This is a genomic window from Pseudomonas sp. GM17 (assembly GCF_000282175.2).
Lineage (GTDB): Bacteria > Pseudomonadota > Gammaproteobacteria > Pseudomonadales > Pseudomonadaceae > Aquipseudomonas > Aquipseudomonas chlororaphis.
In genome coordinates this window covers 5,310,071-5,367,741 of sequence record NZ_CP124732.1, presented here as the reverse complement: position 1 = coordinate 5,367,741, position 57,671 = coordinate 5,310,071, and the positions used below count along the sequence as shown (strand labels likewise).

Below are 57,671 nucleotides of genomic sequence, written 5' to 3'. Positions count from 1 at the left end.
GCCCTACCCGATGTTCGTGCTGGTGAGCAGCGGCCAGGCGCCGCTGATCATCCTCGGCATCGCCCTGGCGGTGGTGTGCATGGCGTCTTTCTATGCGGTGATCGCCGGCTACGTCAGTGGCATGTTCGAGACCCGCGTGCGCTACACCGCGATCTCCCTGGCCTATCAGATCTGCGGCGCCGTGGCCGGTGGCCTGACGCCGCTGATCGGCACCTGGCTGGCCCATCAATTCGCCGGCCAGTGGTGGCCGATGGCGTTGTTCTACAGCCTGATCGCGACCATTTCGCTGCTCTGCGTGCTGGCCCTGGCCCGTCGCCATGCAGCCGTCCACCGCCTGGAAATGGCTTGAGCCCCGGCTCTGTACGAAAAGTGGCTGCGCTCGGTCATGCTGCGTTAAAAACAGGCTCGGAATGCTCATTTAGGCCCCTAAACTCCGCTTCCTCGCCTGTTTTTGCCTTGCCTGACCTTCGCTCGCCGACTTTTCGTACAGACCCTAATCGAATCCGGAGAACCGAAGCATGTTGAAGATCAACGGTGAACGCCTGTGGGCGAGCCTGATGGCCATGGCCGAAATCGGCGCGACCGCCCGTGGCGGCAGCTGCCGCCTGGCCCTGAGCGAGGACGACAAGGCCGGGCGCGAGCTGTTTGCAAGCTGGTGCCGCGAGGCCGGCATGAGCCTGAGCGTTGACCCCATCGGCAACCTGTTTGCCCGCCGTCCGGGCAGTGACCCCGACGCCGCCCCGGTGATGATGGGCAGCCACCTCGACACCCAGCCCGAAGGCGGGCGCTTCGATGGCGTGTACGGCGTGCTCGCCGGCCTGGAGGTGGTGCGCCGCCTCAACGATCTGCAAATCCAGACCCGCAAGCCGCTGGAGGTAGCGGTGTGGACCAACGAGGAGGGCGCGCGTTTTACCCCGGCCATGTTCGGCTCGGCGGTGTTCACCGGGATCATGGACCTGGAGAGCGCCCTGGCGGTGCGCGACGCCGACGGCATCAGCGTCGTCGAGGCCCTGCACGCCACCGGCTACGCCGGTACGCGGCCCCTGGGTGGGGCGGTGGATGCCTACTTCGAGGCGCATATCGAACAGGGGCCGATCCTCGAAGACAACGCCAAGAGCATCGGCGTGGTCAGCGGTGGCCAGGCGATCCGCTGGCTCGACGTGCAGGTCGAAGGTATGGCGGCTCACGCCGGCACCACGCCGATGCCGCTGCGCAAGGATGCGCTCTACGGCGCCGCGCAGATGATCCTGGCGATCGAAACCCTGGCCACGGACTTTGCCCCCGAGGGCCTGACCACCGTCGGTGAGCTGAGCATCGCCAAGTCTTCGCGCAACACCATTCCCGGCCTGTTGCAGTTCACCGTCGATCTGCGGCACCACCGCGACAGCGCCATCGCCGCGATGGAGCAGGAGGTCCGCGCGCGGCTTGGCGCCATCGCCGGACAACGCCAGCTGAAGGTGACCATCAGCCCGCACTGGATCAGCCCGGCCACGCCCTTCGATACCGACTGCGTGGCGGCGGTGCAGCAGGCGGTGGACGGCCTGGGCTACGCTCAGCAATCGATCGTCAGTGGCGCTGGCCATGACGCGATTCACCTGGCGCGATTCTGCCCCACGGCCATGGTCTTCATCCCGTGCGTTGGCGGCCTGAGCCACAACGAAGCCGAAGACGTACTGCCCGAGGACGTGCGCCAGGGCACCGACGTATTGCTCAACGCCGTGCTGGCCCGCGCCGGCCAGGTCGAATAAGGAGAAGGTCATGCGCAGTTTTTTCCACCCCGAACAGTTGCTGCACCATCCGCGCAGCTATTACTCCCGCGGCCAGATGCGCACCCCGCAGGAAGTGCCCGAGCGCGCCCAGCGCCTGGTCCAGGCTGCGCACTCCCTGGGCTTTGAGGTGCTGCAACCGGAGGATGCCGGCCTGGAGCCGCTGCTGGCGGTGCATGGCGCGGCGTACCTGCAATTTCTCAAGGAAGCCCACCAGCGCTGGAAGGAGATTCCCGAGGACTGGGGCGACGAGGTGATGTCGAACATCTTCGTCCGCGAGCCCAACGCTCTGCGCGGCATCCTCGCCCAGGCCGCGCGTTACCTGGCCGATGGCAGCTGCCCGGTGGGCGAACTGACCTGGCGTTCGGCCTACTGGTCGGCGCAAAGCGCGATTGCCGGCGCCCGCGCCTTGCTCGACGGTGAACCGGCGGCCTACGCCCTGTGCCGCCCGCCGGGCCATCACGCCCGGGCCGAAGCCGCCGGCGGTTTCTGCTACCTGAACAACGCGGCGATCGCCGCCCAGGTACTGCGCGAAAAATTCGCCCGGGTCGCGGTGCTGGACACCGACATGCACCACGGCCAGGGCATCCAGGAAATCTTCTACGAACGCGACGACGTGCTGTACGTCTCGGTGCACGGCGACCCGACCAACTTCTACCCGGGCGTCGCCGGTTTCGCCGACGAGCGCGGCAGCGGCGCGGGGCAGGGCTACAACCTCAACCTGCCAATGGCCCACGGCGCCAGCGAAGCCGAATTCCTCGCCCAACTGGAAACCGCCCTGGCGGCGGTGAAAAGCTTCGACGCAAAAGTGCTGGTGCTGTCCCTGGGCTTCGACATCTACGAACTCGACCCGCAAAGCAAAGTGGCGGTAACCCGCGCAGGTTTCGCCCGCCTCGGCGAACGCATCCACAGCCTCGGCCTGCCGTGCCTGATCGTGCAGGAAGGCGGCTACCACCTGGAAAGCCTGGAAGACAACGCACGGGCATTCTTTGCCGAAGCTGGGGCCTGGAAGCTTTGAGCGCGGTGGCTGTCAGATCGTTTCGCATTCCTACAGGACGGCGATGGCCATGGCTCTGCAGGAGCGAGGCTTGCCCTCGATAAACCTCAGTGATAACGCGTTGCTTCTGTGTGTCCTCATACGAAAGCCCCTGAATCAAAAGATCCAGGGGCTTTTTAATGCCTGCAACAGACTGTCGCAGAGGACGTCGGGAAGGGGCTCAAGCGCTTAGAGACGGCCCTTGCATCGCCTTGCCCTGCGCCACATCCAGCAAGGCCACGCCATCGCTCAGCAGCAGCGAGGCGATATCGGCGATCTGGAACAAATCACTTTCATCCGCGGTACGCGCGGTCATGCAAGACAGGCTGTTCATCAGTTTGTGAATGGCGCGAACGCGCCGGTCGGCGCAGGCCAGCAAGTCCACCAGCGAGGCGCTGGAATCGATCAGCAGGACAGGATGCTCGGTGGCAGTGCTGTGAAGCGGGATATATCCGTTCATTGATGTAGCTCCTTGTGTGTGAGGAGCCATCACCCAAACTTCCTACAGCCTGGGTGGCGGCTGCACGCGGGGTAGGAAACCGGCACACAAGACCCGGTCACGCCGAAGCGTGCCCGCGTACAGCCGCCATAACGCATAGGCAGCAAAAAGCGCCCGCACAACTTGGGCGCTTGTACGCTTCTTGATGACGGGTTCCTACACCCGGACGCTGATTTGGCAGCGACCGGCGCAGAGTAATGACGCGCCTTCATGAGCGCAAGCCCCGACTCAATGACTGAACGTAACAGGGCCGCCAGCGAGCAATGTGCCTGCTCAGACCTTGATCCGGCTCTAGCGTCAGACAAGTTCAGGCACGCTTGTAGGACTCTCCTGAAATACACGTTTTTACCCTGTTCAAGTGTTCTATCCGCTTGAGCCGACAGATGACGGTCAGCACCATCCCCCCGCCTTATCAATAGCGCCAACACGCTCAACGGCTTGCTTGGACGCGTCGTTTATCAGGGAGGAGGGGGGTATGTGGCTGCGCCTTGAAGCCTTTTTAACGACGCCTATTGTCGGAACACTGTGCGTCGCACTGGGTGTTCCAACTGCTGGCTTAGCCTCGTTGGCTTGTGGTGTCGTGGTTGTAGGAAGTGCTTCTTTTACGGCTGGTGTCGTTGGTAACTCTGCCGGGGAAGCAATGGCCGAGAAAATTTATGAGGCGGTCAAATGAGCCTGAATACGGCAGACAAAATATTTCTGGTGGTCGGACTCGTCGATTTTGCAGGGATATTTATTGTGCTTGGTATCTGCTTGCACATGGCCTACACCAAGATGGACTTGATGTTGGATCATCTGAAAAACAGTGCTGTGCTCAGCACGCTGACCACGCTCAGGCACGGTGGCCCATGGGGGAAACTGATTCTGGTCGGGAGCATTTCCGGTTTTGTAACCTTCCCCCATTTTTACCTTAAGCGTGGCTGGGTCAGTGCCGAGGACTTGCTGGGTTTTCCTGCGGCGCTTAAGCGCAAGTTGGTCGTGCTGCAGTGGAGTGCGCTAGCGCTGATAGTGGTCATGACGGGCCTTGCGGCGGTGGTCAAGCTGGGTGTTGTTTGAGGTTATTTACGAGAGCCACAAATGAGTACCCCTGAGATTGCTTTCGGGTATCTGGGTGGCGTCGTGATTCTCGGCACACTTGTCTGGATTGGTGTCGCGTTGCACATGGCCTATACGAAAATGGATGAGCTCTTGGACCATCTGAAAAACTGTTCCGCCATCATGGCCCGCGCTCCGTTAAGACATGGTGGCCCTTGGGGGAAGCTGTTGCTGATTGGGGGGATCTCCGGGATCGTGACGTTTCCCGGTTTTTATCTCAAAAGGGGGGAGTTGAGTGCTGAGGATTTGAACAATTTTCCCCTGCCATTTAAACGAAAGCTGGCCGTGTTGCAGTGGAGCGTTATCGGGCTTCTGGGCTTTGCTGCTCTCCTATGGGTGATTGGCAAAGTTGTAGGTTGGCACCCATAAATCGTGTGTATTTCGGCCTGCCTGCCTGCCTGCCTGCCTGCAAAGCAAAGTGGCAGTGGCCCGTACAGGTGCGCCTGTCTCGGCGGATGCATCTGTAGCCTCGGCCTGGCAGTGCTGATTGCTGTGGTTGTGAGATTGCTTCGCGGGCAAGCCTCGCTCCTACGGAAACACCAGCATTCGTAGGGCGGCTGGGCGGTGCTCGATGGCCCGCGATGGGCGATAACGCGGGCGTCTTCTTTGCGCCATACGGCTCTTGCCATCCGCTTTACGTTAACGTCAAGATGCTCTGGCGCGGTTTTTCCCGTGGCGCAGGTTTTGCTTCTGTCAGTGGCAGGGCTGGCCGCGGGCCAAACTTCCCTTTACTGCCTTCTGAACCGGGTGTAGACATTGCCCATGGCTTGCGTGCCCCTCGCAACCCAAGGGAATGGACCGGGGAGGTGCCGGGCGGACCGATTCGGAGCGCTTGATGACGCTTATAAAAACAACAACCGGCGAGCTGCAGCACCAAGCCGGGCTGGCCCGCAGAAAACTCCATCTGGAAGGCGCAGTCCCCGATGGCGTATTGCGTGCGGAAATCGATGCGTCATGGCGGCGCAGCCTCAGCCATGGCGTGCACTTCAATGGCCAGCCGGAGCTGACCCTGGAATCCGGCGCCAGCCTCGAGGTGCTGCTGGCGAGCAATCGCCTGCTGCTCGACGCGGCGATACCCGCCATCGACTACCTGGCCGAGCGCCAGGGCAAGGACGGCCTGATTATCCTGGCCAATGCCGACGCCACCATTCTTGCGGTCGAAGGCCGGGCCGACCGGCTCAAGGGCAGCGGCGTGCAGGACATCACCCTCGGCGCCTGCTGGAGCGAAGCCACCCGTGGCACCAATGCCCTGGGCACGGCGCTGGTGGAAGCACGCACCACCCTGATCGACTGCGGCGAACATTACCTGGATCGCCTGAGCCATTTCTCCTGCACCTCGGTGCCCATCCATTGCCCCCAGGGCGAGATCCTCGGCGTGCTCGACCTGACCCGCGAAGGCCCGCTGGGCCGCATCCACGACAGCACCGCGCTGCTGAGCATGGCGGTCAGCCAGATCGAGAGCCGGGTGTTCAACAACAGCTTTCCCGAGCAGATTGTCCTGGCGTTCCACAGTCGTCGGCAGTATCTCGAATCGCCGTGGCAAGGCTTGCTCGCGGTCAGTCTCGGCGGGCAGATCCTGGCGGTCAGCGCCCAGGCCTGCCAGTTGTTGCGCGCCGAGCGTTCGGCACTGGTGGGGCGGCGTTGCGAAGAGTTTCTCGGCGTGGATGGCGTGCAACTGCTCGGCCGTTTGCAACAGGGCGGCATCGGCAGCCTGCAGACCGCCAAGGGCGAGTTTTTCTACAAGACCCTGCGCGCCCCGCAACGCTCGATCAATGTCAGCAGCGTGCCGCGCGGCACGTCGAAAAGCGCCCCCAGCCAGGCGCAGCCCGACCCGCAACTCGACACCCTGGCCGGCAGCAACAGCCGTTATGCCCGGGCCTTGCGCATGGCCCGGCAGGGCCTGGCCAATGCCTTGCCGGTGTTGCTGCTGGGGGAAACCGGCACCGGCAAGGAGGTCATCGCCCGCGCCCTGCACATGGCGGGCAGTCGCGCCGACAAGCCCTTTATCGCGGTGAACTGCGCGGCGATCCCCGAGGGCCTGATCGAGTCGGAGCTGTTCGGTTATCGCGAGGGCGCCTTCACCGGCTCGCGCCGTGGCGGCATGATCGGTCGCCTGCAACAGGCCCATGGCGGCACCCTGTTCCTCGATGAAATCGGCGATATGCCACTGGCCTTGCAGGCGCGCCTGTTGCGGGTGCTGCAGGACCGTAAGGTAGCGCCGCTGGGCGCCGGCGAAGAGCAGGACATCGATGTGGCGCTGATCTGCGCCACCCACCGCGACCTCAAGCAGCAGGTGGCCGACAAGCAGTTTCGCGAGGACCTGTTCTACCGGGTCAACGGCATCAGCGTGATGCTCCCGGCGCTGCGCGAGCGCGAGGACTTCGACGCGTTGCTGGAGGTCCTGCTGGCCAAGCTCGGCAGCCCCGGCGCGGCCCTGGCCGAGGACCTGCGCCAGTTGCTGGCCGGCTATCACTGGCCGGGCAACATTCGCCAGTTGGAGATGGTCCTGCGCACCGCCCTGGCCATGCGCGAGGCGGGCGACGCGGTCCTGGGCCTGGAGCACCTGCCCGACAGCATGCTTGACGATCTCAACGCCAGCGAACGCCCGGCCAGCGGCAGCATCCGCGAGAACCAGCTGGAGCTGATCCGCCAGGCGCTGGACAGCCACCAGGGCAATGTCTCCGCCGCCGCCGATGCCCTGGGCATCAGTCGCGCGACCCTGTACCGCAAGCTCAAGCAGTTGCGCAGCTGATGGCGCGCCTGCTCAGCCGGCTGGTGGACAGCCCAGACCCCGTGGCCCTGCAAGCCGCCTTGCGCTGGCTGTACGGGTTTATCCGCCCGCAGCGCCTGGCCATCGCCGGGTTGCTGGCGCTGTCGGTCTGCGCCTCGTTGCTGGTGCTGGTGCAGCCGTGGCTGACCAAGCTGCTGATCGACGACGGCCTGCTGGCGCGCAATTTCCCGAGGCTGGCGTGGATCGCCGGGCTGATGATTCTCGCCGGGCTGCTGGGCACCGCGCTGTCGGGCATCAACCGCTACCTGCACACGCGCCTGTCGGGGCGGATCCTGTTCGCCCTGCGCGACGACCTGTACCGCCATTTGCAGCGCCTGTCGCCGGGCTTCTACGGCCAGCGGCGAATCGGCGACCTGATGTCGCGGCTCGATGGCGACGTCGCGGAGATCCAGCGTTTTGCCGTCGATTCGCTGTTCTCCGCGGTGTCCAGCGTGATCGGCCTGGTGGTGGCCCTGGCGCTGCTGGTGACCCTGTCCTGGCAGCTGTCGCTGCTGGCGCTGCTGCTGATTCCGCTGGACGTGCTCTGGCTGCGCTGGATGCGGCGCAAGGTCGAGCGCGATGTGCGGCAATTGCGCGAGCGTTCGGCGGACATGTCGTCGTTCATGGTCGAGACCCTTCCGGTGATGAAGTTCATCCAGGGCGCCGGCCAGCAGCAGCGCGAAGCCCGGCGCCTGGAGCAGTTGGGGCAGGGCTACATGAGCCAGTTGCTGCGCCTGCAGGTCAGCGAGTTCTTCACCCAGGCGGTGCCCGGCACCCTGACTTCGCTGTCGCGGGCCTGTGCGTTCCTGATCGGCGGTTATTGGGTGGTGCAGGGCACCTGGCAGTTGGGCGCACTGATCGCCTTTTCCACTTACCTGGGCATGGCCGTGGGGCCGGTGCAGAGCCTGCTGGGGCTGTACGTGGCGATCCAGCGCATGAGCGTCAGCCTGGGCCGGGTCATGGAGCTGCGCGGCGAGCAACCGAGCGTGACCACGCCGGCGCAACCGTTGCCGATGCCCAGCGGTGGCGAGCTGTCTTTTCGTGATCTGCACTTCAGCCACCCGGGGCGGCCGAGCACCCTGCGCGGCATCGAGGCACGCATTCCCTATGGCCTGAAGGTGGCCCTGGGTGGCGGTTCCGGGGTCGGCAAATCGACCCTGATCGACCTGCTGCAACGCCACCACGACCCGCAGTCCGGGCAGGTGCTGCTGGACGGTATCGACCTGCGCCAGCTCGACCTGTTCGAGCTGCGCCGGCGCATCGCCGTGGTCAGCCAGGACATCGTGCTGTTCCGCGGCAGCCTGGCCGACAACCTGGCCTACAGCGTGCCCGACGCACCGCGCGCGGCGGTGGCCGAGGTGGCGCGGCTGGCGCAACTGGACAGTCTGATCGAATCGCTGCCCGAGGGCCTGGACAGCCCGTTGGGCGAGCGCGGCCAGCAGCTGTCCGGCGGGCAGAAACAACGGATCGCGATTGCCCGCGCGCTGCTCCAGGACCCCTTGATCCTGGTGCTGGACGAAGCCACCTCGGCGGTGGACGAAAGCACCGAGCGCGAAGTGATCGAGGCCATCGACCGGCTGTTCGCCGGACGCACGCGGATCCTGATCAGCCATCGGCCGTCGACCCTGGCCGACGCCGACCTGCGTTTCGAGCTGGTGGACGGCGTGTTGCACTCCGTGAAGGTGCCCCATGAAGCCTGAGCTGCGGATCGGCGTGGTCGACAGCGGGCATACGGCTGTGCAACGCCCGCAGGTGGTGGCCGGGCGGCGCTTCTACCTGGTGGAAGACGGGGTCGGTGAGGGCGACTTGCGCGAAGATCCCCTCGGCCACGGCAGCGCGATCATCGAGGCGATCAGCGCGCGGGCGCCCCAGGCGCGTTTCTGTGTGGCCCAGGTGTTCGATCAGCGCGGGGTGACCAGTGCGCTGCAGATCGCCAGCGCCCTGGACTGGCTGGTGAGCCAGCAGGTGCGATTGATTAACCTCAGCCTGGGGCTGCGCCAGGACCGCCGCCTGTTGCGCGAAGCCTGTGCGGCCGCCCTGGCCCGTGGCGTGCTGTTGTGCGCCTCGACGCCGGCCCAGGGCGAGGGGGTGTACCCGGCGCGTTACCCGGGGGTGCTGCGGGTCACCGGCGATGCCCGTTGCACCCCCGGCGAATGGTCGTGGCTCGACAGCCAGCAGGCCGACTTCGCCGCCTGTGTGCAGGGCAGCCACCCCGGCCAGTCCGGCGCCAGCCTGGGCTGCGCGGCATTGAGCGGGCATATCGCCCGCTACCTCGGCGAACACCGCGACGCCGATAACCCGCAGGTGGTCCAGTGGCTGCGGACCCACGCCCGCTATCACGGCCCCGAACGGCGCGGCTGGACATGAGGCCGATCCTGGTGCTCGGCGCCGGCCCGGCGGGGGCCGCGGTGGCCCTGGGCTTGCGCCGCCTGGGTTACGCGGTGGCGCTGGTCAGCGAGTGGCGGCGTTTCCCGGCGCTCGAAGGGGTGTCGCTGCGGGTGCTCGAAGCCTTGCGTGGCGCCGGCCTGGGGCGTGGGCTGGAGGCGGCGTTGCAGGCGTCCCAGCGTCAGGTGGTGTGGAACGGCCAGAGCCATGGGCAGAACGTCGAATACCTGCTGGATCGCCCGCGCTTCGATCGCGGCCTGCGCGAGGATCTGCGCGAGGCCGGGGTCGAGCTGATCGAGGGGCGGGTGCTGGAGGTGCAGTCGACGGCGAACGGACATCGGCTGCGGATCGAGGGGCAGGCCGAGCGCCTAACGGATTTTCTGGTGGAGGCCCGCGGGCGCCAGGCGCCTGCATTGAGTAAAGAACTGGGCAAAGGCCTGCGGGGCCCGGAAACGCTCAGCCTGCTCAACCGCTGGCAGGGCGCGCCGGGCACCACCGCCAGCGCCGTGCACAGCCTGGAAGACGGCTGGGCCTGGATGGCGCGCCAGGCCGACGGCCAGTGTTACTGGCAACTGACGGTGGACGTGGCCAGCGCCGCGCTGCCGGGCAAGGCGCAGTTGCTGGATTACTGCCGCCAGCGGCGCCAGGCTTCGGCCCTGGCGCGGGCGTTTTTCGCTGACGGGCCGCAGCACGATGTGCAGCTGCACGCACGCAGCAGCACGGCGATCCTCTGCCCGCAGGTGTGTGGCGCCAACTGGATTCGCGTGGGCGATGCGGCCATGGCCGTGGACCCGCTGTCGGGCAACGGTATCTTCCAGTCGCTGTCCTCGGCATTGCAGGCGCCGGCGGTGATCAACACGCTGCTGCAACGGCCCGAACGGGCGGCGCTGGCGCAGCGCTTCCATGCCCGGCGGGTGGAGCAACTGTTCCTGCGTTTTGCCCGCATCGGCCGCGATTTCTACGCCGACGAGCAGCGCTGGGCCGAACAGCCGTTCTGGCAGGTGCGCCGGCAATGGCCGGACCGCGAGCCGGCGCATCGCGTCGCGGACTTTTCCGCCCTGCGTATCGAGCGCGCCCCGGTATTGCGCGACGGCCTGGTGGACGAAGCCGAGGTGGTGATCACCCCGGACCAGCCGCTGGGCATCTGGCATGTGCAAGGGGTGGAGCTGGCGCCGTTGTTGCGCCGCTTGCCCAACGAACCGGCGCAACAGCTGCTGGCGGGTCTGAGTGCGGAGCAGGACAAGGCCGTGCGCGGCTGGTTGCTGGGGCAGGGATACCAGCCCTGATGCGACGGGGCGGCTTTTGTAGCCGCTGCCGCAGGCTGCGATCGGCGGCGCAGCCGCCGCAAAGGCACCAGCGATCGATCGGCGGATGTGTGGCGCCTGGGCGAATGATCGCGGGCAAGCCTCGCTCCTACGAAATCAACGTACCTGTCATGGCTGGCGCAGCCGCCGCAAAGGCGCCAGCGATCGATCGCCGGATGTGTGGTGCCTGGACGATTGATCGCGAGCAAGCTCGCTCCTACAGAAGATGAGACGCCCTTGTAGGAGCGAGGCTTGCTCGCGATCCGCGCAGCGGCCATCCAAACCCCGCCGCCCGGCTTGCGACAGCTAACGGTCAGCGATCGGGATTGACGTACACCCGGTGGCCGCCTTTCCAGGTTTCACAGACCTTGATGTCCCTGATGCTGGTGGCCGGCACTTTCTCGTCGAGGGGATCCTGCTCGAGAATCACCAGGTCCGCGAAATAACCGTCCTGCAGGGACCCGGTCCAGCCTTCGGCGTGGCACTGCCAGGCCGCGTCATAGGTGATGGCTTTCAGGGCCTGCTTGCGCGTCAGGCATTCGGCTTCATTGAGGATCGGTTGCAGCCTTGGGTCGTGGACGAACCGCCCCTGGGCATCGCGAATGCCTTCCATCTTGCGGGTCACCGCCTGCTCCATGGAGCGCAGCGGCCCCAACGGCGTTACCGAACAGTCGCTGTGCAGGGTCATTCTCAGGTTGTGGTCCAGGGCCGACTGGCACAGGTCGAGCATCCGCTCGGCCTTGCCTTCGAAGATCGCCTGTTTGAAGGCATAGCCCCAGTAGCCGACATGACCGATCAGGAAGCTTGGCGACAGGCCCAGGCGCTGCAGGGTCTGCAGGGTGCCCGCGGTCAGCAGCGAGCAGTGCTCGATGCGGTGGCGTTTTTCCAGGGCGCTGCCGCCCTGCAAGGCCGCCTCGTAGGCTTGCAGGGTGAACTCGATGGCCCGGTCGCCGTTGGCATGGATCATCAGCGGCCAGCCGGTTTCGACGGCATTGCGCACCACGGTCTTGTAGGCATCGGGTGGGGTGACCGGGGTGTGGTCCTGGTCGCAGAAATTGAAGTTGCCCACCGGCCGCGTCGCCTCGCAGCAGTAGCGCGTGGCCTGATAGCCCGTCAGCCCCTGGTTGGAGCCGTCCGACACCAACTTGACCGAGCCCTGATAGAAGCGCTTGGCCTGTTCCCGGCTGACCGGCTGGTAGCGCGGCAGCTTGCCGATGGCCTCGGGCGTGCCATCGCAGGCGGCGGCATAACCGATCCGCAGCTTCCTGGGGCGGGTCAGGAAGTAGGCGCCCAGTACCCGCTTCGACTGGGGGTCCATCATCGCGTCGTAGAGCAGGGTGATCCCGCGGCGCGACGCCTTGTCGAAGTAGTCTTCGAGGTGCTTGAAGATATTGAGTATTTCCAGCTGCTGCCTGAGGGGAATGCTCTTGATGGCGGCCAGCACCTGGGCTTCCTGCAGGACACCGTTGTCGGCCCTGACGCCGGTCTTCTTGAACACCGCATCGCTGGCCGCGGTGTTCAGGTAGGCGGTGTGCATGGACGCGCTGATCAGCAGCATCGGATGCTGCTTGTCGATGGTGTCCAGGTTGCCGATGTCGTCGCCGGGGCCGCAGTGGAAGGTGATGAGTTTGTTCAGGCCGTGGGGTACGACCTGGAAGGGCATCAGCGCCGGATCGACCTGATGGCCGAGGATCCAGGTCGAGTTGTCCTTGGGCAGGTTGGCCTGGATGGTGCTTTTCAACCAGAGCCAGTCATAGGTGGGCCGTAGCCGCTGGTTCTTGTGCTCATCGGGGTTGTCGGTATCGATGGCCCCCAGGTTCAGCCAGCCTTCCATGGCACAGCTCTGCACGATATGGGCGTGGGGTTCGATCAGGCCGGGCAACAGGGTCCTGCCGTTCAACGACTGCTTTTTGTAGGTGATGCCCAGGGTTTTCATGCGGGCTTCGACGGCGGCCAGGGTGCCGGATGCGACCACGTCGCCGGCGTGGATGCCCAGGGCCTCGACCCGTTCGTCCATGTTGCCGTCGCGCAAGGGGTAGATGGTGCCGTTGGTAAAGATGATGGACTCGCCGGCCGGTTCCTTTGCCAGCTCATTGGCGTCCTGTGGCTGGCTGGCGGTATGGCTGGCCGGGTCGAGTGTGTCCTTCAGAGCGTTCCAGATGGGGTTGTGGCATCCGCATTGGACCCCGTCGTGATCATATCCATTTGATCCCATGATGCTTCCCTCGGGTTTTCGGTGGTGATGAGGTGTGGGTTGAAGGTGGGTGAGCCAGGCTCGCAGGGCAGCTGTCGAGCCGGCTCGGGCTGAGCGTAGCAGCCGTTCGGGGCGCGGGCCGGGCAGCGGGTCGGCGACCCTGAACCAGTCGTCGGGAGACGCCGGACAGACCCCGGCGTCGCCGTTGAGGAGCGCTTGTGCTATGGGCTATCGCGGGTCGTCAGAGCTTGATCAGCACCGATTTCAGCTCGGTGTAATGCTCGATCGCCGCGTAACCCATTTCCCGGCCCACGCCGGACATCTTGTAGCCACCGAACGGCAGCGCCGGGTCGAGGGCGCTGTGGCAGTTGACCCAGACCGAGCCGGACTTGATCCGCGGGATCATCCGGTGCACCGCCGCCAGGTCGTTGGACCAGATGCTCGCGCCCAGGCCGTAGGGGCTGTCGTTGGCCATGCGCAGGGCATCGGCCTCGTCGTCGAAAGGAATGGCCACCAGCACCGGGCCGAAGATCTCTTCCTGCACCAGCGAGTGCTGCTGGTCGACGTCGACGATTACCGTCGGCTTGACGAAATAGCCGGGGCCGAACCGCTCGCCGCCGCAGGCGATAGTGGCGCCGCTGTCCCGGCCCATCTCGATATAGCGCCAGACCCGTTCCTGCTGCCGGGCGGAGATCAGCGGGCCCATGTCGACGCTGGCGTCCAGGCCGCTGCCGAGCTTCATGGCGTTGGCGATGCCGGCGATATCGGCCACCACATTGTCGAAGTGCTTGCGCTGCACATACAGCCTGGAGCCGGCGCAGCAGACTTGGCCCTGGTTGAAGAAGATCGCGCTGGCGGCACCGGCCGCGGCGCTGCCCAGGTCGGCATCGGCCATGACGATGGTCGGCGACTTGCCGCCCAGTTCCAGGGTGACCCGGGTCATGGAATCCATGGCGATCTTGCCGATTTCCTTGCCCACTGCGGTGGAGCCGGTGAAGGTCAGCTTGTCCACCCGCGGGTTGTGGGTCAGGGCGGCGCCCGCGGTGATGCCGGTGCCGGTGACTACGTTGAACACGCCGTCGGGGTAGCCGGCTTCCTGTACCAGTTCGGCGAGTTTCAGCGCGGTCAGCGGGGTTTCGTCGGCCGGCTTGAGCACCACCGTGCAGCCGGTGGCCAGGGCCGGGCCGAGCTTCCAGCAGGCCAGCAGCAGCGGGAAGTTCCAGGCGACGATGGCGCCGACCACGCCCACCGCTTCGCGGCGGATGAAACTGTGGAACTGCTGGTCGGGCATCAGCGGCACGGAGACCTCGACGCTGCTGCCTTCGATCTTGGTCGCCCAGCCGGCCATGTAGCGCAAAAAGTCGATGGCCAGTTGCACGTCCATGACCTGGGCCACCGCGGCGCTCTTGCCGTTGTTCAGGCACTCCAGTTGCGCCAGCAGCTCGGCGTCGCGCTGCATCAGGTCGGCGAGTTTCCACAGCAGGTTCTGCCGTTCCCGCGGGCGGGTGCGGCTCCAGGGCGAATCGTCGAAGGCCTGGCGCGCGGCCAGCACCGCGCGGTCGACATCGTCCACCGTGGCCCGCGGCACCACGCACAGTTGTTCGCCGGTGGCCGGGTTGTGCAGCGGCATGGTCTGGCCGTCGGCGGCCTCGACCCATTCGGCGCCGATCAGCATGCGCGGGGCGCGCTGGATAAAGGCGGTGGTGGCGGGGAGCAGGGTTGCAATAGCCATGACAGAACCTCTTGTTATGCGTGAGGCGAGGGCTTTCGCAACCGCTGTGCCAGTTTTTAATTGCGATTAACTATATGATTTTAATAGGGTTTATTTGATGTGACGGAAGGGCTGCGGATACAAGCTGTCGCAAATTGCGAATGCCTTGAGACACCCCGGCCTGAACTTATGGGGGCCTGCTTCGTCGTAAAGGGGCCTGTCATGAAAGTGCACTGAACAAGGAGCTGTACATTGAAGATTGCAACGATTCTGGGAACCACCTTGCTGCTGGCGCCGTTGTTCGCCCAGGCCGCGACGACCCCGGCCGAGCCGGAACTGCCGGCGTACCAGAGCAGCCTGGCCAGCTACCGCTGCGAGGGTGGGGTAGAGGTGCAGGCGGCGTACCTGAACATCGATAACGGCGCCTCGTTCGCCACCCTGTATTACAAGGGCCAGCTGATACCGATGCATATCGCCCGCGCAGCCTCCGGCGCGCTGTATGTCGCCGACGACGAGCAGAACAGCTACCGCTGGCACACCCAGGGCGACAGCGGCCTGTTGAGCTTCCTGGAAGCCGACCACACCGCCAAGGAACAGCAACTGCTCAAGGACTGCCAGGAGCAGAAGACCGAGGAGCAGTAACGCCTGGCCCCCATCCGCCTGTAGGAGCCAGCTTGCTGGCGAGAGGTCGGCACGGACCCTCTGGTTTTCGCGTCGAACGCCAGTCCGTCATCGCGAGCAATCGAGCGTCGACCGGCTGCTCCTACAGAGGGGGGACGGCCATTATCTGCGGTTGAACTGCCGTCGAACGGCCAGTGTCTAGTCAAGACAAGCCTGCCGTGGAGATGTGCCCGTGAACATATTCGAAGCCCTGCGTGAGAGCCATGAACGCCAGCGCGGCTACGCTGCCGAACTGATGCGCACCTCGGGGGACAGCCCCGAACGCAGCGCGGCCTACGCCCAGCTCAAGGCCGAAGTACAGGCCCACGAGACGGCGGAGGAACGCTTCTTCTACCTGCCGTTGATGGAGCACGACAACGGCGTCGACCTGAGCCGGCACGCGATTGCCGAGCACCACGCGATGGACGAGCTGATGGAGGCATTGGACGACACCGAGATGTCCAGCCCGGCCTGGCTGGCCACGGCGAAGAAGCTGGTGGACAAGGTGCATCACCACCTGGTGGAAGAAGAACAGAAGTTCTTCCAGATGGCCGGCAAGATCCTCGACGACAAGCAGAAGGACCAGTTGGCCAACGGTTACGTGAAGGAGTACCGGCAACAGCTGGCGGCCGACTGAGACGGCCCTCGAAGAATAAAAAAGCCCGCGCATTGGCGTAATGCCGATCAGTTAAGGCCTTTTGTAAGCGCGAGCTTGTCTCCGGGCGGCGTTCCGACGAAGAGCTCCAGCACACCGCGTTAAACCGGGCAATACGCGTTATCGTTGACGTTTTTCGCGAGCAAGCTCGCTCCTACAGGGTTTGCGCATTACTTGTAGGAGCGAGCTTGCTCGCGATAAACCCGTACACCCCGAACCTAGCGGTTGAAACGCTCCACCAGCGAGTACTGGGTGGTGGCGGTGCGGGTCAGTTCCTTGCTCAGTTCGGCCGAGTGATGGGCCTGCTCCGAGGTCTGGTCGGCCAGTTGCGCGATGGTGCTGATATTGCGGCTGATTTCCTCGGCGACCGCGCTCTGCTCCTCGGTGGCCGCGGCGATCTGGGTGGTCATCTCGGTGATGTTGGCCACCGCCTCGCTGATGCCCAGCAGCGCCTGGTCCGCCTCCAGTACCCGGGCGACGCCTTCCTCGGCCTGGCGCTGGCCGCTTTCCATGCTCTGCACGGCGTTTTGCGAGGAACTCTGCAACTGGGTGATCAGCTCATGGATCTGCTGGGTGGATTGTGCGGTGCGCTGGGCCAGCTGGCGCACCTCGTCGGCCACCACCGCGAAACCGCGGCCCATGTCGCCGGCGCGGGCTGCTTCGATGGCGGCGTTGAGCGCCAGCAGGTTGGTCTGGTCGGCGATGCTTTTGATCACATCGACCACGGTGCCGATCTCGTCGCTGTCCCTGGCCAGTTGCGCCACGTTCTGCCCGGTTTCGCCGACCACCTGGGACAGGCGTTCGATGGCTTCACGGGTATCGCGGGCCACTTCGCGCCCACGGCCGGTCAACTGGTTGGCTTCCTGGGTGGCGTCGGCGGTGCGCTGCACATGGCTGGCCACTTCCTGGGTGGTGGCGGCCATCTGGTTGACCGCGGCGGACACCTGCTCGGTTTCCACCCGCTGGCGGTCCAGGCCACGGGAGCTGTCGCTGGCCAGGGTATCGGAGCGGCTGGCCAGGGCATTGAGCTGTTCGGCGCTGTCCTGCAGGCGGGTAAGGCAGGTTTGCAGCCGCGCGTCCTGGCTGACGAAGGCGGTTTCCAGGCATGCCTGGGGGCCGTGGGCGTCGCTGTACATCTGCGCGATCAACGGGTCGCAGGTGGACGAGTCGGCCAGTTGCAGCAGGCGCCGGGCGGCATTGCCCTGGTGCTGCATCGCCAGCAGCGCCAGGGGCACGGAGAGCCCGGCGGCCACCGCCAGCGCCAAAGGCGGCGCCAGCCAGAGGCCGCTCAGGCCACCGGCCAGGCCCGTGGCCAGGAACGGCGTCCAGCCCAGCAGGGCCGGTTGCCAGCGATGCCGACGGGGGATGGCCGGCTGCTTGCGGTTGAGACGCTGGTAGAGGCCTTGCGCGCGGCGGATCTGTTCGGTGCTGGGTTTGACCCGGACCGATTCGTAGCCGACGATCCGGCTGCCCTCGAAAATCGGTGTGACGTAGGCGTTGACCCAGTAATGGTCGCCATTTCTCGAGCGGTTCTTGACGATGCCCATCCACGGCTGGCCCTGTTTCAGCGCCGCCCACATATGGGCAAATACCGCGGGGGGGACATCGGGGTGACGGACAATGTTCTGTGGAGCGCCGATCAGGTCGTCGCGGTCGAAACCGCTGATGTCGACGAAGGCATCGTTGCAGTAGCTGATGACGCCATGGGTATCGGTGGTGGAGATGAGTTTCTGGTTTGACCCTAAAGCCACTTCACGTTGTGTAACGGGCTGATTGTTTCTCATTTCCAGATTGCTCCCTGTGTCCTACAAAATCCATCGGCACGAGTCAGAACAATCTTAGCTAAATATTAGAAAATTCCTTGCATAACAATTGGTTGCATTCCCATTCACGAGGAATTCTGAATACTCCCGAACGGATTTCGCAGGTCGTTGAATCTGTTGGGAAAGTCTGGCGCTGAAGGAGGCCCGGGCTCGCCGAAGCGAGCCGGTGATGAAGCTTATCGGGCAAGAAACCGCTTCAGTTGCCGTGGGCGCCAAGGGCGTATTGCAGGACTTGCAGGGCGTGGGTCAGCCGGGCCTTGCGTTTGTCGATGATGCGCGGGTCGCCATAACGCTGCGCGGCGTCGAGTTCCATCTGGCGCAATATCACCTGGTATTCGGCCTGGCGCAGGGGCGGGTTGTGCTCGAAGTGCAGGCCGTCGCAATAGTCGCTGAGCGGTTCCAGCGCCCGTTGCAGGCCGGCCAGTTGGCGCTGCTCAGGGTCGGGCAGGAGTTTTTCCAGGCTGCTCTTGATGGCTTCGCCCCGGGTCAGGCAACTGCTGGTGGCTTCCGGCGGGGCCGGTTCGAGGTCTTCCTGGGCGTGGCCCGTGCTGGCTGCAAGGCCCAGCAGGGCCAGCAGGGAAAGGGAGGTGAGGGCGTTCATGAAGGTCCTTGATACGACAGGCGTGCGGGGCGCTATCTTCAAGAGCCAACGCGCGCCGGACCATCAGACACAACTGAAAAAGCCTTAGGTTATTTCTGAGTTTTCCTATCAGACCGTTGGGCGCAGCTTCAGCGCGAGCCGAGCATCCGCTCGATCACCGCCCACAATTGCGGGTCGTTGAAGTCCTCGACCACCAGATGCGCACCGGCGGCCAGCAGGGCCTCGGGGCTCTGGCTGGTGGCCAGGCCGACGGTGAAGACCCCGGCCCCGACCGCGGCGGTCAGGCCGGGGATCGAGTCCTCGAAGGCTATCCCGGCCTCGGCGCTGGCGCCCAGGCATTCCAGGCCGGTGAGATAGGGCAGCGGGTCGGGCTTGGCCCGCGGCAATTCCTCGGCCACCAGCACGCTGTCGAAGCGATCGCCCAGCCCCAGCACGTCGAGCATGTGCTCGGCATTGGCCCGTGGCGCATTGGTCACCACGCAGACGCCGATGCCGTGTTCCCGGGCGAAATCCAACAGGCGCAGCAGGCCCGGCATCGGCGTCAGCCGTGGCGACAGCTGGCGAAAGCGCACTTCCTTGCGGTCGGCGAAAGCCTCGTGCTCGGCCACCGAGCGCTGCGGGAACAGGTAGCGGCACATGTTGGCGTTGGCCTGGCCACTGACATGGGCCTCGAACTCTTGATGGGTGAACACCCGGCCCTCTTCCTCCAGCAACAACTGCTGCAACGCCAGCAGGTGCAATTGGTCGGTGTCGGTCAGGGTGCCGTCGAGATCGAAAAGCAGGGCATTGAGCATGGCGCGATTCCTGTCAGGGCCGGGGGCTGAAGCGGTTAAGCCAGGCATCGTAGCAGCTGCCGAGGAGGGCGCCACAGCCATTTCTCGGGGTGATTCAGAATGCTGTCCCGCCGCCAGCCATCTCTCCCTTCCTGTGCTTAGCTCTCAAGACTCCTCTGCTTTTGCGGGTGTAGGCGGGTCTCGTCTCAGAGTGGAACAGTTGTCGCGAAATTAAACGCGGTCGGCCGGCGGTTGCCTGGGAGATGTGTCCTTGAACTTCAGCAACTCATTGATAAAACACATCATTTGTAAGCTGGCACGCTCCGTGTATTGCTCAACCCAGCCGTTTCTCTTGCCTCCGTGCCCGGCGCCACCGGGCATGGCAGAAACCATAAAAACGACGCACAACAATAATAAAGCTCGCTAATAAAAAGCTCCGTGGAGGTCCGACCTTGATCAAGAGAACACTCCGAGCAGGCGCGTCCAGCGGCCTGCTGGCGCTGGCGGTCTGCGCCGCCTTGCACTCCCCTCCCAGCCTTGCGGCGCGTGATGCCCAGGCCATCCTCAAAGAAACCTGCCAGGGCTGCCATACCCCGGAAACGGCGGGCGGCCTGAGCCGCATCAGCCACCAGCGCAAGACCCCGGAAGGCTGGTTGATGAGCATCGCCCGCATGCAGGTCATGCATGGCCTGCAGATCAGCGACGACGATCGCCGCACCCTGGTCAAATACCTGGCCGACACCCAGGGCCTGGCGCCGAGCGAAACCGACGGCGTGCGTTACGCCCTGGAGCGGCGCCTGAACACGGTGGAGAAGTTCGACGAACCAACCAGCCAGATGTGCGGCCGCTGCCACTCCGGCGCGCGGGTCGCCCTGCAGCGGCGCCCGGCCCAGGAGTGGGAGCGCCTGGTGAACTTCCACCTTGGCCAATGGCCGTCTCTGGAATACCAGGCGCTGTCCCGCGACCGCGACTGGTTCGACCTGGCGCGCAAGGAGATGGTGCCGCTGCTGGCCAAGCGTTATCCGCTGGACAACCCGGCCTGGGCCCAATGGCTGGCTAGCGCGCCCAAGGCCGAGACCCTGGTGGGCGACTGGAGCTTCAGCGGACACCTGCCGGGCAAGGGCGAACTGGCCGGGGTGATGAGCGTCGCTGCCGATGGCAACGACAGCTTCAAGGTCGGCATCAAGGGCCAGTACGCCGACGGCAGCCCGTTCAACGGCGAGGGCAGCGCGATTCTCTACAGCGGCTACGAATGGCGCGGCAATGTCAGCATCGACGGCGTGAGCATGCGCCAGGTATTCGCCGCCAAAGGCAATGCATTGCAGGGCCGGATGTTCGAGGCCGAGCACGACGAGCGCGGCCTGGACTTCGTCGCCGCCAGACAGGGCAGCAGCCGTTTGCTGGCGGTGCAGCCGGGTTACCTGAAGGCCGGTGCTGAAGCTGAAGTCACCCTGATCGGCAGCGGCCTCACCGGCAAGCCGGGCTTTGGCAAAGGCGTGGAAGTGCTCGAGGTCATCGAGCAGAGCGCGGAGCGGATCAAGGTCAGGCTCAAGGCGGCCGTCAATGCCCAACCGGGCCTGCGCAACGTCACCGTCGGCACGCTGAAAGGCCCGACGCTGTCGGTCTACAGCAGCATCTCCGAAGTCAAGGTGGTGCCGGAGTTCTCGGTGGCGCGGATTGGCGAGGGTGGCGGTTCGACGCCGAAAGTCCAGGGCCGTTTCGATGCCGAAGCCTGGGGCAAGGGCGCCGATGGCAAGCCGTATCGCATCGGCGTGTTCCCGGCGCAGTGGAAGGTCGAGGCCTTCGACGAGCGCGCCAGGGAAGACGAGGACGTCAAGTTCGCAGGCCAGATGCAGGCCGACAGCGGCGTGTTCATTCCAGGCGATGCCGGGCCGAACCCGCAGCGCAAGATGTCCACCAACAACGCCGGCAACCTCAAGGTGATCGCCGCCGTCGACGACGCTGGGAAATCCCTGACCGGCGAAGGCCACCTGATCGTCACCGTGCAACGCTGGAACAATCCACCCATCCCCTAAGGCGCGGTCCGTGATTGACGACACCCTTTCGGAATGACCGCGGGCCCCCGCCAAAAGGGGGCCGGCACAGGAGGTTTGCAATGGGCGCTATCTTGAATCTGGTCGAACGCAACCTGCACGAAGTGCAGGTCGATGCCGACCGCATGCTGTTCCATATCCCCAGCAGTTCGCTGTTCGCCAGCGATGCCTTGACCGGCAGCATCATCGATGCCCTGCGCGGGCCGGGCTGCTCTTCCACTGACCTGATCCAGCGGCTGGCCAGCCAGTACGACGGCGAGGAAATCAACGAGACCCTGCGCGAGCTGATCGCCCTGGAGCTGGTCAGCGACGGCTCGCCGCTGACTGAGGAATGGACCGTCAAGCGGGTCGAGCGCACGGCAATCAACACCGTGGTGCTCAACGTCAACACCGGCTGCAACCTGAGTTGCACCTACTGCTACAAGGAGGACCTGGACAAGCCCTCGGCGGGCAAGAAGATGGACGTCGAGACGGCCATCGCCTCGGTGGAAATGCTGCTCAGGGAATCCCCCGACGAGGAACGTTTCACCGTGGTGTTCTTTGGTGGCGAGCCGCTGAGCAACCGCAAGCTGATCGAGTACATGGTCGACTACTGCGAGAAGCGTTTTCGCGAGGCGGGCAAGTTCGTCGAGTTCGTCATGACCACCAATGCCACGCTGCTCACCGAGGAAACGGTGGACTACCTGAATGCCCACCGCTTTGGCTTGTCGGTGAGCATCGACGGGCCGAAGACCGTGCACGACCGCAACCGCATCACCGTGGGCGGGCAGGGCACCTATGACGTGGTGCGGCGCAAGGCGCAGATGCTGCTGGCGCGCTACGACAGCCGCCCGGTCGGCGCACGGGTGACCCTGACCACCGGGGTCACCGATGTGGAAACCATCTGGGATCACCTGTTCAACGAACTGGGTTTCGCCGAGGTCGGGTTTGCCCCGGTGACCTCGGGCGACATCAGCAGCTTCAACCTCACAGGCGAAGAACTGATCGAAGTCTTCGCCAGCATGAAGCGCCTGGGCCGGCGTTACCTGGAGGCGGCCCTGGAGCATCGCAATATCGGTTTCTCCAACCTGCACCAGCTGATCACCGATATCCACGAAGGCCACAAGAAGGCGCTGCCCTGTGGCGCCGGCCTGAAGATGCTGGCGGTGGACCACAAGGGCGAGCTGAACCTGTGCCACCGCTTTACCGGCTCATCGCTGCCGACCTTTGGCAATGTGCGCGAGGGCGGGGTGAAGCAGATGGAGCTCAACGACTTCCTGTCCCAGCGCCTGGACCGCAGCAACACCGGCTGCGACAGCTGCCGCATCCGCAACCTGTGTTCCGGCGGCTGCTACCACGAGAGTTACGCCCGCTACGGCGACCCGGCGCACCCGACCTATCACTATTGCGAACTGATGCGTGACTGGGTGGATTTCGGCATCGAGGTCTACAGCCGGATCATGGCCCGCAACCCTGCGTTCATCAGCAGTTACATCACTCCGCGCAAGGCCCACTGACATGAAACATCTCAAGCCGATCAATAACAAAGCCCAGAAGCTGGAGCAGGCCGCCGACGAGAACCGTATCGAAGAGGTGGTCGCCATGAGTTCGGTGGCCGGTTGTGCCTCGACCACCGACCCGGGCTGGGAAATCGATGCCTTCGGTGGCGTGTCGTCCTTGTGCCAGCCGATGGAGGCCGACCTCTACGGTTGCTCCGACCCTTGCTGGTGGCCGGCCCAGGTGCCGGACATGATGAGCACCTACCCCGACTGGAACAAGGACGCCCAGGCCTCCAACGAGAACTGGCGCAACCTCGGCACCGTGTTCCCTAAAGACAAGTAATCGGTCAGTAGAAGGATTCCAGCATGCGCTTGATCAATGCCTGCGGCCTGGCCGCTTCCGCCGTCCTGGGGGCCTGTTCCCTCAGCGTCCTGGCCGATGACAACAGTGACAAGGCCCTCAACGCCGGCCATGAATACATGGTCACCACCAACTATCCGAATAACCTGCACGTGATCGACCTGGCCAGCGACACGCTGTACAAGACCTGCAAGATGCCCGACGCCTTCGGCCCCGGCACCGTGCAACTGGCGCCGGACCGCAAGGTCGCCTACGTGCTGAACAACCACTACGCCGATGTCTACGGGGTCGAGCTGGACAGCTGCAAGCAGGTGTTCCACGCCAGCATCACCCAGCAGCCGGGGGAAAAGGCGCGCTCGATGTTCGCCTTCACCGTCAGCCACGACGGCAAGGAGCTGTACACCGTGGCCAACCCGACGCTGATGCTCAACGACCGTTATGAGGTCAAGCAGCCGCGGCTGGATGTGTATGCCACCGACGCCGGGCTCAAGGCCAAGCCGGTGCGCAGTTTCCCGGCGCCGCGGCAGCTGACCATCATGCAGAGCGGTGACGACGGCTCGCTCTATGTGGCCGGGGCGGATGTGTACAAGGTCGACGTCAAGACCGGCAAGTTCGATGTACTGATCCCCAGCCGCCACTGGAAACGCCCGAACTACAGCGCGCCGGACGTGCTCTACGTGTGGAACCAGCAGACCTGGCGCCATGATTTCTCGCTGCTCTACACCGCCGCCAAGTTCAAGGACCAGAAACAGGACCCGGCCAGCGCCGAGTACCTGTACGGCCTGTTCAGCATCGACTTGAAAACCGGCAAGAGCGAAACCACCGACTTCGGCCCGCTGACGGAAATCTATTTCAGCGGCATGCGCTCGCCGAAGGACCCGAACCTGATGTTCGGCGTGCTCAACCGCCTGGCCAAGTACGACATCCGGCAGAAAAAACTGCTCCAGGCCGCCACCCTGGACCATTCCTACTACTGCATTTCGTTCAACAAGGCGGGCAGCAAGATCTACCTGGCCGGGACCTTCAACGACGTGGCGATCTTCGATGCCGACAGCCTGAAGCAGATCGGCAGCATCAAGCTGCCGGGCGGGGACATGGCGATCACCACGGCCCAGGTGTTCGAGCGCTAGCCATCGCGAGCAAGCTCGCTCCTACAGGAACGGCGACGCCCTGTAGCGAGCTTGCTCGCGAAAAATCTAAAGATCGCCGCCGATTCAATTCCCCGGCACCGGGCAGCCGAGGTCGCCTTCCTGGCACTTGAGATAGGTCTTGAACGCCTCGACCCGGGCCTTGGTCAGGTCGGTGGTGCAGTTGCTGTAGATCAACGGGTAGACGCTGCCACCGGCCACCCCGGAGGCGGCGAACCCGCATTCCGCATCCCGAAAAGCCACCCAGGCGCGCTGGGCGCCGACCAGCAGCTTTTTGCCGTCCGGGTTGTCCTTCAGGCGCTGGGTGATGCGCTGGTAGAGCGTATTCAGTTCCTTGTCCGCCGCCTGGTGCTGCTCGGCGGCGCACTGGTTCATGGCGGCCTGGGTGCTGGCGTTGGCACAATCGGTGGCCTGGGCCAGCGGGGTCAGCAGCAGCGGCGCCAGGGCCAGGAAAATACGTGGGTTCATGCTGATTCTCGCGATGGACGATCAAGGGGGCATCAAGGACGTTTTGCGGGCCGCCCGGTTCTGGTTGGCGACAGCTCTTTGGCCTGCATCCTAGCCCTGACGACGACCGCGTGTCCGTCTTTGCGAAAAAATGCAACTTAAAGGTTGCTCTTCTGCCAGGGCGAGCTAGGGTGTGATCACTGGAGGTGACCCATGAACTCATCAGATCGCATCGAAAGAAAGATCCTGCTCAAGGCAACCCGTTCTCGTGTCTGGGCCGCGCTGGCGGATGCCGAGGCGTTCGGCAGCTGGTTCGGCGTGGCGCTCGCGGGCCAGCGTTTTGTCGTCGGGCAACGCACCCGGGGGCAGATTACCTATCCCGGGTATGAACACCTGGTCTGGGATGTGCTGGTGGAGCAGTTGGAGCCCGAACACCTGTTCGCCTTCAGCTGGCACCCGTACGCGGTGGAGCCTGGAGTCGACTATTGCGCCGAGCCCAGCACCCTGGTGCAATTCGAGCTCGAAGACCTGGACGGCGGCACCTTGCTGCGGGTGGTCGAGTCGGGGTTCGATGGCATTCCACCCGAGCGGCGGCTCAAGGCGTTTCGCATGAACAGCCGCGGCTGGGACGAGCAGATGAACAATATCGAGACCTACCTTGGCCCCTGATACCCCTTCCACATCCCTGCTGCCAGTGGCGGCATCGCTGGACGGCTCGGCCATGATCTTCGCGGCACTGGGCGACGAGACCCGCCTGCGGCTCGTCGCCATTCTGTGTGGCGGCGGCGCCCTGTCGATCAGCCAGTTGACCCTCGGCACCGACATCAGCCGCCAGGCGGTGACCAAGCATCTGCGGGTGCTGGCGCAGGCCGGGCTGGTGCGCGACGCCAAGCTGGGGCGCGAGCGCCTGTGGGCATTCGAACCGGGCCGGCTGGCCGAGGCCCGGCGCTCGCTGGAGGTGATCAGCCAGCAATGGGATCATGCCCTGGGTCAATTGCAGGCCTTTGTCGAGTCATAACGGAAAGAGTCACGGATGTTCGAGTTTTACCTGAAACGCTGGAACCTGCAGGTCGATGGCGCGCCCATCGTCACCCCTGGCAGCCACGTGTTGCCGGTGCGCCTGGACGATGCGCCGGCGATGCTGAAGATCGCCCTCGACGACGAGGAAAAATACGGTAACCGCCTGATGGTCTGGTGGGCCGGGGAGGGCGCCGCCCGGGTCTACGCGCACCATGGCGATGGCTTGTTGATGGAGCGGGCCATGGGCCGGCGTTCGCTGATGCAGATGGCCCTGGCCGGCGAAGACGACGAGGTCAGCCGGATCGTCTGCGCCAGCCTGGCACGCCTGCATGCGCCACGCGCGACGCCCTTGCCGCCGCTGTTGAGCCTGCAGGAATGGTTCAAGGCCCTGCGCCCGGCCGCCCGGCGCGAGGGTGGGGTTTTCCTGCGCTGCCTGGCCACGGCCGATGAACTGCTGGCTACCCCTCGGGAACAGGTGGTGCTGCACGGCGATATCCATCACGACAATGTGCTGGACTTCGAGGAACGCGGCTGGCTGGTGATCGATCCCAAGCGGGTCATGGGCGAGCGCGGTTTTGATTTCGCCAACCTGATCTGCAACCCGGACCTGGCGACCAGCAGCGATCCGCGGCGCTTCACCCGCCAGGTCGAGGTCATCGCCCAGGCCGCCGGGCTGGAGCGCAAGCGCCTGCGGCAATGGGTGCTGGCCTATACCGGGCTGTCCGCCGCCTGGTTCCTGGAGGACGGCGACATACCCAGCGCGGAACACCAACTGCAAGTGGCGGAGTTGGCCATCCATGCTCTGGAAGACGCGGCCTAGGGGTTTTGGCAGGTCGATCTATGGCGAAAGGCTTACATGCGCTGGCTGCTATCTCGCCTGTTGCCGATTGGGCGACAGGCTTAATCTTCACCCACCAACTGCAGCGCAGGACGCGCTCAGGGTCATGGATGACCGACCATGTGCAAGGATGCAGCGACAGGATGTCGTAATGGTCTTGAAAAACCCCGCTTCGGCGGGTTTTTTTTTCGCCTGTGGAAAAGCTAGAGGTGGCGGGTTTCCTCCGGCACGTTGCCCCAGTTGTCATGGCGCCCATCGGCGTAATGCACCGGGGCCGCAAGCAGCTCCTGCAGGTCGATGTCATCCAGGGTCATCACTTGCACCGCGACATAGTCGCCGCCGATCTCCTGCACATGACCGCGCCCGAAGGGGCGTACGCCGCAATGCTTGCAGAACAGATGATGGGTATTGCCGGTGTTGAACCGATAGTCGCTCAGCGCCTGTTCGCCACTGAGCAGGCGAAAGGCCTTGGGGGCGATGATCGCGTTCCAGTTGCGGGTCTTGCTGCAGATCGAGCAATTGCACTTGTGGGTGCCCTGGCTCAAGTCGATCTCGGCTTCATAGCGCACTGCACCGCAATGACAACTGCCGGTGTAAGTCTTGTGCATGGCAAGGCTCCTGAGGGAAGGCTGGGCCAGAGTGTAGAAGCTGCCCGGACATTAGCGGGAAAACTTTTTGATTAAGGCCAGTAGCCAGTATTGAATGTGCCCTGCTTAGATTAAAAAAGTTCCGATAAGAGCATGTAAGTTCGTCCGTTGGGTAGCGCGAAGGGCCTACCAGAGTTGGTAGGTTTACAAGCGTCCGATTGCAGATAGAGTTTCAACCAGAAGACGGGTTCTGTCCCACTACAGGTTCTTTCTGTCAAAAACAGGCAGAAAGTATTTGTCATGCGGGGTGGGCGATTTCCGGGTTCAGTTCGTCACCAGGCCGCTGCTCCGGGTGCTGCTGTTTTTGTCGTGCAGCATGTTTTGTTTTTTAAGTTCGACCAGCCACGAATACAGTGCGCGTCTTTCTCGTCGTGCCCAACTTATAAAAACTGCCTTTTATGCTGAAGTTCACATTCAAGTGAATCTCTGGCGTGTCTGTGTGGTTGAAAAGCCAAAGGTCCCCGCACTTATGAAACATGTTCTTGTGGTTCGTTATTCGCAAAGCGGTCAGTTGAACGACGTAGTCGAAAGCCTGATCTCGCCCCTGCGTTCGACGCGGGAGGTCAAGGTGCATGAGATGGTGCTCAAGCCCCGGGTCGCCTATCCGTTTCCCTGGCCGGTGGGCCGGTTTTTCGACGTGTTTCCCGAGACCGTACAGCTCAGCCCGCCAGCCATCGAACCGCTGCATACCGATCATCCCGGGCCCTTCGACCTGGTGATCCTGGCGTATCAGGTCTGGTACCTGTCGCCGTCGCCGCTGATCACCGCGTTTCTCCAGAGCGCGCAAGGCAAGCGCCTGCTGGCCGGGCGCCCGGTGGTCACGGTGATCGCCTGCCGCAACATGTGGCTGATGGCCCAGGAGGCGGTCAAGCGCCTGCTGCACGAGGCCGGCGCGCGGTTGCTCGACAACGTGGTGCTGACCGACCGGGCCAACACCTTCGCCACCCTGATTACCACGCCGCGCTGGATGTTCACCGGCAGCCGCGAGTCATTCCTCGGCCTGCCCAAGGCCGGGATCAGCGCCGAGGATATCCAGGGCGCCGCACGTTTCGGGCGGGCATTGAATGCCGCCCTGCAGGCCAATAAAGAGCAAGCCGACGGGCCGATGCTGGCAGGGCTGGGGGCGGCGACCGTCAACCCCGGGCTGATACTCAGCGAGCGGGCGGCCTATAGAGGCTTCAAGTTCTGGTCGGGAATAATTTGCCGTTTCGGCAAGTATGGGCAATGGCTACGGCGACTCTTGCTGTGCCTGTTCATCGTTTATCTATTACTGGTCATCTTGACTGTCCTGCCTGTTTCACTGGTGTTACGCCGTTTGCTTCATCCCTTTATCCGGACGCGGCTCGATCAGTTACAGCGTTATTACGAACAGCCGTCCGGTTCGCAACTAAATCTTGAATCCGAAGGGTGAAATCATCATGAGTGAATTGTTTGTCTATATCACGAAAACATCCACTTATATGCCGGGAGAGGCAGTGGATAACGATACGATGGAGAGCATTCTCGGGTATGTAGGCGGGCGACCTTCACGGTCTCGGCAAGTAGTGCTGCGTAATAACGGAATCAAGCAGCGCTATTATGTGCTGGACCCGCAGACCGGTATTCCCCGTTTCACTAACGCGCAAATAACCGCCGAGGCGATCAAGGGCCTGGTGGGCGACGGCTTTACCCTGGACGCCATGGAATGCCTGTCCACCGGCACCACCATGCCGGACCAGTTGATGCCCAACCATGGCGTGATGGTGCATGGCGAACTGGGCAACAAGCCTTGTGAGGTGGTGTCCACCGCCGGCATCTGCCTGGCGGGCCTCACCGCGCTGAAATATGCCTACCTGTCGGTGCTTGCGGGGGCCAGCCGCAATGCCGTGGCTACCGCCTCGGAGGTGCCTTCGCCGGTGCTGCATGCGCGCAATTTCGATGCAGAAAACGAGGCGCTGGTGGCGCAGATGGCAGCCCGCCCGGAAATCGCCTTCGATAAGGATTTTCTGCGCTGGATGCTGTCCGACGGGGCCGGGGCCTTCCTGCTCGAGAACCAGCCACGGGCCGGCGGCCTGTCGCTGCGTATCGACTGGATCGACATCTTCTCCTACGCCAACGAATTGCCGACCTGCATGTACGCCGGCGCGGAAAAGGCCGAGGACGACAGCCTGATCGGCTGGAAGCTGCTGACCCCGGAGGAGTGGGCCTCGCGCTCGATCTTCGCGATCAAGCAGGACGTGCGGCTGCTGAACGAGAACGTGGTGAAGTACACCCTCGGCAAGCCGCTCAAGGAGGTGATGATCAAGCGCAACCTGTCGCCCGAGGCCATCGACTGGTTCCTGCCGCACATGTCATCGGAATACTTTCGCAAGCCGATTGCCGAGTGCCTGGAAAACACCGAACTGGCGATTCCCCAGGAGCGCTGGTTCACCAACCTGTCCGAGCGCGGCAACACCGGCTCGGCGTCGATCTACATCATGATCCACGAGTTGCTGGAGTCCGGGCGCTTGCACAAGGGGCAGCGCGTGCTGTGTTTCGTCCCGGAAAGCGGGCGCTTCTCCGGCGGCTTCATGCACCTGACGGTGGTCTGAGGCGCCTCGCCAAGGCGCAAGAACCCGGTGGCCGGCGCGGGTCGGCCACTGTTTCGTGGTACGCATCCAACTGCAAGGGAATGAATATGGAAACCCTCGAACAACGCGTGAAAAGAGTGGTGGCGAGCGAACTGGCCGTCGACCTGGCGCAGATCGGCAACCAGGACTCGTTCGTCGAGAACCTGGGAGCAGACTCGCTGGCCCGGGTGGAACTGGTGTCGGCCCTGGAGGCCGAGTTCGACCTCACGATCCCGGACGACGCAGCCGATGGCCTGCAGACCGTGCAGCAGGCGATCGACTACCTCCGACAGGCCAGTGAGCAAGCAGTCCCGGCCTGACGCCGGTTCATCGAAGATGCGGCCAGGGCTCAGCTGGCCGATAAGGTTGCCCTGGTCCGCATCTTTCTTCAGCTTCTGTAAGCGCCGTCTCAGGCCTGCTGCCACTGCGCCACGACCCTGTCGACGATCTCGCCGCGCTGCTGGATGGAGTTCGCCGCGAGCCGCTGGGCTTGCTCCACCACCGCTTTGGGCGCTGTCTCTGGGCTACCGGCCGCGAACGGCGGAGCCGGGGCGTATTCCAGTTGCAGCTGGACCCGCTGCGCCGTTGCATCGCCGAACAGTTCGCCGGCCAGGGTCAGGGCGAAATCGATCCCGGCGGTAATCCCGCCACCGCTCAACAGGTTGCCATCGCGCACCACGCGTTCCTGTACCGCGATCGCCCCCAGCGCCTCCAGCAAATGGTGGTAGGCCCAATGGGTGGTGGCGCGCCTGCCCCGCAGCAGCCCGGCGGCGCCAAGCACCAGGGAGCCGGTGCAGACCGAGGTGACATAACGCGCCTGCTCCGCCTGCTGGCGGATGAAGTCGAGGGTCTGCGGGTCTTCCATCAACGGCCCGACACCGGCGCCACCGGGGATGCAGATCACGTCCAGCGGCGGGCAATCGGCGAAGCTGGTGGTCGCCTGCAGCACCAGGCCGGTGCTGGCGGTGACCGGCCCGCGCGCCTTCCAGACCAGATGCACCTGCACGTCCGGCAGCGACGCGAGCACATCGTAGGGGCCGGTCAGGTCGAGTTGCTGGACGTTGGGGAACAACAGGAAACCGATCTGCAGCGTCATGGGGTATCTCCCTGGAGAAGTTCGAAGGTGTCCGCTCTTATGTGGCTGGACGGTTCGACTCTAGCGCCCTAGGCTTTGGCGAATACGCCAACCTACCCACGATTTACGCCAATCATGTCCCAGACCGCCAGAACCGTTCATGTACTGACTTTCGCCAACGCCCAGGTACTCGACGTCACGGGCCCGCTGCAGGTGTTTGCTTCGGCCAACGACCTGGCGCGGCACAAAGGCCTGCCGCTGCCCTACGCGGTGAATGTGATCGCCGCGGGCGACGGGCCGGTGACCACCTCGGCCGGGCTGGCGCTGCTGGCCGAGCCCTTGCCGGCGCCGGGCACGCCTTGCGACACCCTGGTCATCGCCGGCGGCTGGGGCGTGTACGCCGCGGCGGAAGATCCGGCGCTGGTGGCCTGGGTCCGCCAGCAGGCGGCGCTGGCGCGACGGGTGGCGTCGGTGTGCACCGGGGCGTTCCTGCTGGCCGCCAGCGGCTGGCTCGACGGGCGCCGGGTGGTCACTCACTGGACCCGCTGCGAGCAACTGGCGCGGCAATATCCGCAACTGCGGGTGGAAGCCAACCCGATCTTCATCAACGAGGGGCCGGTGTGGACCTCGGCCGGCGTCACCGCCGGTATCGACCTGGCCCTGGCGCTGGTGGAGGCGGACCTGGGGCATGCCATGGCGCTGGACGTGGCCCGGCAACTGGTGGTGTTCCTCAAGCGCCCGGGCGGCCAGTCGCAGTTCAGCGCGACACTGGCCCTGCAAAAACAGGGCAGCCGCTTCGACGACCTGCACGCCTGGATCGCCGAAAACCTCGGTCGCGACCTGAACATCCCGGCCCTGGCCGAGCGGGCCGGCATGAGCGAACGCAGCTTTGTCCGCCACTACCGCGCCGACACCGGCCAGACCCCGGCCCGGGCCATCGAGCAGATCCGCGTGGAAAGCGCCCGGCGCCTGCTCGGCGACAGCGGCGTGGCGATCAAGCGTATCGCCGTGCAGTGCGGCTTCGGCAGCGAAGAAACCCTGCGCCGCAGCTTTCTGCGGGTCGTCGGCGTGACGCCGCAGGCCTATCGGGAGCGCTTTTCGCCGGAGGGGGAGTCAGGCTTCCAGTAGTTCCAGCAATGCCTGCAAGGTGGCGTGCGGCGCTTCCTGCGGCACGTTGTGGCCGACCCCGGGCAAGACCCGGCGCTGGTAAGGGCCGGTGAACAGGCCGATGTCTTCGTCCTCTTCGCTCGCCGGGCCGACCCCGTCATCGCCGCCGCACAACGAGAGGGTCGGCACGCGGATCGGCGGCTGCTGCGCCAGGGCCAGCTCGATGTGTTCCAGGCTCGGGTCGCCCGGCGCGTACATGAAGCGATGCCGGTAGGAGTGGATCACCACCTCGACGAAGTCCGGGTTGTCGAACGACGGCGCGCTCCGGCCATAGAGTTCCTGGCCGCGATCCCAGGTCGGCGACCACAGTTGCCACAACAGTGCGCACAGTTCGCGACGGTTGGCGGTCAGGCCGTCGACCCCGCGTTGGGTGTGGAAATAGTACTGATACCAGAGCCGGTGCTCGGTCTCGGGCGGTCGCGGCTGGGTCGAGCGGGCAATGTCCTGGATGTTGTAGCCGTCGGCGCTCACCAGGCAGCGCACCCGCTCCGGCCACAGGGCCGCGACGATGCAGGCGGCGCGACCGCCCCAGTCGAAACCGGCGAGGGCGGCCCGGGGGATCTCCAGGGCGTCCATCAGGTCCAGCAGGTCCTGGGCCAGCGCCGCCTGTTGCCCGGAGCGCAGGATGTCCGGGCCGGCGAAACGGGTCGGGCCGTAGCCGCGCAGGTACGGCACTATCACCCGATAGCCGCGCACCGCCAGCTCGGGGGCGATCTCGTCGTAACTGCGAGGGTCGTAGGGAAAACCATGCAACAGAATCACCGGCTCGCCGTCGGCGGGGCCGTGGTGTTCGTAGGCGATGCGCAGGGACGGGGTCTGGATGTACTGGACAGAGAGCGAGCTGTTCATGACGGATCCGGCGACAGGGAAAACAGCAACCTTAGCTCAAACTGCATGCCTGGCCAGTGTCGCGCCAGGACCTCGTTCGTGGGCTTTGCCCTGGCTGACGAATGCTTCAGACATCAGTCAGCGGCTACAGGAAGGCGAGCTCGGCGCTGGTCGTGAGGTGCTTGAAATGGTGCTGCCACAACCGCACGCCCAACTGCCCGCTGCGGTCCAGTGACGAGCCTACGGTCAGGTCGGTGATCAGCGTCGGTTGCAGGCCGGCGTCGAACAGGGCGAAGCCGGCGGCGAGCACGCAGGTGTCGGTCTGGATGCCGCAGACCAGCACGCGGTCCGGGGCCAGGCTGCGCAGGTAGGCAATGGTGTCCGGCGTGGGGGCGTAGCCGTGCTTGATGAAGACGCGGTCGGCGGCGACCAGGCTGTGGTCATCGGCGGCGGGGCACCAGCCGAGCTGGCGGACGAAGGGCGTGCGACTTTCGTCATGGCGCTCGACGGTGGCCACCGAGGGCAACTGGCCGAGCAGGGCGTTGATGCCGTTCACCAGCCAGTCCGGCGGGTTGAACGAGGGTTGCACGTCGATGATCAGCAGCACCTGGCGCATGGGAATCCTTGAGGGAACTGGGCGGCCTATTCTGCCCGCAAACCGCCGTTGCCGCGAACGGCTTGTTTTCTGTAGGCGCGAGGCGATGGGGCGTATTGCGGGTCAAGGCTGCCAGAGGATCTTCTCGCCACTGAGCCGGCGATCGAGAAAACTCGCGGCGCTGATCAAGGCCAGGTGGGTCAGTGCCTGGGGGGTGTTGCCCAGGTGCCGGGCATGGCTGTCGAACTCTTCGGCGTACAGCCCCAGCGGGTTGGCGTAGCGCAACAGTTGCTCGAATTCCAGGTGGGCCTGCTCCAGCCGGCCGGCGCGGGCCAGGCATTCGACGTACCAGAACGAGCAGGCGGCGAATGCGCCTTCGGTGCCGGCCAGGCCGTCGATCTGGCTGTCTTCATTGCGGTAGCGGTAGACCATGCCGTCGCGCACCAGGGTCCTCTCGATGGCTTCCAGGGTCGCCAGCCAGCGCGGGTCGCGGGCGCCGACGAAGCGCACCAGCGGCATCAGCAGCATCGAGCCGTCCAGGGCGGTGCCGCCCCGGTACTGGACGAAATGCCCGCGTTCCGCGTTCCAGAAGTTGCTCCAGATATCGTCGTAGATTGCCTGGCGGGTCTGGTCCCAGCGGGCGAACGGCGCCGGCAGCGAGCGCTTCGAGGCGAGGCGGATGGCCCGGTCCAGGGCGACCCAGCACATCAGCCGCGAATGCAGGAAGTGATGCTGCTCGCCGCGCATTTCCCAGATGCCCACATCCTCGCCGTCCCAGCTGCTGCAGACCTGATCCACCACGTCCACCACGTGTTTCCAGCCTTCGTGGGAAATCGCCTCGCCGTATTTGTTGACCAGGTACACCGCGTCCAGCAGCTCGCCGAAGATGTCCAGTTGGACCTGTTCATAGGCCTGGTTGCCGATACGCACCGGCGTCGCGCCGCCATGCCCGGACAGGTGCGGCAACCGGGTTTCCGGCAGCTGCTGGCGACCGTCGATGGCGTACAGGATATTCAGCTTGGCCGGCTGGCCGCGGCAGTCGCTGACCCGCCCGCGCAGCCAGCGCATATAGGCGTTGGCCTCCGCGACGAAGCCCAGGCGCATGAAGGCGTAGACGGTGAACGACGCGTCGCGGATCCAGGTGTAGCGGTAATCCCAGTTGCGTTCGCCGCCCGGGGTTTCCGGCAGGCCGAAGGTGGCGGCGGCGAGGATCGCCCCGTGCTTGCGCGAGGTCAGCAGCTTCAGCGCCAGGGCCGAGCGGTTGACCATCTCGCGCCAGCGGCCGCGGTAGTTGGACTGGCCGATCCAGTCGCGCCAGAACTTCAATGTGCGTTCCAGGCACAGGCCGCTGCCACCGGTGACCAGCCGCGGATCGTCGATGCCGCCAAGCATGAATTCGGCGCTCTGCCCCTGTTCCAGCTCGAACTCGGCCACCGCCGCCTGCCGGTCGATGCGCAGGGGCTGGCTGGCGATTAGGCGCAGGCCCGGCTGCCGATCGGCCTCGAAGTACACGGCGTCGCCGTCCAGCCGCGCGCGGGTGGTGGCGCGGGCATAGTCATGGCGCACCGCGCAGCGCAGGCGCAGGGTGGCGCGGCCGCTGACCACCCGCACCCGGCGGATCAACAGTGGCAGGTCGTCCTCGCTGTCGCCGATCGGCAGCAAATCGGTGACTTCGACCACGGCCCGTTCGCTCAGCCAGCGGGTCTGCAGCACGTTGCTGTCGGGCAGGTAGATCTGTTCGCGGCGGGCGTCGGGCAGGTCCGGCGCCAGCTGGAAGATGCCGGCGTCCGGGGTGTCGAGCAGCGAGCAGAAGATCGACGGGCTGTCGAACTCCGGCCAGCAGAAAAAATCCACGCTGCCCTTGTCGTTGACCAGCGCGGCGCTGCGCAGGTCGCCGATGATGCCGTGGGCGTCGATCGGCGCCTGTCGTTCAGTGTCAGCCATGGTCGCGAAACTCCGGGTACAGGCTCATGCCGCCATCGATCACCAGGGTGCTGCCGAGCACGTAGTCGGAGGCATCGCTGGCCAGCCAGACCACGGCGTTGGCCACGTCCTTGACGTCGCCGATGCGCCCGTAGGGAATCAGCTCGAGCAGCTTGCGCTCGGCCGCGCCCTCGGTGGCCTTGCGATTGAGCGGCGTGGCGATCGCGCCCGGGGCAATGGCATTGACGCGGATGCGCTGGTGGCTGACCTCCTGGGCCAGACTGCGCATCAGCATGTCCACGCCGCCCTTGGACGCCGCGTAGTTGACGTGCCCGGCCCAGGGAATCCGTTGGTGCACCGAGCTCATGTGAATGATCTTGCCGGCGGCCCGCGACACACCGGTGCGGATGCCCTGGCGATTGAAAATGCGCAGGGCGGCGCGGGCGCAGAGGAACTGGCCGGTGAGGTTGACGTTGATCACCTGGTTCCAGTCCTCCAGGGTCATGTCCACCGTGGCGGCGTCTTTTTGCAGGCCCGAGTTGGCCACCAGGATGTCGAGGAAACCGAAGGCTTCCAGGGCCCTGTCGAACAGGTGCTGGACCTGGTCTTCCTGGGAGATGTCGGCGCCCACGGCAATGGCCCGGCCGCCGCAGGCGTTGATGTCGGCGGCGAGCTTTTCCGCGGGCGCCGCCTGCCGATGGTAATTGAGCACCACCGAGGCCCCGGCCGCGGCCAGGGCGGTGGCCGCCGCGGCGCCGATGCCGGAACTGGCGCCGGTGACCAGGGCGACTTGTTGGTTCAGGGAAATCTGCATATTGGGCAACCCGAGCAGTTGTCGTTGCCCGGTTGACCGATTTGGCAGGACGAGAGTTCAGTGCAGAAATGTCATATTAGTTTCGCGCGAGCTATCAGGGTTGGGCGTGCATGGCAGCATTCAAGTCTGCAAGTATCTTCTGGTGATCCATGAACTTTATGTAGGGAAAACGCTGCTGGGCCAACTCCAGGATCTGAGGCTGTATGGCGGTGTATTTTTCCACTGTACTTTGGAAGACCCGGTAGTAGCTGTCAGTGGCCTTACTCATGATCTGGTAGATGTCATCGTCAACGTATTCCTTGAGATTTTTATACCCAAGTTGATTGGCGCTGCCTGCGGTGCGTTGGGTGTTGAATTTTTCCTGAGCCTTTTTTTGGGCAGGCTCAAGTTTTTCCGAAACTAGTCTTGAGCGCTCATTAATGGCGTTGATGGCGGCAATGTAGCTTTCTTCCGCGACAGATAATTCGAGCAAGGTCCTTCCATGCTCTTCATGCAGAAAACCCAGTTCGTTGAAATCGATTTCCAGGATGTTCAAGGCAATCGGGCCGGCCCCCGGGGCGCGTGCCCAGCGATGCTCGTTCGACTCGTTTTCCTTGAGATAATTGTTATAGATGTCGACGATCTTGTTCAGCTTTATGGCGATGCAGAAGATCGCTTTTCTCAGGGCCCGGACTTCAGCGTCTTCGCGCTTCTGGCTTTCGATGAGGGTGTTATAGCGATACGCAAGATAGGCTGCGATCAGTACGCCGATCAGTGCGCTTGAACCCGAGGTAAATGAGCTCACTGCAAGTTCATGGAGTCGTGGCACTTCTTTTTTTTCAATGGCCAGTTGAAGAAAGAACCAGAGGTTGAATATCAGGAGCGGGAGGATCACTCCCAGCGCAATGAAGAGGGCGTTTTTGCTGGTGAGCCTGAGGGCAGGTTTTATCGGAAGCATGCTCTGAACGGGCTTTCTGTAATTGGGTTGGGATCGTGTGGGCGTTTTTGGCGGCGTACGTTCTCATGCCGATGCATATGTGGCAACGTGCACGATTTTGCAGAGACCTCGCAATGGCAAACCCTTACCGCGAACTGTTCAAGGCCCCCGGCAGTCGCGCTTTCGTGGTGGCGGGGATGATTGCGCGGATGCCGATGTCGATGACCGGCATCGGCCTGATCACCATGTTGGCCCAGCTCAAGGGCGGCTACGCGCTGGCCGGTGCGGTGGCGGCGACCTTCGCCCTGGCCACGGCCTTCTGCGCGCCCCAGGTGTCGCGCATGGTCGACCGCTTCGGCCAGGGCCGGGTGCTGCCGATCGCTGCCGGTGTGGGCGGCGGGGCACTGCTGGCGTTGCTGCTGTGCACCCGCTTGCAGACGCCGCACTGGACGCTGTTCCTGTTCGCCGCCCTGGCCGGCTGCATGCCGAGCATGCCGGCGATGGTCCGCGCCCGCTGGACCGAGCTGTATCGCGGCCAGCCACAGTTGCAGACCGCCTATGCCCTGGAGTCGGTGCTCGATGAGGTGTGCTTTATCGTCGGCCCGCCGTTGTCGGTGGGGCTGTGCGTGGCGGCCTTCCCCGAGGCCGGGCCGCTGGCGGCGCTGCTGATGCTGGCGATCGGCGTCACCGCGCTGGTGGCGCAACGGGCGACCGAGCCGCCGGTGCATCCCCATGAGGCCCGGCACGACGTGTCGATCATCCGCTCGCTGGAGTTGCAGCTGCTGGTGCTGCTGATGATCGCCATGGGCATGATCGTCGGCGTGGTGGATGTGGTCAGCGTGGCGTTCGCCCAGCAGCAGGGGCAACCCGCGGCGGCGAGCATCGTGCTGTCGGTGTACGCCATCGGTTCCTGCCTGGCGGGCATCGCCTTCGGCGCGCTGAAACTGAATATCCCGCTGCCGCGGCTGTTCATGTACGGCGGTATCGCCACCGCCGTGACCACCCTGCCATTGCTGCTGGCGAGCAATATCTTCGGCCTGTCCCTGGCGGTGTTCGTCTCCGGCCTGTTCTTCGCCCCGACCCTGATCGTCGCCATGGCCCTGGTGGAAAACATCGTGCCGCCGGCCAAGCTCACCGAAGGCCTGACCTGGCTGGTCACCGGGGTCAGCATCGGCGTGGCCATCGGCGCCGCCAGTTCCGGCTGGCTGGTGGATGCCTTTGGCGCGCGCAGCGGCTTCTGGGTGGCGCAGGCGGCGGGGGTGGTGGTGCTGGGAGCGGCGGTGCAGAGCTGTCGCCGGCTGACCCGCAGCCAGCCGGCGGTCGCCTGAGCCTTACCAGCCGCGCCCGGAGTCGACCCAGAAATTCACCGAGAGCGAGGTGGACACCGACTGCACCTGATGGAACCAGCCCTCGGGCAGGAACAGCAGGTCGCCGGCTTCCAGGATGATCCGCAGGAAGGTCACGTCCCGTGAGGCCGGAAAACGCTGGTAGTCCGGCGCGTCGGGGTTGACCTCGCAACTGTCGAGCCCGCCCTGGGGCGCGGTCGACCAGGTGCCCAGCGCCTCACGGTGATGGGGCGCGGCGAGGATGAAGGACTTCTGGCCCCAGACCTGGGCGAACAGGTTATCGGTGTCGTCGCGGTGCAGCGGGGTCAGGGTGCCCTTGGGGCCGATCCAGATTCGTGGCGGGATGAACAGCGAGCGGTCGAAGTAAGGCGGGTACTGGATCTGCTCCAGCAACTGCGCCGGCAGGATGTTGTTGCCCATGTAGGCGGGCGGTTCGCCGTCGGCGTTTTTCGGCGCCGGGTTGTCCAGCGAGGCGATGAACTCGGCCATCGAGGTGGAGCGGAAATCGCGCTCGGTGGAAAAGGTCTTTTTCACGTAGTCGCCGTGGCGGGTGATGCCTTGCAGTTCGGCGAAGTGCACCAGCGATTCTTCGCGGCTGAGCTGGAACAGCGGCCAGTCCTGCAGGGCATCGCTGATCACCACGGGAATGCCCTGGGGCAGGTAACGCGTCCTGAACTCCTCCACCGACAGCCCGCTGCGCGGACGCCGTTCCACCGTGCACTGGGTCGGCAGGCCGGCCGAGACTGTCTCGCTGTAGCGCGGCGGGGTAGGTTAGCGGGTGTTCATCTCGACTTTCTTTTCCAGCGCGCCACCGCCATGCCGGGCATGGTCGATGATCTGCGGCAGCAGCGTGGCCAGGCCCATGTTGCCGCCGATCTTCAGGCGGCCGCTGGCGGACAGTTCCTCGACGTTGGCGCTGCCGCCCATGATCCCGAGAAAGTCGGCCTGGGCGACCTCGATGGTGACGTCGGGCGCCGGGTGCCGGCCGGCTTCGGTGCGGCTGTGCGTCTGGACCTGTGACCAGAATGCCAGCTGTGGACCGAACACGAACTGAAAGGTGCCTTCGATTCCCACGGCACCGGCATTGGCTAACAGCTTTGACAGAAGGGTCTGCAAGTCCACGGCGATCTCTCTTGTTGGTTGGTCTGATCTGCAGCAGGGAACGAAGGCTGTATCGGGAAATTTATGGGGACGACTGACTCAATGACGACCGGTCAAACGAAGGAGATCTAATGTAGGAGCGAAGCTTGCTCGCGATGAACCTGAGAACACCGCGTTTACCCAATGCAAGACGCGGTGTCGTTAACGACCATCGCGAGCATCGAGTGTCGACCGGCTGCTCCTACAGATGGGCGTCAGGCCGGCTGCCGCACTAATTTGCCGGCCAGGTGGCACGTCCAGTCTTTACCATCATTTTTTTCAAGGGGAACACCGTGACCCAGCTGACGTTGCTGTGCCTGCCGTATTCCGGAGCCAGCGCCATGGTCTACAGCCGCTGGCGGCGCAAGCTGCCCGAATGGCTGAAATTGCAGCCGGTGGAACTGCCGGGGCGGGGCGCCCGTTATGCCGAGCCGCTGGCCACCGACATGCGCGAGCTGGCGCGGCAACTGGCGGTGGAAGTTCGCGCGGGCCTGCGTGCGCCCTATGCCTTGTTCGGCCATAGCCTGGGAGCGCTGCTGGCCTGCGAGCTGGCCCACGCCCTGCGGGCCCTGGGTTGTCCGGAACCGGTGGCGCTGTTCGCTTCGGGGACCGCGGCGCCGACCCTGCGCACCGACTACGACCGGGGTTTTGCCGACCCCAAGACGGACGAACAACTGATCGAACAGTTGCGCACCCTCAATGGCACCAGCGAAGAGGTATTGGCCAACCAGGAATTGATGAGCCTGACCCTACCGATCCTGCGCGCCGACTTTCTCCTGTGTGGCCGTTTTCGCCCGCTGCAGCGACCGTTGCTGAACTGCCCGGTGCATGTCCTGGGAGGCAAGGCCGACCGGGCCACCACCGAACAGTTGATTGGCTGGAGGAAGGAGACCCAGGGCAGCTTCTCTGTGGACATGCTGGCGGGCGGGCACTTCTTCATCCACGAACACGAAGCCAGGGTCCTGAGCCTGATCAAGGGCCACCTTGAGGTGCATCGTCGGCGTCACCTGCAAGCCGAAACCGCGGCGGTCCTGTAGCCGCTGCCGCAGGCTGCGATCGGCCGGCACGGCCGCGGCGTTCTCGGTGGCCCCATCGCAAGATCGTCAAGCAAGGCCCTGGGGGCCTTATCGCAGCCTCGCGGGCTCGGCAGCGGCTGCAGGAGTGGGTGTAGCCGCTGCCGTAGGCTGCGATCGGCCGGCACGGCCGCGGCGCTCTCAGTGGCCCCATCGCAAGATCGTCAAGCAAGGCCCTGCGGGCCTTATCGCAGCCTCGCGGGCTCGGCAGCGGTTACAGGAGTGGGTGTAGCCGCTGCCGCAGGCTGCGATCGGCCGGCACGGCCGCGGCGTTCTCAAGGCCTAGGCAGATGTATCAGCCCAACGACGTGCCCAGGCGCCAGTAGCCCATCAGGGTCAGGTTGCGGCGTTCCTGGCCGCGTTCGTTGATCAGGTGGCGGCGGATGCTCATCACCGTGGCGGACTCGCCGGCCACCCAGGCGTAGAAGCTGTTGTCGGCCGGCGTGGCGGTCTCCCAGGGGCGTTGTTCCTCGTCGCCCTCGCGGACCTTGACCGGCCGGTGCGCGGTGTGGGGCGGCGGCAGCTCGGCCAGCTCCCGGGCGGCATGGATCAGGGTTTCGCCGTGCTGGGCGCCCAACAGGTCCCGCGGCAGCCAGTTGAGTCGGGTCTGGGGGTTGCAGCGCAAGTCGATGCAGTCGCTTTCGTGGGGCACTTCGATAAACGCCTGCACATCCGGGTAATCCGGATACTCCTGCAGCTCCTCGAGAATCCCGGCAATGGCCGGCAGGGCGGTTTCATCGCCCATCAGCAGCACTTTGCGGATATCTGCCGGCGGCATCCATTCATAACCGCCGGGATCGCCGCTGTAGGCCTTGTTCGGTACCACCATCTGCAGGCGGTCGCCGGGCCGGGCGTGGGTGGCCCAGCCGGACGCGGGGCCGTTGACCCCGTGCAGCACGAAGTCCACATCCAGCTCCGCCGGCAGCAGGCGCAGGGCGCGGATGGTGTAGGTGCGCATCGGCGGCTGCTGCTCGGCCGGCAGCTTGCGCCGGGCGGCGTGCCAGTCACCTTCCACCGGCAGTTGCGGGACGCTGCCGTCGGCGCCGGGGAACAGCAGCTTGATGCGCTGGTCCGGGGCCAGGGTGCGGGCCTGGGCGATGTCCTCGCCGGCGAACACCAGGCGCACCAGGGACGGGCTGAGGACGATGCGCCGCTTGAGCTCGACGTTGATCACCCGGTAGCCCTTGGGTCTGGGCCGGTCGATGCCCGTCAGTTTGCGCAAGCCTTGGGTGAGGATGTCGGTCAGCGATTGAGCGGAGGACATGGGCGGGTACCTGTTGCAAGGGGGGATAAGCAAGGAACGAAGGGGGGCGGGTCCGATTTACCGTCGGGGCCGCTGGCCGGCCTGTCCTGCGCGGCCCTGGGGTTGGCGGCCGGCGTGGCGCGCGGGGTTAATTTTCCCGGGCCTTCATCCGTTCCGTAGGGATGACCGAGCCAATGCTCGATACCCCACACGCAAGTACGGATGACCCCCGATGAATGCCGAAGACTCCTTGAAGCTCGCCCGTAGATTCATTGAACTGCCGCTGGAAAAGCGCCGGCTGTTCTTGAAGGCTCTGGACAAGGAAGGCGTCGACTTCTCTCTGCTGCCTATTCCCGCGGGGGTCGCAGTGCCTGACCGCCAGGCGTTGTCCTACGCGCAGCAGCGCATGTGGTTTCTCTGGCAGCTGGACCCGCAGAGCGCGGCCTACAACCTGCCCAACGCGGTACGCCTGAGCGGGCCGCTGGATCGGGCGGTGCTGGCCCGGGCCTTCGACTGGCTGCTGGAGCGCCATGAAAGCCTGCGCACGGTGTTCCGCCTGGAGCAGGACGAGCCGCGGCAGGTCATCCTGACGACCCAGGTGAGCATCGATTACCTGGACCTGAGCGACCTTGACCCTGCGCTGCGCGAAGCCAGCGTGCGGCAGCGGGCTGACGCCGAGGCGCGCCGGCCCTTCGATCTGCAGCAGGGGCCGCTGTTGCGGGTCTGTGTGCTGGGATTGGGGGAGCAGGAGCACGTCATGCTGCTGACCTTGCACCATATCGTCGCCGACGGCTGGTCCATGGGCGTGCTGATCGAGGAGTTCCTGCAAGCCTACGACGCGCTGCTCCAGGGCGCGGCGCCGAGTGCGCCGGCCCTGCCGATCCAGTACCGCGACTACGCCCTGTGGCAGCGCAGCTGGCTGGAGGCGGGGGAGCAGGAGCGGCAGCTGGCGTACTGGCGGGCCAAGCTCGGGGACGAGCATCCGGTGCTCAGGTTGCCCACCGATCATCCGCGCCAGGCCCATTCCAGCCGCCAGGGGCGGCGCCTGGACTTCGAGCTGGCGCCGGACCTGGCCCAGCAACTGGGTGCCCTGGCGCGACAGCAGGGGGTGACCCTGTTCGCTGTGCTGCTGGCCGGTTTCAAGCTGCTGCTGGCGCGCTACAGCGGCCAGCAGGATATCCGCGTGGGCGTGCCTATCGCCAACCGCACGCGCCAGGAAGCCGAAGGGCTGATCGGCTTCTTCGTCAACACCCAGGTGCTGCGCAGCGAGTTGAGCCCGCACTTGACGGTGGAGCAACTGCTGGCGGATATCCGCGAGACCACCCTGGGCGCGCAGGCCCATCAGGAGCTGCCTTTCGAGCGGCTGGTGGAGGCCCTGCAACTCGAGCGCAGCCTGAGCCACAGCCCGCTGTTCCAGGTGCTCTACAACCACCAGCCGCAGGTCACCGAGCTGACCACCCTGCGCAGCCGCTCCGGTCTTGAGGTGCAGGCCCTGGCGCGCAACGAGCGCACGGTGCAGTTCGACCTGACCCTGGACACCTTCGAGCGCGGTGGCCGGCTGCAGGCCGCCTTCACCTACGACTGCCAGTTGTTCGAGGAACAGACCGTCGAGCGCATGGCCGGCCACTGGCAGAACCTGCTGTGGGCGATGGTGCGTGAGCCGCGGTCGGCGATCGCCGAGCTGCCGCTGCTCAGCCCCGAGCAACGCCAGGCCACCCTGGCCCAGGGCGTCGGTGCGCATGAGGCGTTTGCCGCTGTTTCGGTGCTCGAGCTGTTCGCCGAGCAGGTGCGCGTACGGCCCGAGGCCCCGGCCCTGGTGTTCGGCGAGCAGTGCCTGAGTTACCGCCAGCTGGATCAGCGCGCTGCGCGCCTGGCTGCGGCCCTGGTACTGCGTGGCGTGGGCCCCGAGGGGCTGGTGGGGATCGCCGTGGAGCGCTCCCTGGAGATGGTGGTGGGCTTGCTGGCGGTGCTCAAGGCCGGCGGTGCCTATGTGCCGCTGGATGCCCAGTACCCCGAGCAACGCTTGCGCTACATGCTGCAAGACAGCGGCGTTACCCTGCTGCTGAGCGAGACCGCGGTGCAGGCGCGGCTGCCGCTGGCGGCCCAGGTCAGCGTGCTGTTGCTGGACCAGCCGGACAGCTGGGCGCCGGCCACCGGCCCGCAGGCGCCACTGCCGCGGGTCGAGGCCGGGCACCTGGCCTATTCGATCTACACCTCCGGTTCCACCGGGGCCGCCAAGGGCGTCACCATCACCCACGCAGCCCTGGCCAACTACGTGCAGGCGATCCTGGCGCGCCTGCCGCTGGGGGGCGCGCGCAACATGGCGGTGGTCTCCACCATTGCCGCCGACCTGGGGCATACCACGCTGTTTGGCGCCCTGTGCTCCGGCAGTTGCCTGCATGTGATCGACCTGGATACCGGCCTGGATGCCGAGGCCTTTTCGGCCTACCTGGACGCCCGGCAAATCGATGTGCTGAAGATCGTCCCTTCGCATTTGCAGGCGCTGATGAGCGGCGCGGAGCCGGCCCGTTCCCTGCCAAGGCAGTGCCTGGTGCTGGGTGGCGAAGCCTGCCCGGCGGCGCTGGTCAGAAAGATCGCGGCCCTGGCGCCGCAGTGCGCGGTGTTCAACCACTACGGCCCGACGGAAACCACGGTCGGCGCCCTGACCCTGGCTGCCGCTGCCGTGGATCAGGCCCTGGCGGTGGTGCCCCTGGGCCAGCCGCTGGCCAACGTTCGCGCCCGGGTGCTGGATGCCTCGTTGCAGCCCGTGGCGCCCGGCACCCCGGCCGAGCTGTACCTGGGGGGCGCCGGCCTGGCGCGGGGCTACCACCGCCGGCCGGCCTTGACCGCCGAGCGTTTCGTTCCCGACCCCTTCAGCGCCGACGGGCAGCGGCTGTACCGCACCGGTGACCTGGCGCGCTACCTCGATGGCGGGGTCATCGATTACCTGGGGCGCATCGATCACCAGGTGAAGATTCGCGGCTACCGCATCGAACTGGGGGAAATCACCGCGGCGCTCAAGCAGTTGCCGCAGGTCGAGGATGCCGTGGCCCAGGTGGTCAGCGTGGCGGATGAGCCGCAAGTGGCGGCTTATGTGGTGCTGGCCAAAGCCAGTGTCCAGGAGCCGGAAGCGGCCTGGCAGGAGATTCGCCGGCAGCTGGCGGTGGCGTTGCCCGACTACATGCTGCCGATGCATTTCATGGCCCTGGAAGGCATGCCGTTGACCGCCAACGGCAAGCTCGACCTGCGGGCCTTGCCACCGTTGCAGCAGCAGGCGCCGGTGGCGGCGTATGTCGCGCCGGTCAGCGAGCTGCAGCGGGGCATCGCGGCGATCTGGCAGGACGTGCTCAAGGTCGAGCGGGTGGGCCTGAGCGACAACTTCTTCGCCCTGGGCGGGCATTCGTTGCTGGCCACCCAGATCATTTCCCGGGTCCGCCGGCTGCTGGCGGCGGAGGTGCCGCTGCGGGTGCTGTTCGAGACCGCGCGCCTGGATGAGTTTGTCGAGCAGGTGCAGGCTTGCGCCGGCGCGGGGTCGTTGTTGCTGATCGAGGCGCTAGGGCGCGACGAGCCATTGCCGGCGTCCCATGCCCAGCAGCGGCAGTGGCTGTTTTGGCAGATGCATCCCCAGAGCACCGCCTACCACACGCCGATCGTGGTCCGGCTCCAGGGGGCGCTGGACCGGCAGGCGCTGCAGCACAGCTTCGACGCCCTGGCCCGACGCCATGAAGCCTTCCGCACCACCTTTACCCAGCACCGGGACAGTCTGTGCCAGGTGGTGCACCCCCAGGGTGAAATTACCCTGGCCTGGGAACGCCTGGCCCCGGACCTGTCCCGCGAGGCGGTCGAGGCCAGGGCCCTGGAAGAAACCCAGGTGCTGTTCGACCTGGAGCACGGCCCCCTGTGCCGGGCCCGGGTGCTGCAGATCGCCGAGCAGGACTGCCTGCTGGTGGTGACCCTGCACCACATCATTTCCGATGGCGCCTCCATGAGTGTGCTGGCCCGGGAATTCGTCGCCCTCTACCGGGGGTTCATCCAGGGGCAGGCGCCGCGGTTCGATGAACTGAGCGTGCAGTACGCCGACTACGCCAGCTGGCACCGGGCCTGGCTCGAGCAGGGCGAGCAGCAGCGGCAACTGGATTACTGGCGCGAGCAGCTGGGGCTGGAGCACCCGGTGCTGGAACTGCCGGTGGACCATCCGCGCCAGGCCCTGGTGAGCCATCGCCAGGAGCGCCTGGGTTTGCGCCTGCCGCTGGACCTGGAGCAGGGCCTGCGGCGCCTGGCGCGCGAGCATGACATGACCCTGTTCCAGCTGTTCCTCGGTTCGTTCGCCCTGTTGCTGCACCGCTATTGCGATCAGCCCGATATCCGTATCGGCGTGCCGGTCAGCAACCGTCGGCACCAGGAAATGGAAGGCGTGATGGGCTTCTTCGTCAACACCCTGGTGATGCGCGTCGACCTGGCGCCGAACCTGGCGGTGGGGCAGTTGCTGCGTCAGGTCAAGGCCACGGCCCTGGCTGCCCAGGCCCATCAGGACCTGCCGTTCGACCGCCTGGTGGATGCGCTCAAGCCCCAGCGCGCGCTGGACCAGAACCCGCTGTTCCAGGTGATGTACAACCACCTGAGCATTGCCGGGGAAAGCGCCGACGGCGCCAGCCTGCCGGGCCTGCAGGCCGAGGAGATGGTCCTGCAGGGCGGTACCGCGCAATTCGACCTGACCCTGGAAACCCTGGAGACCGACGCCGGGATCAATGCGTCGTTCATCTATGCCGCTGAGTTGTTCGAGGTGTCGACCATCGAGGGTTTCGCCGATCACTGGCGCAACCTGCTGCAAGGCATGCTCGAACCGCAACAGGCGATTGGCGAATTGCCGATGCTGGGCCGGGAGGAGCAGGGGCGGATTCGCCAGGACTGGGATCACACTGATGCGGTCTATCCGACCCAGCGTTTTGTCCACCAGCTGTTCGCCGACCAGGCGGCCAAGGCGCCGGAGGCGCCGGCGGTGTTGTTCGCCGAGCAGCGCCTGAGCTATCGCGAGCTGGACATTCAGGCCAATCAGCTGGCGCACAAGCTGATCGAGCTGGGGGTCGGCCCGGAAGTGCGGGTGGCCATCGCCATGCCGCGTTGCGCGGAAATCATGGTGGCCTTCCTGGCGGTGCTCAAGGCCGGTGGGGTTTATGTGCCGCTGGATATCGAGTACCCCCAGGACCGTCTGCGCTACATGATGCAGGACAGCGGCGCGTGGCTGCTGTTGACTCAGAGCCATCTGCTGGAGCGCTTGCCGATCCCGGACGGTTTGCCGACCCTCAGCGTCGAAGGCGCGGCTGACTTCGCGGCTTACCCGACGACCAGCCCGGAGGTGACCCTGGCCGAGGAAAACCTGGCCTACGTGATCTACACCTCCGGCTCCACTGGTTTGCCCAAAGGCGTGGCGGTGTCCCACGGTCCGCTGGCGATGCACAGCCTGGCTACTGGCGAGCGTTATGAAATGAGCCCGGCGGATTGCGAGCTGCATTTCATGTCCTTCGCTTTCGACGGCTCTCACGAAGGCTGGATGCATCCGCTGATCTACGGTGCCAGCGTGCTGATCCGTGATGACAGCCTGTGGTCGCCGGAATTCACCTACGAACAGATGCACCGTTATGGCGTCACCGTGGGCGTGTTCCCACCGGTGTACCTGCAACAACTGGCGGTGCACGCCGAACGCGACGGCAACCCGCCGGCGGTGCGGGTCTACTGCTTCGGCGGCGACGCAGTGCCCCAGGCCAGCTACGACCTGGCCTGGCGCGTGCTGCGGCCCAAGTACATTTTCAACGGTTATGGCCCGACCGAAACCGTGGTCACTCCGCTGATCTGGAAGGCCAAGGCCGGCGATCCGTGCGATGCGGCCTATGCGCCGATCGGCAATATCGTTGGCAATCGCAGCGCCTACGTGGCCGATGCCAACCTCAACCTGTTGCCGGTTGGCGTGGCGGGCGAGCTGTATCTGGGTGGCCTGGGCGTGGCCCGGGGTTACCTGGATCGGCCAGGGCTGACAGCGGAACGCTTTATTCCCGATCCCTACAGCACCAGCGGGGCGCGGCTGTACCGCAGCGGCGACCTGACCCGCTACCGCACCGACGGTCTGGTGGAATATGTGGGCCGTGTCGACCATCAGGTGAAGGTACGGGGCTTCCGTATCGAACTGGGTGAAATCGAGGCACGGCTGCTGGAACAGGAGCCGGTACTGGAAGTGGCGGTGATCGCCCAGCCCGGGCCGAGCGGCCAGCAACTGGTGGGCTATATCGTGCCGGTGGACGCCGACGTGGCGCACAGCGCCGAACGTCAGGCGCAGTTGCGCGAGAGCATCAAGGCCCGCCTGCGGGAAAACCTGCCGGACTACATGGTGCCCACCTACCTGCTGTTCCTCGAAGCGCTACCGCTGACACCGAACGGCAAGCTGGACCGCAAGTCGCTGCCGAAAGTCGATGCGCAGCTGATGCAGCAGACCTATGTGGCGCCGCAAAACGACCTGGAGCAACAGATCGCGGCGATCTGGGCCGATGTGCTGAAGCTGGAACAGGTCGGTGTCACCGACAACTTCTTCGAGCTGGGCGGCGACTCGATCATCTCGATCCAGGTGGTCAGCCGCGCCCGTCAGGCCGGTATCCGTTTCAGCCCGAAAGACCTGTTCCAGCACCAGACGGTGCAAGGACTGGCCACGGTGGCGGAGCAGGGCGAGGGCGGGTTGCAGATCGACCAGGGCCCGGTGCGTGGCCAGATGGCGCTGCTGCCGATCCAGCAATGGTTCTTCGACACCCCGGTGCCGGAGCGTCAGCACTGGAACCAGTCGGTGCTGCTCAAGCCGCTGAAAGCCCTGAGTGCCAAGGCGCTGGAGCACGCCTTGCACGCCTTGCTCGAACACCACGACGGCCTGCGCCTGAATTTTGTCGAAGCGGGCACAGCCTGGAGCGCGACTTATGCGCCGTCGGCGCCGGTGACTTCGGCGCCGTTGGCCGCGATGCAAGCCGATGCGCTGCTGTGGCTGGTGGACGACGCCACTGAGGATTCACTGCAAACGCTGTGCGACGCGGCGCAACGCAGCCTCAATCTGCAACAGGGGCCTTTGCTGCGCGCCGTGCTCTGCACCTTGCAGGACGGCAGCCAGCGTCTGCTGCTGGCGATCCATCACCTGGTGGTGGACGGCGTGTCCTGGCGGGTGCTGCTGGAAGACCTGCATCGGGCCCTGGTGCAGCAAGCGGCCGGGCAAGCCATCCGGCTGCCGGCCAAGACCAGCTCGACCCAGGCCTGGGCCGGGCAACTGCAAGCCTATGCCAGCAGCACGGCGCTGCAGCAGGAGCTGGGTTACTGGCAGGCGCAGTTGCAGGGCGTCGAGTCGGGCCTGCCCTGCGACCGGGTAACGGACCGGGTGGCGATCAAGGATGCCCTGAGCGTCAGCACCGAGCTGGATCAGGCCTACACCCAGCGTCTGCTGCAGGATGCCCCGGCGGCCTACCGCACCCAGATCAACGACCTGTTGCTGACGGCATTGGCGCGGGTCATCACCCGCTGGACCGGCGAGGCCAACGCCCTGGTGCAACTGGAAGGCCATGGCCGCGAGGAGCTGTTCGACAGCATCGACCTGAGCCGCACTGTGGGTTGGTTCACCAGCGTGTTCCCGGTCAAGCTGACACCGCAGGCGGCCCTGGCCGACTCGATCAAGCAGATCAAGGAACAACTGCGCGCGGTGCCGAACAAAGGCATCGGCTTCGGCGCCCTGCGTTACCTGGGGGATGCCAATGCCCAGGCAACCCTCGCGGCCCTGGCGGTGCCGCGCATCACCTTCAACTACCTGGGCCAGTTCGACGCCAGCTTCGACGAGCCGGATGCCTGGTTTGCCCCAAGCGCCGAAGCCAAGGGCCAAGACCAGAGTGCCGAGGCGCCGCTGGGCAACTGGCTGAGCATCAATGGCCAGGTCTATGGCGGTCAGTTGAAGCTGGGCTGGAGCTTCAGCCAGACAATGTTCGAGCGCTCGACCATCCAGCGCCTGGCGGATGACTATGCCGAGGAACTCAAGGCGCTGATCGAGCATTGCAGCCAGCCGCAGCACCGTGGCGTGACACCGTCGGACTTCCCGCTGGCGGGCCTGAGCCAGCAGCAACTGGATCGCCTGCCGCTGTCCCTGGCCCAGGTCGAGGACCTCTACCCGCTGTCGCCGATGCAGCAGGGCATGCTGTTCCATACCCTGTACGAGCAGCAGGGCGGCGATTACATCAACCAGTTGCGGGTGGATGTGGACGGGCTCGATCCCGAGCGCTTCCAGCAGGCTTGGCAAGAGGCCATCGACCGTCACGATATCCTGCGCAGCGGTTTCCTCTGGCAGGGCGAGTTGCCGGCGCCGATCCAGGTGGTGCACAAGCGCATCGCCCTGGATTTTGTCGAGCATGACTGGCGTGCCGTGGCATCGGCGGCCGAGGACCTGGACGCCCTGGCCGAGCAGGAGCGCCAGCGCGGTTTCGACCTGGCGGCGGCGCCGTTGCTGCGCCTGACCCTGGTACGGATCGACGACCAGCGTTATCACCTGATCTACACCAACCATCACATCCTCATGGACGGCTGGAGCAACTCGCGGCTGTTGGGCGAAGTGCTGCAACGTTACTCGGGGCAATCGGCGGGGGCGGCGCCAGGCCGCTATCGCGACTACATCGCCTGGTTGCAGCGCCAGGATGCCCAGGTCGGCGAGGCCTTCTGGAAAGAGCAACTGGCGGCCCTGGACGAGCCGACCCGCCTGGCCCAGGCCATCGGCCGCAGCGGGCCGAGCACCCTGGACAAAGGCCATGGGGCTTACCAGCAGCAGTTGGACGAGCAGCAGACCCAGCGCTTGAGCGAGTTCGCCCGCCAGCAGAAGGTCACGGTCAACACCCTGGTGCAAGCTGCCTGGCTGTTGTTGCTGCAACGCTACACCGGGCAGGACACGGTGGTGTTCGGCGCCACGGTGTCCGGGCGTCCCGCGGAACTCAAAGGCGTGGAGCAGCAGATCGGCCTGTTTATCAACACCTTGCCGGTGGTGGCCTCGCCGCGTCCGGACATGGCCGCCAGCGCCTGGCTACAGCTGGTGCAGGAACGCAACCTGGCCCTGCGCGATTTCGAGCACACGCCGTTGTATGACGTGCAGCGCTGGGCCGGCCTGGGGGGCGAAGCCCTGTTCGACAACATCCTGGTGTTCGAGAACTACCCGGTGTCCGAAGCCCTGGCCCAAGGCGCTCCGGCGCAGTTGAGCTTCGGCGTGGCGGCCAACCACGAGCAGACCAACTACCCGTTGACCCTGTCGGTCTACCTGGGGCAGACCCTGGCCTTCGACTACAGCTATGCCCGCGAGCATTTTGCCGAGGCGGACATCCAGCAACTGGCCGGCTACCTGGAGCAACTGCTCATGGGCATGCTGGCGAGCCCGCAGGGCAGCATCGGCGAGCTGTCGTTGCTTGGCGCCACCGAGCGTCGGCTGATCGACGAGCAGCGCGGCCGGACCCCGGCGCGGGACCTGGCGCCGCAGTCTGTCCATCAGTTGATCGAGGCCCAGGCCCAGCGCACCCCGGATGCCGTGGCACTGCTGTGTGATGGCCAGCAACTGAGCTACGGCCAGTTCAACCAGCGGGCCAACCAGCTGGCCCACAAGCTGATCGAGCAGGGCATCGGTCCGGATGTCCGGGTCGGTATCGCCGTGGAGCGCGGGCTGGACATGATTGTCGGCCTGCTGGCGGTGCTCAAGGCCGGTGGCGCCTACGTGCCGCTGGACCCGGAATACCCCCAGGACCGCCTGCACTACATGATGCAGGACAGCGGCATCCAGCTCTTGCTGACCCAGGCGCCACTGCTTGAACGCTTGAAGGACGGCGTAGCGGTGCCGTACCTGTGCCTGGATCTGCATGAGCACAGCCTGCGCGGCTACCCCCTGGACAATCCGCGCTCGCGGGCCCAGGCCGGCAACCTGGCGTACGTGATGTACACCTCCGGTTCCACCGGGCGGCCCAAGGGCGTGGATATCAGCCACGCTGCCTTGAGCCGGCACGCCCAGGTTTCCCGGGATTATTTCAAGATGACCGCCGAGGACCGCGGGCTGCAGTTCTCCACCTTCAACTTCGACGCCTTCGTCGAGCAGCTGTACCCGGCGCTGATCTGCGGCGCCTCGGTGGTGATCCGTGGCAAGGACCTGTGGGACAGCGAGACCTTCTACCGTGAGCTGATCGGGCAGGGCATCAGCATCGTCGACTTGAGCACCGCCTACTGGTTCATGCTCGGCAAGGATTACGCCAGCCGCGAACCCCGGGACTTCGGGCGCCTGCGCCAGCTCAACCTGGGCGGCGAAGCCATGGCGGCGGAAGGCGTGGCCGCCTGGAAAAAGGCCGGGTTGAAGGACGTTTGCCTGCTCAATACCTACGGGCCCACCGAGGCCACGGTGAGTGTCACCGCCCATGACTGCAGCCGCTACCTGCGGGACGAGGCAACCCTGCCGAGCCAGATTCCCCTGGGCAAGGGCCTGCCGGGCCGTTCCATCTACCTGCTGGACAACAGCGGCAACCTGACCCTCAAGGGCGCCACCGGCGAGCTGATGATCGGCGGCGAGCTGCTGGCCCGGGGTTACCACGATCGTCCAGGTCTCACGGCGGAGCGTTTCATCCCCGACCCGTTCAGCCAGGACGGCGGGCGCCTGTATCGCTCCGGTGACCTGGCGCGCTACGACGCCGAGGGCGTGATCGATTACGCCGGGCGTATCGACCATCAGGTGAAGATCCGCGGTTTCCGGATCGAGATGGGCGAGATCGAAGCGCGCCTGCTGGAACTGCCCCAGGTGCGCGAAGCCGTGGTGCTGGCCCAGGAGGCGGCCGGTGGTCCGCAGTTGGTGGCCTATCTGGTCGCCGCCGAGGGCGTGTTGGCGCAGCGCTCGGAACAAAACAGCCAGGACGACCAGGCCCGGTTGCGCGACGAGTTGAAAGCGGCGCTCAAGGCCGTGCTGCCGGACTACATGCTGCCGGCGCACCTGCTGTTCCTGGAAGCGCTGCCGCTGAGCCCCAACGGCAAGCTGGACCGCAAGGCCCTGCCCAAGGCCGACGCCAGCCTGCTGCAGCAGGCCTATGTCGCGCCGCAGAGCGAGCTGGAACAACAGGTCGCGGCGATCTGGGCCGAGGTGCTCGAAGTCGAGCGAGTGGGCATGAACGATAACTTCTTTGAATCAGGTGGGCATTCCTTGTTGGTAACCGCGATGGTCTCTCGAGTCCAGCTCAAGCTTGGGCGTCAAGTCAGTGTGCAGATGGCGTTCGAATTTCCAACCCTGGGGCTGTTCGTCAGCCAGTTGCAGCAGGCCCCGGGCCAGGCGCAGGGCGCCGACCTGAGTGCGCTGGCGCTGTTGCTCGACGAAATGGAGGCTGTGTAATGGATAACGCCACCGCGCTGAAGATTGTCAAAGGCTTCATCCTGCTGCCGCTGGAGAAGCGCAAGGTCTACCTGCAGAAGATGCTGGAGCAGGGCATTTCCCCGGCCAACCTGCCGATTCCGCAGGTGCGCCTGGGCCAGGCGCGTCTGCCGCTTTCCTATGCCCAGCAACGCCAGTGGTTTCTCTGGCAGCTGGCGCCGGACAGCACCGCCTATCACATCCCCAAGGCCCTGCGCCTGCGTGGCCGGCTGGACGTGGAGGCCTTGCAGCGCAGCTTCGACACCCTGATTGCCCGCCATGAAAGCCTGCGCACGCATTTCGTCGAGGACGCTGACGCGGCGGTGCAAGTGGTGCTGCCCGAGGTGCGCCTGGAAGTCGCCCGCCAGTCGTTGCCGGCCATGGCCGATGAACGCGAGATCGACACCGCGGTGCAGGGCTTCGTGCAGGCCCAGACCCGGCAGTTGTTCGATCTGCTGCAAGGGCCTTTGCTCAGGGTCGGCCTGTTGCGGGTGGCCGAGGACGACCATGTGCTGGTCCTGACCCAGCACCATATCGTTTCCGATGGCTGGTCGATGCAGGTCATGGTGGATGAGCTGATGAGCCTCTACATCGGCTACAGCCAGGGGCAACAGCCCCAGCTGCCGCCGCTGCCGATCCACTACGCCGACTACGCCATCTGGCAGCGCAACTGGATGGAAGCCGGTGAGAAGGAGCGGCAACTGGCCTACTGGACGGTGCAGTTGGGGGGCGAGCAGCCCCTGCTGGAGCTGCCGCTGGACCGTCCGCGCCCGGCCGTCCAGAGCCATCGCGGCGCGCGCCTGGAGCTGATCCTGGAGCAGCCGTTGAGTGAAGCCCTGGGCAGCCTGGCCCAGCGTGAAGGGGTGACCCTCTTCATGCTGTTGCTGGCCTCGTTCCAGGTTCTGCTGCACCGCTACAGCGGCCAGGCCGATATCCGCGTCGGTGTGCCCATCGCCAACCGCAACCGGGTCGAGACCGAGCGCCTGATTGGCTTCTTCGTCAATACCCAGGTGCTCAAGGCCGAGATCGACGGGCAGATGTCCGTAAGCCAACTGTTGCAGCAGGTGCGGCAAACCGCCCTGGCGGCCCAGGCGCACCAGGACCTGCCTTTCGAGCAATTGGTGGAGGCGCTGCAACCGGAGCGCAGCCTGAGCCACAACCCGCTGTTCCAGGTGATGTTCAACCATCAGGTCGAGGCCGCGGCTCCAACCGGCGCCCTCAACCTGCCGGGCCTGAGCATCGAAGCCCTGGACTCGGCGGGGCAGTCGGCGCAGTTCGACCTGACCCTGGACACCGTCGAGACCCAGGGCCGGATCGCCGCCGCGCTGATCTATGCGACCGACGTATTCGATGCCGCGACCATCGAGCAGATGGCCGGCCACTGGCGCCAGTTGCTGCAGGGCATGGTCCGCCAGCCCGAGCAGCGCATTGGCCTGTTGCCGATGCTCGACGCCGGGGAGCAGGCGCGGATCGTGGCCCAGTGGAATCCGCCGCCGCAGGCATTCCCCTCGACGGCCTGCGTGCACCAGTTGATCGAGGCGCAGGCGGCGCAGGCGCCCGAGGCCATCGCCCTGACGTTCCAGGGGCAGCACCTGGACTACCGGCAGCTCAATGAACGGGCCAACCGCCTGGCGCACAAACTCATCGAGCAGGGCGTGGGGCCCAATGTGCTGGTGGGGCTGGCGGCGGAGCGTGGCCTGGAGATGCTGATCGGCCTGCTGGCGATCCTCAAGGCCGGCGGTGCCTATGTGCCGCTGGACCCGGCCTATCCCCAGGACCGTCTGCAACACATGATGCAGGACAGCGGCATCAGGCTGCTGCTGACCCAGGCGTCTCTGCGGCAGGTGCTGCCGGCATTTGCCGGCAGCACCCTGTTGCTCGAGCAGCCGCTCGAGGACTACGGGGTGCACAACCCCGAGGTCGGGGTGACCCCGCAGGACCTGGCCTATGTGATCTATACCTCCGGCTCCACCGGCAAGCCCAAGGGCACCTTGCAGCCCCATCACAACGTGCTGCGGCTGTTCGCGGCGACCGCCGACTGGTTCCGCTTCGGCCCGCGGGATGTCTGGAGCCTGTTCCATTCCTATGCTTTCGACTTCTCCGTATGGGAGATCTTTGGCGCCCTGATGCATGGCGGGCGCCTGTTGATCGTGCCCCAGGAGGTGGCGCGTTCGGCCCAGGACTTCTACCCGCTGCTCTGCGCCGAAGGGGTCACGGTGCTCAACCAGACGCCGTCGGCCTTCCGCCAGTTGATGCACGTGGCCTGCGCCGCCGAGCAGGGGCATGCGCTGCGCTACATCGTGTTCGGCGGCGAGGCCCTGGAGGTCAATACCCTGCAACCCTGGTTCCAGCGTTTCGGCGACCGCCAGCCGCAGCTGGTGAACATGTACGGCATCACCGAAACCACGGTGCACGTGACCTACCGCCCACTGTCCCGGGCGGACGTGGCGCTGGCGGGGGCCAGCCCGATCGGCGAGCTGATCCCCGACATGTCCTGGTACCTGCTGGACGGCAATCTGCAACCGGTGCCCAAGGGCTGCATCGGTGAGCTGTATGTCGGGCGCGCCGGGCTGGCCTGGGGCTACCTGAACCGCGGCGACCTGAGCGCCGCGCGGTTTGTCCCGGACCCCTTCGGCGAACCTGGCGCGCGCCTGTACCGTACCGGCGACCTGGCGCGTTACCAGGCCGATGGTTCGATCGGCTACATCGGCCGCATTGACCATCAGGTGAAGATCCGCGGTTTCCGTATCGAACTGGGCGAGATCGAAGCACGCCTGCTGGAGCTGCCGGCGGTGCGCGAGGCGGTGGTCCTGGCCCAGGAAGGGCCGGACGGTCCGCAACTGGTGGCCTATGTGGTGCCCACCGGCCTGGACTGGCACAGCCAGGACCCGGTTGCCGAGCAACTGCCACTGCGCGACGGCATCAAGGCCGGGCTGCGCGAGCACCTGCCGGGCTACATGGTTCCGGCCCATGTGCTGTTCCTCCAGGCGCTGCCCCTGACCGCCAACGGCAAGCTCAATCGCGCTGCCTTGCCGGCCATTGACGGCAGCCTGTTACAGCAGGTCCATGTGGCCCCGCGCAGCGAGCGCGAACAGCAAGTGGCCGGGATCTGGGCCCAGGTGCTGAAACTGGAAAAGGTCGGCTTGAGCGATAACTTCTTCGAGCTCGGTGGCCATTCGCTGCTGGCCACTCAGGTGATGTCCCGTATCCGTCAGGAGCTGGGCATCGAGGCACCGCTCAAGCTGTTGTTCGAAGGCGAGTCGCTGGAAGATTTCGTCCGCCTGCTGGGGCCGGAAACTGCCCAGCCACTCCAGCCGATTCCCCTGGTGGATCGCCAGCAGCCCCTGGCGGTCTCCTATGCCCAGGAACGCCAGTGGTTCCTCTGGCAACTGGATGCCGACAGCAGCGCCTACCACATCCCCATGGCCTTGCGCCTGCGCGGTGCCCTGGATGACGCGGCGTTGCAGAGCAGCTTCGATGCCCTGATCGCTCGCCATGAAACCCTGCGCACGCGCTTTGTCGAGGGCCCCCAGGGCCTGACTCAGGTGATCGAGGCCCAGGCCCGCTTGCGGATCGAGCGACAGGACCTGTCCCTGCTGGTGCAAGCCGGCAACGCCGAGCAATTGATCCAGCAGGTGCTCGAGGCCCAGGTACGCCAGGCCTTCGACCTGCGCCAGGGGCCTTTGCTGCGGGCCACCCTGGTACGTCTGGCGGCGGACGAGCATGTGCTGGTGCTGGTGCAGCACCATATCGTCTCCGATGGCTGGTCGATGCAACTGATGGTCGAGGAACTGATCCAGCTGTATGGCGCCCATGCCCAAGGGCAGCCGGCACAGCTGCCGGCGCTGGCGCTGCAGTACGCGGACTACGCGGCCTGGCAACGGCAATGGATGGACGCCGGCGAGCGTGAACGTCAATTGGGCTACTGGCTGCGGCAACTGGAAGGCGGCACCCAGGTGCTGGACCTGCCGCTGGACCATCCTCGCCCCTTGCAGCAAAGCCACCGCGGCGCGCGCCTGGGCATCAGCCTGGACGGCACGTTGCCGGGCGCCTTGAAACAACTGGCGCAGCGTGAAGGGGTGACCCTGTTCATGCTGTTGCTGGCCTCGTTCCAGGTGCTGCTGCACCGCTACAGCGGCCAAGCGGATATCCGCGTTGGTGTGCCCACCGCCAACCGCAACCGGGTCGAGACCGAGCGCCTGATCGGCTTCTTCGTCAATACCCAGGTGCTCAAGGCCGAGGTCGACGGGCAATCGAGCTTCAGCGACTTCCT

General features: G+C 65.3%; 41 protein-coding genes and 3 pseudogenes (2 of these 44 running past the window's edge). 27 read left to right on the top strand and 17 right to left on the bottom strand.

Going from position 1 to position 57,671, the window contains the following annotated elements; all coding sequences use genetic code 11:
- The 3 genes from PMI20_RS23770 to PMI20_RS23760 form a co-directional block, all read left to right on the top strand.
- Window positions 1–349: the 3' portion of an MFS transporter gene (locus tag PMI20_RS23770; protein ID WP_007928217.1), read on the top strand. It extends 956 nt beyond the left edge of the window; 349 of the gene's 1,305 nt are visible here — the last part of the coding sequence; its start codon lies off the left edge, out of view; it ends in the stop codon at window positions 347–349.
- Between the two features lie 169 nt (window positions 350–518).
- A complete protein-coding gene (locus PMI20_RS23765; protein ID WP_007928219.1) occupies window positions 519–1,748 on the top strand; it encodes a Zn-dependent hydrolase in 1,230 nt (409 codons plus the stop codon).
- A gap of 10 nt (window positions 1,749–1,758) precedes the next feature.
- The gene (locus PMI20_RS23760) at window positions 1,759–2,784 is read left to right on the top strand and encodes a histone deacetylase family protein (RefSeq protein ID WP_007928221.1); all 1,026 of its coding nucleotides are present in this window, start codon (window positions 1,759–1,761) and stop codon (window positions 2,782–2,784) included.
- A 199-nt stretch (window positions 2,785–2,983) separates the two neighbouring features.
- Here PMI20_RS23760 and PMI20_RS23755 read toward each other — a convergent pair whose 3' ends face one another.
- A complete protein-coding gene (locus tag PMI20_RS23755; protein ID WP_007928223.1) occupies window positions 2,984–3,262 on the bottom strand; it encodes a hypothetical protein in 279 nt (92 codons plus the stop codon).
- Window positions 3,263–3,776: 514 nt separating this feature from the next.
- Here PMI20_RS23755 and PMI20_RS23750 point away from each other — a divergent pair.
- The 7 genes from PMI20_RS23750 (at window position 3,777) to qhpG (ending at window position 10,837) form a co-directional block, all read left to right on the top strand.
- The gene (locus PMI20_RS23750) at window positions 3,777–3,974 is read left to right on the top strand and encodes a hypothetical protein (protein ID WP_177323800.1); all 198 of its coding nucleotides are present in this window, start codon (window positions 3,777–3,779) and stop codon (window positions 3,972–3,974) included.
- Window positions 3,971–4,357: a hypothetical protein gene (locus tag PMI20_RS23745; RefSeq protein WP_007928225.1), complete on the top strand. Its 387-nt coding sequence runs from the start codon at window positions 3,971–3,973 to the stop codon at window positions 4,355–4,357. Before PMI20_RS23750 ends, PMI20_RS23745 begins: the two co-directional genes overlap by 4 nt.
- Window positions 4,358–4,378: 21 nt before the next feature.
- Window positions 4,379–4,765 carry a hypothetical protein gene (locus PMI20_RS23740; protein ID WP_007928228.1) on the top strand — a complete coding sequence of 129 codons (387 nt, stop codon included), beginning with the start codon at window positions 4,379–4,381 and terminating at the stop codon, window positions 4,763–4,765.
- A 466-nt stretch (window positions 4,766–5,231) separates the two neighbouring features.
- Window positions 5,232–7,148, top strand: coding sequence for a sigma-54-dependent Fis family transcriptional regulator (locus PMI20_RS23735; protein WP_007928230.1), 1,917 nt, complete (start codon window positions 5,232–5,234; stop codon window positions 7,146–7,148).
- The gene (locus PMI20_RS23730) at window positions 7,148–8,866 is read left to right on the top strand and encodes an ABC transporter ATP-binding protein (RefSeq protein WP_007928232.1); all 1,719 of its coding nucleotides are present in this window, start codon (window positions 7,148–7,150) and stop codon (window positions 8,864–8,866) included. Before PMI20_RS23735 ends, PMI20_RS23730 begins: the two co-directional genes overlap by 1 nt.
- Complete coding sequence (qhpE, locus tag PMI20_RS23725; RefSeq protein WP_007928233.1) at window positions 8,856–9,533, top strand: subtilisin-like serine protease QhpE; 678 nt, start codon at window positions 8,856–8,858, stop codon at window positions 9,531–9,533. Before PMI20_RS23730 ends, qhpE begins: the two co-directional genes overlap by 11 nt.
- On the top strand, window positions 9,530–10,837 hold the full coding sequence (qhpG, locus tag PMI20_RS23720; protein WP_007928235.1) for a flavin-dependent monooxygenase QhpG: 1,308 nt from the start codon (window positions 9,530–9,532) through the stop codon (window positions 10,835–10,837). The genes qhpE and qhpG overlap by 4 nt, the downstream gene beginning before the upstream one ends.
- Window positions 10,838–11,168: 331 nt before the next feature.
- Here qhpG and PMI20_RS23715 read toward each other — a convergent pair whose 3' ends face one another.
- Together PMI20_RS23715 and PMI20_RS23710 are read right to left on the bottom strand one after the other, a co-directional pair.
- Window positions 11,169–13,070 (bottom strand): amidohydrolase, encoded by a 1,902-nt coding sequence (locus PMI20_RS23715; RefSeq protein WP_007921872.1) that lies wholly within the window; start codon window positions 13,068–13,070, stop codon window positions 11,169–11,171.
- Between the two features lie 220 nt (window positions 13,071–13,290).
- Complete coding sequence (locus PMI20_RS23710) at window positions 13,291–14,781, bottom strand: aldehyde dehydrogenase family protein (protein ID WP_007921874.1); 1,491 nt, start codon at window positions 14,779–14,781, stop codon at window positions 13,291–13,293.
- 231 nt (window positions 14,782–15,012) lie between these two features.
- On the opposite strand from PMI20_RS23710, the gene PMI20_RS23705 reads away from it, so the two are divergent.
- Both PMI20_RS23705 and PMI20_RS23700 read left to right on the top strand, forming a co-directional pair.
- Complete coding sequence (locus PMI20_RS23705; RefSeq protein ID WP_007921876.1) at window positions 15,013–15,402, top strand: MliC family protein; 390 nt, start codon at window positions 15,013–15,015, stop codon at window positions 15,400–15,402.
- 211 nt (window positions 15,403–15,613) lie between these two features.
- Complete coding sequence (locus PMI20_RS23700) at window positions 15,614–16,057, top strand: hemerythrin domain-containing protein (protein ID WP_007921878.1); 444 nt, start codon at window positions 15,614–15,616, stop codon at window positions 16,055–16,057.
- Window positions 16,058–16,293: 236 nt separating this feature from the next.
- Here the strand turns inward: PMI20_RS23700 and PMI20_RS31045 are convergent.
- The 4 genes and pseudogenes from PMI20_RS31045 to PMI20_RS23685 form a co-directional block, all read right to left on the bottom strand.
- A pseudogene (locus PMI20_RS31045) lies at window positions 16,294–17,238 on the bottom strand (methyl-accepting chemotaxis protein); the annotation flags it as partial.
- Window positions 17,239–17,592: 354 nt separating this feature from the next.
- Window positions 17,593–17,859, bottom strand: a pseudogene (locus PMI20_RS31040) (PAS domain-containing protein); the annotation flags it as partial.
- Window positions 17,860–18,094: 235 nt separating this feature from the next.
- Complete coding sequence (locus PMI20_RS23690) at window positions 18,095–18,499, bottom strand: DUF1090 family protein (protein ID WP_007921881.1); 405 nt, start codon at window positions 18,497–18,499, stop codon at window positions 18,095–18,097.
- A gap of 128 nt (window positions 18,500–18,627) precedes the next feature.
- On the bottom strand, window positions 18,628–19,293 hold the full coding sequence (locus PMI20_RS23685; protein ID WP_007921882.1) for an HAD family hydrolase: 666 nt from the start codon (window positions 19,291–19,293) through the stop codon (window positions 18,628–18,630).
- 434 nt (window positions 19,294–19,727) lie between these two features.
- On the opposite strand from PMI20_RS23685, the gene peaA reads away from it, so the two are divergent.
- The 4 genes from peaA to peaD all read left to right on the top strand — a co-directional run bounded on the left by peaA (window position 19,728) and on the right by peaD (window position 24,295).
- Window positions 19,728–21,308 carry a quinohemoprotein amine dehydrogenase subunit alpha gene (gene peaA / locus PMI20_RS23680; protein WP_037033863.1) on the top strand — a complete coding sequence of 527 codons (1,581 nt, stop codon included), beginning with the start codon at window positions 19,728–19,730 and terminating at the stop codon, window positions 21,306–21,308.
- Window positions 21,309–21,388: 80 nt separating this feature from the next.
- Window positions 21,389–22,822: a quinohemoprotein amine dehydrogenase maturation protein gene (gene peaB, locus PMI20_RS23675; RefSeq protein ID WP_007921887.1), complete on the top strand. Its 1,434-nt coding sequence runs from the start codon at window positions 21,389–21,391 to the stop codon at window positions 22,820–22,822.
- Window position 22,823: 1 nt separating this feature from the next.
- Window positions 22,824–23,147 carry a quinohemoprotein amine dehydrogenase subunit gamma gene (gene qhpC / locus PMI20_RS23670; RefSeq protein WP_007921889.1) on the top strand — a complete coding sequence of 108 codons (324 nt, stop codon included), beginning with the start codon at window positions 22,824–22,826 and terminating at the stop codon, window positions 23,145–23,147.
- 23 nt (window positions 23,148–23,170) lie between these two features.
- Window positions 23,171–24,295, top strand: coding sequence for a quinohemoprotein amine dehydrogenase subunit beta (gene peaD, locus PMI20_RS23665; protein ID WP_007921891.1), 1,125 nt, complete (start codon window positions 23,171–23,173; stop codon window positions 24,293–24,295).
- A gap of 84 nt (window positions 24,296–24,379) precedes the next feature.
- Here peaD and PMI20_RS23660 read toward each other — a convergent pair whose 3' ends face one another.
- The gene (locus tag PMI20_RS23660; RefSeq protein WP_007921893.1) at window positions 24,380–24,781 is read right to left on the bottom strand and encodes a lysozyme inhibitor LprI family protein; all 402 of its coding nucleotides are present in this window, start codon (window positions 24,779–24,781) and stop codon (window positions 24,380–24,382) included.
- 192 nt (window positions 24,782–24,973) lie between these two features.
- Between PMI20_RS23660 and PMI20_RS23655 the strand changes: the two genes are divergently transcribed.
- Genes PMI20_RS23655 through PMI20_RS23645 form a run of 3 tightly spaced genes read left to right on the top strand, consistent with a single transcriptional unit; the run spans window position 24,974 to window position 26,600 of the window.
- Window positions 24,974–25,429: an SRPBCC family protein gene (locus tag PMI20_RS23655; RefSeq protein ID WP_007921895.1), complete on the top strand. Its 456-nt coding sequence runs from the start codon at window positions 24,974–24,976 to the stop codon at window positions 25,427–25,429.
- Complete coding sequence (locus PMI20_RS23650; protein WP_052034460.1) at window positions 25,419–25,778, top strand: ArsR/SmtB family transcription factor; 360 nt, start codon at window positions 25,419–25,421, stop codon at window positions 25,776–25,778. The genes PMI20_RS23655 and PMI20_RS23650 overlap by 11 nt, the downstream gene beginning before the upstream one ends.
- A 15-nt stretch (window positions 25,779–25,793) precedes the next feature.
- Window positions 25,794–26,600 carry an aminoglycoside phosphotransferase family protein gene (locus PMI20_RS23645; protein WP_007921899.1) on the top strand — a complete coding sequence of 269 codons (807 nt, stop codon included), beginning with the start codon at window positions 25,794–25,796 and terminating at the stop codon, window positions 26,598–26,600.
- A 221-nt stretch (window positions 26,601–26,821) separates the two neighbouring features.
- Here the strand turns inward: PMI20_RS23645 and PMI20_RS23640 are convergent, their stop codons facing one another.
- The gene (locus tag PMI20_RS23640; RefSeq protein ID WP_007921926.1) at window positions 26,822–27,226 is read right to left on the bottom strand and encodes a GFA family protein; all 405 of its coding nucleotides are present in this window, start codon (window positions 27,224–27,226) and stop codon (window positions 26,822–26,824) included.
- Between the two features lie 508 nt (window positions 27,227–27,734).
- On the opposite strand from PMI20_RS23640, the gene darA reads away from it, so the two are divergent.
- The 3 genes from darA (at window position 27,735) to darC (ending at window position 30,173) form a co-directional block, all read left to right on the top strand.
- Window positions 27,735–28,676 carry a 2-hexyl, 5-propylresorcinol biosynthesis aromatase DarA gene (gene darA, locus PMI20_RS23635; RefSeq protein ID WP_007921927.1) on the top strand — a complete coding sequence of 314 codons (942 nt, stop codon included), beginning with the start codon at window positions 27,735–27,737 and terminating at the stop codon, window positions 28,674–28,676.
- A 7-nt stretch (window positions 28,677–28,683) separates the two neighbouring features.
- Window positions 28,684–29,835 (top strand): beta-ketoacyl synthase DarB, encoded by a 1,152-nt coding sequence (gene darB / locus PMI20_RS23630; RefSeq protein WP_007921929.1) that lies wholly within the window; start codon window positions 28,684–28,686, stop codon window positions 29,833–29,835.
- 80 nt (window positions 29,836–29,915) lie between these two features.
- Window positions 29,916–30,173 (top strand): 2-hexyl-5-propylresorcinol biosynthesis acyl carrier protein DarC, encoded by a 258-nt coding sequence (gene darC, locus PMI20_RS23625; RefSeq protein WP_146021800.1) that lies wholly within the window; start codon window positions 29,916–29,918, stop codon window positions 30,171–30,173.
- An 89-nt stretch (window positions 30,174–30,262) separates the two neighbouring features.
- On the opposite strand, the gene inhA is transcribed toward darC, so the two are convergent.
- A complete protein-coding gene (gene inhA, locus PMI20_RS23620) occupies window positions 30,263–30,949 on the bottom strand; it encodes an isonitrile hydratase (protein ID WP_007921933.1) in 687 nt (228 codons plus the stop codon).
- A 114-nt stretch (window positions 30,950–31,063) separates the two neighbouring features.
- Here inhA and PMI20_RS23615 point away from each other — a divergent pair, with 114 nt between their 5' ends.
- Window positions 31,064–32,056 carry a GlxA family transcriptional regulator gene (locus tag PMI20_RS23615; RefSeq protein ID WP_007921935.1) on the top strand — a complete coding sequence of 331 codons (993 nt, stop codon included), beginning with the start codon at window positions 31,064–31,066 and terminating at the stop codon, window positions 32,054–32,056.
- Here PMI20_RS23615 and PMI20_RS23610 read toward each other — a convergent pair.
- The 5 genes from PMI20_RS23610 to PMI20_RS23590 all read right to left on the bottom strand — a co-directional run bounded on the left by PMI20_RS23610 (window position 32,042) and on the right by PMI20_RS23590 (window position 37,192).
- Window positions 32,042–32,944 carry an alpha/beta fold hydrolase gene (locus PMI20_RS23610; RefSeq protein WP_007921937.1) on the bottom strand — a complete coding sequence of 301 codons (903 nt, stop codon included), beginning with the start codon at window positions 32,942–32,944 and terminating at the stop codon, window positions 32,042–32,044. The genes PMI20_RS23615 and PMI20_RS23610 overlap by 15 nt on opposite strands.
- 124 nt (window positions 32,945–33,068) lie before the next feature.
- A complete protein-coding gene (locus PMI20_RS23605) occupies window positions 33,069–33,539 on the bottom strand; it encodes an isochorismatase family protein (RefSeq protein WP_007921939.1) in 471 nt (156 codons plus the stop codon).
- A gap of 102 nt (window positions 33,540–33,641) precedes the next feature.
- Window positions 33,642–35,462, bottom strand: a complete 1,821-nt coding sequence (locus PMI20_RS23600) for a glycoside hydrolase family 15 protein (protein ID WP_007921940.1) — start codon at window positions 35,460–35,462, stop codon at window positions 33,642–33,644.
- Entirely contained in the window at window positions 35,455–36,255 is an 801-nt protein-coding gene (locus tag PMI20_RS23595) for a glucose 1-dehydrogenase (RefSeq protein WP_007921941.1), read from the bottom strand. Before PMI20_RS23595 ends, PMI20_RS23600 begins: the two co-directional genes overlap by 8 nt.
- A 94-nt stretch (window positions 36,256–36,349) precedes the next feature.
- On the bottom strand, window positions 36,350–37,192 hold the full coding sequence (locus tag PMI20_RS23590) for a hypothetical protein (RefSeq protein WP_007921942.1): 843 nt from the start codon (window positions 37,190–37,192) through the stop codon (window positions 36,350–36,352).
- Between the two features lie 113 nt (window positions 37,193–37,305).
- Between PMI20_RS23590 and PMI20_RS23585 the strand changes: the two genes are divergently transcribed.
- Window positions 37,306–38,499 (top strand): MFS transporter, encoded by a 1,194-nt coding sequence (locus tag PMI20_RS23585; protein WP_007921943.1) that lies wholly within the window; start codon window positions 37,306–37,308, stop codon window positions 38,497–38,499.
- A gap of 3 nt (window positions 38,500–38,502) precedes the next feature.
- Here PMI20_RS23585 and PMI20_RS23580 read toward each other — a convergent pair.
- A pseudogene (locus tag PMI20_RS23580) lies at window positions 38,503–39,639 on the bottom strand (cupin-like domain-containing protein).
- A 311-nt stretch (window positions 39,640–39,950) separates the two neighbouring features.
- Here PMI20_RS23580 and PMI20_RS23575 point away from each other — a divergent pair.
- On the top strand, window positions 39,951–40,694 hold the full coding sequence (locus PMI20_RS23575) for a thioesterase II family protein (protein ID WP_007921946.1): 744 nt from the start codon (window positions 39,951–39,953) through the stop codon (window positions 40,692–40,694).
- 331 nt (window positions 40,695–41,025) lie between these two features.
- Here the strand turns inward: PMI20_RS23575 and PMI20_RS23570 are convergent, their stop codons facing one another.
- Window positions 41,026–41,994 carry a siderophore-interacting protein gene (locus PMI20_RS23570; protein ID WP_007930120.1) on the bottom strand — a complete coding sequence of 323 codons (969 nt, stop codon included), beginning with the start codon at window positions 41,992–41,994 and terminating at the stop codon, window positions 41,026–41,028.
- A 211-nt stretch (window positions 41,995–42,205) separates the two neighbouring features.
- Between PMI20_RS23570 and PMI20_RS23565 the strand changes: the two genes are divergently transcribed.
- Both PMI20_RS23565 and PMI20_RS23560 read left to right on the top strand, forming a co-directional pair.
- Complete coding sequence (locus PMI20_RS23565) at window positions 42,206–53,380, top strand: non-ribosomal peptide synthetase (RefSeq protein WP_284169446.1); 11,175 nt, start codon at window positions 42,206–42,208, stop codon at window positions 53,378–53,380.
- A protein-coding gene (locus PMI20_RS23560) for a non-ribosomal peptide synthetase (protein ID WP_284169444.1) crosses the window boundary here: on the top strand, window positions 53,380–57,671 show its 5' portion. Its footprint extends 2,290 nt past the window's final position; only the first 4,292 of its 6,582 coding nucleotides appear in the window; its start codon is at window positions 53,380–53,382; the stop codon falls past the right edge of the window. Before PMI20_RS23565 ends, PMI20_RS23560 begins: the two co-directional genes overlap by 1 nt.

What these genes read in the sequence shown, in the direction of transcription:
- PMI20_RS23765 (WP_007928219.1), top strand. Translation starts at nt 519, where the DNA reads ATGTTGAAGATCAACGGTGAACGCCTGTGGGCGAGCCTGATGGCCATG.
- PMI20_RS23760 (WP_007928221.1), top strand. Translation starts at nt 1,759, where the DNA reads ATGCGCAGTTTTTTCCACCCCGAACAGTTGCTGCACCATCCGCGCAGC.
- PMI20_RS23755 (WP_007928223.1), bottom strand. Translation starts at nt 3,262, where the DNA reads ATGAACGGATATATCCCGCTTCACAGCACTGCCACCGAGCATCCTGTC.
- PMI20_RS23750 (WP_177323800.1), top strand. Translation starts at nt 3,777, where the DNA reads ATGTGGCTGCGCCTTGAAGCCTTTTTAACGACGCCTATTGTCGGAACA.
- PMI20_RS23745 (WP_007928225.1), top strand. Translation starts at nt 3,971, where the DNA reads ATGAGCCTGAATACGGCAGACAAAATATTTCTGGTGGTCGGACTCGTC.
- PMI20_RS23740 (WP_007928228.1), top strand. Translation starts at nt 4,379, where the DNA reads ATGAGTACCCCTGAGATTGCTTTCGGGTATCTGGGTGGCGTCGTGATT.
- PMI20_RS23735 (WP_007928230.1), top strand. Translation starts at nt 5,232, where the DNA reads ATGACGCTTATAAAAACAACAACCGGCGAGCTGCAGCACCAAGCCGGG.
- PMI20_RS23730 (WP_007928232.1), top strand. Translation starts at nt 7,148, where the DNA reads ATGGCGCGCCTGCTCAGCCGGCTGGTGGACAGCCCAGACCCCGTGGCC.
- qhpE (WP_007928233.1), top strand. Translation starts at nt 8,856, where the DNA reads ATGAAGCCTGAGCTGCGGATCGGCGTGGTCGACAGCGGGCATACGGCT.
- qhpG (WP_007928235.1), top strand. Translation starts at nt 9,530, where the DNA reads ATGAGGCCGATCCTGGTGCTCGGCGCCGGCCCGGCGGGGGCCGCGGTG.
- PMI20_RS23715 (WP_007921872.1), bottom strand. Translation starts at nt 13,070, where the DNA reads ATGGGATCAAATGGATATGATCACGACGGGGTCCAATGCGGATGCCAC.
- PMI20_RS23710 (WP_007921874.1), bottom strand. Translation starts at nt 14,781, where the DNA reads ATGGCTATTGCAACCCTGCTCCCCGCCACCACCGCCTTTATCCAGCGC.
- PMI20_RS23690 (WP_007921881.1), bottom strand. Translation starts at nt 18,499, where the DNA reads ATGAACGCCCTCACCTCCCTTTCCCTGCTGGCCCTGCTGGGCCTTGCA.
- PMI20_RS23685 (WP_007921882.1), bottom strand. Translation starts at nt 19,293, where the DNA reads ATGCTCAATGCCCTGCTTTTCGATCTCGACGGCACCCTGACCGACACC.
- peaB (WP_007921887.1), top strand. Translation starts at nt 21,389, where the DNA reads ATGGGCGCTATCTTGAATCTGGTCGAACGCAACCTGCACGAAGTGCAG.
- qhpC (WP_007921889.1), top strand. Translation starts at nt 22,824, where the DNA reads ATGAAACATCTCAAGCCGATCAATAACAAAGCCCAGAAGCTGGAGCAG.
- peaD (WP_007921891.1), top strand. Translation starts at nt 23,171, where the DNA reads ATGCGCTTGATCAATGCCTGCGGCCTGGCCGCTTCCGCCGTCCTGGGG.
- PMI20_RS23660 (WP_007921893.1), bottom strand. Translation starts at nt 24,781, where the DNA reads ATGAACCCACGTATTTTCCTGGCCCTGGCGCCGCTGCTGCTGACCCCG.
- PMI20_RS23655 (WP_007921895.1), top strand. Translation starts at nt 24,974, where the DNA reads ATGAACTCATCAGATCGCATCGAAAGAAAGATCCTGCTCAAGGCAACC.
- PMI20_RS23645 (WP_007921899.1), top strand. Translation starts at nt 25,794, where the DNA reads ATGTTCGAGTTTTACCTGAAACGCTGGAACCTGCAGGTCGATGGCGCG.
- PMI20_RS23640 (WP_007921926.1), bottom strand. Translation starts at nt 27,226, where the DNA reads ATGCACAAGACTTACACCGGCAGTTGTCATTGCGGTGCAGTGCGCTAT.
- darA (WP_007921927.1), top strand. Translation starts at nt 27,735, where the DNA reads ATGAAACATGTTCTTGTGGTTCGTTATTCGCAAAGCGGTCAGTTGAAC.
- darB (WP_007921929.1), top strand. Translation starts at nt 28,684, where the DNA reads ATGAGTGAATTGTTTGTCTATATCACGAAAACATCCACTTATATGCCG.
- darC (WP_146021800.1), top strand. Translation starts at nt 29,916, where the DNA reads ATGAATATGGAAACCCTCGAACAACGCGTGAAAAGAGTGGTGGCGAGC.
- inhA (WP_007921933.1), bottom strand. Translation starts at nt 30,949, where the DNA reads ATGACGCTGCAGATCGGTTTCCTGTTGTTCCCCAACGTCCAGCAACTC.
- PMI20_RS23615 (WP_007921935.1), top strand. Translation starts at nt 31,064, where the DNA reads ATGTCCCAGACCGCCAGAACCGTTCATGTACTGACTTTCGCCAACGCC.
- PMI20_RS23610 (WP_007921937.1), bottom strand. Translation starts at nt 32,944, where the DNA reads ATGAACAGCTCGCTCTCTGTCCAGTACATCCAGACCCCGTCCCTGCGC.
- PMI20_RS23605 (WP_007921939.1), bottom strand. Translation starts at nt 33,539, where the DNA reads ATGCGCCAGGTGCTGCTGATCATCGACGTGCAACCCTCGTTCAACCCG.
- PMI20_RS23600 (WP_007921940.1), bottom strand. Translation starts at nt 35,462, where the DNA reads ATGGCTGACACTGAACGACAGGCGCCGATCGACGCCCACGGCATCATC.
- PMI20_RS23595 (WP_007921941.1), bottom strand. Translation starts at nt 36,255, where the DNA reads ATGCAGATTTCCCTGAACCAACAAGTCGCCCTGGTCACCGGCGCCAGT.
- PMI20_RS23590 (WP_007921942.1), bottom strand. Translation starts at nt 37,192, where the DNA reads ATGCTTCCGATAAAACCTGCCCTCAGGCTCACCAGCAAAAACGCCCTC.
- PMI20_RS23585 (WP_007921943.1), top strand. Translation starts at nt 37,306, where the DNA reads ATGGCAAACCCTTACCGCGAACTGTTCAAGGCCCCCGGCAGTCGCGCT.
- PMI20_RS23570 (WP_007930120.1), bottom strand. Translation starts at nt 41,994, where the DNA reads ATGTCCTCCGCTCAATCGCTGACCGACATCCTCACCCAAGGCTTGCGC.
- PMI20_RS23565 (WP_284169446.1), top strand. Translation starts at nt 42,206, where the DNA reads ATGAATGCCGAAGACTCCTTGAAGCTCGCCCGTAGATTCATTGAACTG.